At 43.0% G+C, this 57,196-nt stretch carries 57 protein-coding genes and 1 riboswitch (1 of these 58 cut by a window edge); of the genes, 48 read left to right on the top strand and 9 right to left on the bottom strand.

All coding sequences use genetic code 11. The annotated features are described in order from the left end of the window. Positions 1-410, top strand: partial view of a sensor domain-containing diguanylate cyclase gene (locus EIZ39_RS22915; RefSeq protein WP_129203277.1) — the 3' portion only. 1,213 nt of this gene lie to the left of the window's left edge; only the last 410 of its 1,623 coding nucleotides appear in the window; the start codon falls outside the window, past its left edge; it ends in the stop codon at positions 408-410. 60 nt (positions 411-470) lie between these two features. Here EIZ39_RS22915 and EIZ39_RS27795 read toward each other — a convergent pair whose 3' ends face one another. Continuing rightward, positions 471-629 (bottom strand): ATP-binding protein, encoded by a 159-nt coding sequence (locus EIZ39_RS27795; RefSeq protein ID WP_368666350.1) that lies wholly within the window; start codon positions 627-629, stop codon positions 471-473. 158 nt (positions 630-787) lie between these two features. Between EIZ39_RS27795 and EIZ39_RS22905 the strand changes: the two genes are divergently transcribed. The 8 genes from EIZ39_RS22905 (at position 788) to EIZ39_RS22870 (ending at position 12,238) form a co-directional block, all read left to right on the top strand. Beyond that, on the top strand, positions 788-2,146 hold the full coding sequence (locus EIZ39_RS22905) for an MFS transporter (protein WP_129203276.1): 1,359 nt from the start codon (positions 788-790) through the stop codon (positions 2,144-2,146). 218 nt (positions 2,147-2,364) lie between these two features. Further along, positions 2,365-2,622, top strand: a complete 258-nt coding sequence (locus EIZ39_RS22900; protein WP_129203274.1) for a hypothetical protein — start codon at positions 2,365-2,367, stop codon at positions 2,620-2,622. Between the two features lie 149 nt (positions 2,623-2,771). Further along, positions 2,772-4,901, top strand: coding sequence for an AMP-binding protein (locus tag EIZ39_RS22895; protein ID WP_129203272.1), 2,130 nt, complete (start codon positions 2,772-2,774; stop codon positions 4,899-4,901). Then, positions 4,891-6,111, top strand: coding sequence for a lysophospholipid transporter LplT (lplT, locus tag EIZ39_RS22890; protein WP_129203303.1), 1,221 nt, complete (start codon positions 4,891-4,893; stop codon positions 6,109-6,111). Before EIZ39_RS22895 ends, lplT begins: the two co-directional genes overlap by 11 nt. A gap of 256 nt (positions 6,112-6,367) precedes the next feature. Continuing rightward, positions 6,368-7,498 (top strand): M14 family zinc carboxypeptidase, encoded by a 1,131-nt coding sequence (locus EIZ39_RS22885; protein WP_129203270.1) that lies wholly within the window; start codon positions 6,368-6,370, stop codon positions 7,496-7,498. A 183-nt stretch (positions 7,499-7,681) separates the two neighbouring features. Next, entirely contained in the window at positions 7,682-9,358 is a 1,677-nt protein-coding gene (locus tag EIZ39_RS22880) for a putative bifunctional diguanylate cyclase/phosphodiesterase (protein ID WP_164985272.1), read from the top strand. 28 nt (positions 9,359-9,386) lie between these two features. Next, positions 9,387-11,657 (top strand): GGDEF domain-containing protein, encoded by a 2,271-nt coding sequence (locus EIZ39_RS22875; RefSeq protein ID WP_129203266.1) that lies wholly within the window; start codon positions 9,387-9,389, stop codon positions 11,655-11,657. 260 nt (positions 11,658-11,917) lie between these two features. Next, positions 11,918-12,238 (top strand): DUF3892 domain-containing protein, encoded by a 321-nt coding sequence (locus EIZ39_RS22870; protein ID WP_129203264.1) that lies wholly within the window; start codon positions 11,918-11,920, stop codon positions 12,236-12,238. Positions 12,239-12,245: 7 nt separating this feature from the next. On the opposite strand, the gene EIZ39_RS22865 is transcribed toward EIZ39_RS22870, so the two are convergent. Next, the gene (locus tag EIZ39_RS22865) at positions 12,246-12,473 is read right to left on the bottom strand and encodes a hypothetical protein (protein WP_129203262.1); all 228 of its coding nucleotides are present in this window, start codon (positions 12,471-12,473) and stop codon (positions 12,246-12,248) included. Then, positions 12,470-12,784: a hypothetical protein gene (locus tag EIZ39_RS22860; RefSeq protein ID WP_129203260.1), complete on the bottom strand. Its 315-nt coding sequence runs from the start codon at positions 12,782-12,784 to the stop codon at positions 12,470-12,472. Before EIZ39_RS22860 ends, EIZ39_RS22865 begins: the two co-directional genes overlap by 4 nt. Before the next feature lie 351 nt (positions 12,785-13,135). On the opposite strand from EIZ39_RS22860, the gene EIZ39_RS22855 reads away from it, so the two are divergent. From EIZ39_RS22855 to EIZ39_RS22805, 11 genes are all read left to right on the top strand, one after another. Then, on the top strand, positions 13,136-14,833 hold the full coding sequence (locus tag EIZ39_RS22855) for an amidohydrolase (protein WP_240675916.1): 1,698 nt from the start codon (positions 13,136-13,138) through the stop codon (positions 14,831-14,833). A 487-nt stretch (positions 14,834-15,320) separates the two neighbouring features. Next, positions 15,321-16,430: a PQQ-dependent sugar dehydrogenase gene (locus EIZ39_RS22850; RefSeq protein WP_129203258.1), complete on the top strand. Its 1,110-nt coding sequence runs from the start codon at positions 15,321-15,323 to the stop codon at positions 16,428-16,430. A gap of 7 nt (positions 16,431-16,437) precedes the next feature. After that, positions 16,438-16,917: a GNAT family N-acetyltransferase gene (locus tag EIZ39_RS22845; protein WP_129203256.1), complete on the top strand. Its 480-nt coding sequence runs from the start codon at positions 16,438-16,440 to the stop codon at positions 16,915-16,917. Between the two features lie 15 nt (positions 16,918-16,932). Next, positions 16,933-17,838 carry a PhzF family phenazine biosynthesis protein gene (locus EIZ39_RS22840; RefSeq protein ID WP_129203254.1) on the top strand — a complete coding sequence of 302 codons (906 nt, stop codon included), beginning with the start codon at positions 16,933-16,935 and terminating at the stop codon, positions 17,836-17,838. Between the two features lie 145 nt (positions 17,839-17,983). Beyond that, complete coding sequence (locus EIZ39_RS22835) at positions 17,984-18,253, top strand: hypothetical protein (RefSeq protein WP_129203252.1); 270 nt, start codon at positions 17,984-17,986, stop codon at positions 18,251-18,253. A 334-nt stretch (positions 18,254-18,587) separates the two neighbouring features. Next, positions 18,588-20,189 (top strand): nickel ABC transporter substrate-binding protein, encoded by a 1,602-nt coding sequence (gene nikA / locus EIZ39_RS22830; protein WP_240675915.1) that lies wholly within the window; start codon positions 18,588-18,590, stop codon positions 20,187-20,189. 1 nt (position 20,190) lies between these two features. Beyond that, on the top strand, positions 20,191-21,135 hold the full coding sequence (nikB, locus tag EIZ39_RS22825) for a nickel ABC transporter permease (protein WP_129203250.1): 945 nt from the start codon (positions 20,191-20,193) through the stop codon (positions 21,133-21,135). Positions 21,136-21,188: 53 nt separating this feature from the next. Next, positions 21,189-21,977 (top strand): nickel transporter permease, encoded by a 789-nt coding sequence (gene nikC, locus EIZ39_RS22820; protein WP_483296069.1) that lies wholly within the window; start codon positions 21,189-21,191, stop codon positions 21,975-21,977. Positions 21,978-22,001: 24 nt separating this feature from the next. Next, on the top strand, positions 22,002-22,868 hold the full coding sequence (locus EIZ39_RS22815) for an ABC transporter ATP-binding protein (protein ID WP_129203246.1): 867 nt from the start codon (positions 22,002-22,004) through the stop codon (positions 22,866-22,868). Continuing rightward, positions 22,865-23,644, top strand: coding sequence for an ABC transporter ATP-binding protein (locus EIZ39_RS22810; RefSeq protein ID WP_129203244.1), 780 nt, complete (start codon positions 22,865-22,867; stop codon positions 23,642-23,644). Before EIZ39_RS22815 ends, EIZ39_RS22810 begins: the two co-directional genes overlap by 4 nt. A gap of 27 nt (positions 23,645-23,671) precedes the next feature. Continuing rightward, positions 23,672-24,565, top strand: a complete 894-nt coding sequence (locus EIZ39_RS22805) for a DMT family transporter (protein WP_129203242.1) — start codon at positions 23,672-23,674, stop codon at positions 24,563-24,565. 143 nt (positions 24,566-24,708) lie between these two features. Here the strand turns inward: EIZ39_RS22805 and EIZ39_RS22800 are convergent, their stop codons facing one another. Beyond that, positions 24,709-24,867 carry a DUF1540 domain-containing protein gene (locus tag EIZ39_RS22800; protein ID WP_129203240.1) on the bottom strand — a complete coding sequence of 53 codons (159 nt, stop codon included), beginning with the start codon at positions 24,865-24,867 and terminating at the stop codon, positions 24,709-24,711. Positions 24,868-25,212: 345 nt separating this feature from the next. On the opposite strand from EIZ39_RS22800, the gene EIZ39_RS22795 reads away from it, so the two are divergent. The 3 genes from EIZ39_RS22795 (at position 25,213) to EIZ39_RS22785 (ending at position 29,201) form a co-directional block, all read left to right on the top strand. Then, on the top strand, positions 25,213-26,556 hold the full coding sequence (locus EIZ39_RS22795; RefSeq protein WP_129203238.1) for an MATE family efflux transporter: 1,344 nt from the start codon (positions 25,213-25,215) through the stop codon (positions 26,554-26,556). 62 nt (positions 26,557-26,618) lie between these two features. After that, positions 26,619-27,941, top strand: coding sequence for a cytochrome P450 (locus EIZ39_RS22790; protein WP_164985271.1), 1,323 nt, complete (start codon positions 26,619-26,621; stop codon positions 27,939-27,941). Positions 27,942-28,181: 240 nt separating this feature from the next. Next, positions 28,182-29,201: a hypothetical protein gene (locus EIZ39_RS22785; protein WP_129203234.1), complete on the top strand. Its 1,020-nt coding sequence runs from the start codon at positions 28,182-28,184 to the stop codon at positions 29,199-29,201. Positions 29,202-29,215: 14 nt separating this feature from the next. On the opposite strand, the gene EIZ39_RS22780 is transcribed toward EIZ39_RS22785, so the two are convergent. Further along, complete coding sequence (locus EIZ39_RS22780) at positions 29,216-29,803, bottom strand: TetR/AcrR family transcriptional regulator (protein WP_164985270.1); 588 nt, start codon at positions 29,801-29,803, stop codon at positions 29,216-29,218. A gap of 123 nt (positions 29,804-29,926) precedes the next feature. On the opposite strand from EIZ39_RS22780, the gene EIZ39_RS22775 reads away from it, so the two are divergent. The 5 genes from EIZ39_RS22775 to EIZ39_RS22755 all read left to right on the top strand — a co-directional run bounded on the left by EIZ39_RS22775 (position 29,927) and on the right by EIZ39_RS22755 (position 33,177). Next, positions 29,927-30,772 carry an ABC transporter ATP-binding protein gene (locus EIZ39_RS22775; protein ID WP_164985269.1) on the top strand — a complete coding sequence of 282 codons (846 nt, stop codon included), beginning with the start codon at positions 29,927-29,929 and terminating at the stop codon, positions 30,770-30,772. Positions 30,773-30,775: 3 nt separating this feature from the next. Beyond that, on the top strand, positions 30,776-31,489 hold the full coding sequence (locus EIZ39_RS22770) for a hypothetical protein (RefSeq protein ID WP_129203228.1): 714 nt from the start codon (positions 30,776-30,778) through the stop codon (positions 31,487-31,489). Between the two features lie 12 nt (positions 31,490-31,501). Continuing rightward, positions 31,502-32,449 (top strand): ABC transporter permease, encoded by a 948-nt coding sequence (locus EIZ39_RS22765; protein ID WP_164985268.1) that lies wholly within the window; start codon positions 31,502-31,504, stop codon positions 32,447-32,449. A 112-nt stretch (positions 32,450-32,561) separates the two neighbouring features. Further along, the gene (locus EIZ39_RS22760; RefSeq protein WP_129203223.1) at positions 32,562-32,765 is read left to right on the top strand and encodes a hypothetical protein; all 204 of its coding nucleotides are present in this window, start codon (positions 32,562-32,564) and stop codon (positions 32,763-32,765) included. 70 nt (positions 32,766-32,835) lie between these two features. Beyond that, positions 32,836-33,177, top strand: a complete 342-nt coding sequence (locus EIZ39_RS22755; protein WP_129203221.1) for a zinc ribbon domain-containing protein YjdM — start codon at positions 32,836-32,838, stop codon at positions 33,175-33,177. 523 nt (positions 33,178-33,700) lie between these two features. Here the strand turns inward: EIZ39_RS22755 and mgtE are convergent. Continuing rightward, on the bottom strand, positions 33,701-35,059 hold the full coding sequence (gene mgtE, locus EIZ39_RS22750; RefSeq protein WP_129203219.1) for a magnesium transporter: 1,359 nt from the start codon (positions 35,057-35,059) through the stop codon (positions 33,701-33,703). A gap of 231 nt (positions 35,060-35,290) precedes the next feature. After that, positions 35,291-35,457: riboswitch (M-box (ykoK) riboswitch) on the bottom strand. A 103-nt stretch (positions 35,458-35,560) separates the two neighbouring features. Here mgtE and EIZ39_RS22745 point away from each other — a divergent pair. Together EIZ39_RS22745 and EIZ39_RS22740 are read left to right on the top strand one after the other, a co-directional pair. Then, the gene (locus EIZ39_RS22745) at positions 35,561-36,334 is read left to right on the top strand and encodes a Cof-type HAD-IIB family hydrolase (RefSeq protein WP_129203217.1); all 774 of its coding nucleotides are present in this window, start codon (positions 35,561-35,563) and stop codon (positions 36,332-36,334) included. 115 nt (positions 36,335-36,449) lie between these two features. Beyond that, a complete protein-coding gene (locus tag EIZ39_RS22740; protein ID WP_129203215.1) occupies positions 36,450-36,923 on the top strand; it encodes a GNAT family N-acetyltransferase in 474 nt (157 codons plus the stop codon). A 47-nt stretch (positions 36,924-36,970) separates the two neighbouring features. On the opposite strand, the gene EIZ39_RS22735 is transcribed toward EIZ39_RS22740, so the two are convergent. Beyond that, positions 36,971-38,083, bottom strand: coding sequence for an acyltransferase family protein (locus tag EIZ39_RS22735; protein WP_129203213.1), 1,113 nt, complete (start codon positions 38,081-38,083; stop codon positions 36,971-36,973). A gap of 541 nt (positions 38,084-38,624) precedes the next feature. Here EIZ39_RS22735 and EIZ39_RS22730 point away from each other — a divergent pair. From EIZ39_RS22730 to EIZ39_RS22670, 13 genes are all read left to right on the top strand, one after another. Beyond that, positions 38,625-39,155, top strand: coding sequence for an HD-GYP domain-containing protein (locus EIZ39_RS22730; RefSeq protein WP_129203211.1), 531 nt, complete (start codon positions 38,625-38,627; stop codon positions 39,153-39,155). A gap of 220 nt (positions 39,156-39,375) precedes the next feature. Further along, complete coding sequence (locus tag EIZ39_RS22725) at positions 39,376-40,335, top strand: AAA family ATPase (protein ID WP_240675914.1); 960 nt, start codon at positions 39,376-39,378, stop codon at positions 40,333-40,335. Then, positions 40,332-41,513, top strand: coding sequence for a DUF58 domain-containing protein (locus tag EIZ39_RS22720; RefSeq protein ID WP_129203209.1), 1,182 nt, complete (start codon positions 40,332-40,334; stop codon positions 41,511-41,513). The genes EIZ39_RS22725 and EIZ39_RS22720 overlap by 4 nt, the downstream gene beginning before the upstream one ends. Beyond that, positions 41,510-42,811 (top strand): DUF4129 domain-containing protein, encoded by a 1,302-nt coding sequence (locus tag EIZ39_RS22715; protein WP_129203207.1) that lies wholly within the window; start codon positions 41,510-41,512, stop codon positions 42,809-42,811. Before EIZ39_RS22720 ends, EIZ39_RS22715 begins: the two co-directional genes overlap by 4 nt. Positions 42,812-43,230: 419 nt before the next feature. Then, complete coding sequence (locus EIZ39_RS22710) at positions 43,231-43,650, top strand: cytochrome C (RefSeq protein WP_129203205.1); 420 nt, start codon at positions 43,231-43,233, stop codon at positions 43,648-43,650. 15 nt (positions 43,651-43,665) lie between these two features. Then, positions 43,666-45,534, top strand: coding sequence for a Sec-dependent nitrous-oxide reductase (gene nosZ / locus EIZ39_RS22705; RefSeq protein ID WP_129203203.1), 1,869 nt, complete (start codon positions 43,666-43,668; stop codon positions 45,532-45,534). Positions 45,535-45,600: 66 nt separating this feature from the next. Next, positions 45,601-46,167, top strand: coding sequence for a hypothetical protein (locus EIZ39_RS22700; protein WP_129203201.1), 567 nt, complete (start codon positions 45,601-45,603; stop codon positions 46,165-46,167). Continuing rightward, positions 46,161-47,474 carry a nitrous oxide reductase family maturation protein NosD gene (nosD, locus tag EIZ39_RS22695; protein WP_240675913.1) on the top strand — a complete coding sequence of 438 codons (1,314 nt, stop codon included), beginning with the start codon at positions 46,161-46,163 and terminating at the stop codon, positions 47,472-47,474. The genes EIZ39_RS22700 and nosD overlap by 7 nt, the downstream gene beginning before the upstream one ends. Beyond that, positions 47,471-48,268: an ABC transporter permease subunit gene (locus tag EIZ39_RS22690; protein ID WP_129203199.1), complete on the top strand. Its 798-nt coding sequence runs from the start codon at positions 47,471-47,473 to the stop codon at positions 48,266-48,268. Before nosD ends, EIZ39_RS22690 begins: the two co-directional genes overlap by 4 nt. Beyond that, a complete protein-coding gene (locus tag EIZ39_RS22685; RefSeq protein ID WP_129203197.1) occupies positions 48,265-48,930 on the top strand; it encodes an ABC transporter ATP-binding protein in 666 nt (221 codons plus the stop codon). Before EIZ39_RS22690 ends, EIZ39_RS22685 begins: the two co-directional genes overlap by 4 nt. Before the next feature lies 1 nt (position 48,931). Then, positions 48,932-49,291, top strand: coding sequence for a FixH family protein (locus EIZ39_RS22680; protein ID WP_129203195.1), 360 nt, complete (start codon positions 48,932-48,934; stop codon positions 49,289-49,291). Positions 49,292-49,300: 9 nt separating this feature from the next. After that, the gene (locus EIZ39_RS22675) at positions 49,301-49,936 is read left to right on the top strand and encodes a hypothetical protein (RefSeq protein ID WP_129203193.1); all 636 of its coding nucleotides are present in this window, start codon (positions 49,301-49,303) and stop codon (positions 49,934-49,936) included. Between the two features lie 65 nt (positions 49,937-50,001). After that, positions 50,002-50,367 carry a group I truncated hemoglobin gene (locus tag EIZ39_RS22670; RefSeq protein ID WP_129203191.1) on the top strand — a complete coding sequence of 122 codons (366 nt, stop codon included), beginning with the start codon at positions 50,002-50,004 and terminating at the stop codon, positions 50,365-50,367. Between the two features lie 70 nt (positions 50,368-50,437). Here EIZ39_RS22670 and EIZ39_RS22665 read toward each other — a convergent pair whose 3' ends face one another. Then, complete coding sequence (locus EIZ39_RS22665; protein ID WP_129203189.1) at positions 50,438-51,010, bottom strand: hypothetical protein; 573 nt, start codon at positions 51,008-51,010, stop codon at positions 50,438-50,440. Between the two features lie 101 nt (positions 51,011-51,111). Here EIZ39_RS22665 and EIZ39_RS22660 point away from each other — a divergent pair, with 101 nt between their 5' ends. The 3 genes from EIZ39_RS22660 to EIZ39_RS22650 all read left to right on the top strand — a co-directional run bounded on the left by EIZ39_RS22660 (position 51,112) and on the right by EIZ39_RS22650 (position 53,967). Then, positions 51,112-51,411, top strand: a complete 300-nt coding sequence (locus EIZ39_RS22660; RefSeq protein WP_129203187.1) for a 2TM domain-containing protein — start codon at positions 51,112-51,114, stop codon at positions 51,409-51,411. Positions 51,412-51,488: 77 nt separating this feature from the next. Further along, complete coding sequence (locus tag EIZ39_RS22655; protein ID WP_129203185.1) at positions 51,489-52,256, top strand: DUF3891 family protein; 768 nt, start codon at positions 51,489-51,491, stop codon at positions 52,254-52,256. A gap of 238 nt (positions 52,257-52,494) precedes the next feature. Continuing rightward, positions 52,495-53,967 (top strand): DHA2 family efflux MFS transporter permease subunit, encoded by a 1,473-nt coding sequence (locus EIZ39_RS22650; protein WP_129203293.1) that lies wholly within the window; start codon positions 52,495-52,497, stop codon positions 53,965-53,967. Positions 53,968-54,105: 138 nt separating this feature from the next. Here the strand turns inward: EIZ39_RS22650 and EIZ39_RS22645 are convergent, their stop codons facing one another. Further along, positions 54,106-55,617: a carboxypeptidase M32 gene (locus EIZ39_RS22645; protein WP_129203291.1), complete on the bottom strand. Its 1,512-nt coding sequence runs from the start codon at positions 55,615-55,617 to the stop codon at positions 54,106-54,108. A 134-nt stretch (positions 55,618-55,751) separates the two neighbouring features. Between EIZ39_RS22645 and EIZ39_RS22640 the strand changes: the two genes are divergently transcribed. Then, complete coding sequence (locus tag EIZ39_RS22640) at positions 55,752-56,249, top strand: YbaK/EbsC family protein (protein ID WP_129203183.1); 498 nt, start codon at positions 55,752-55,754, stop codon at positions 56,247-56,249. A 302-nt stretch (positions 56,250-56,551) separates the two neighbouring features. Then, positions 56,552-57,022: a GntR family transcriptional regulator gene (locus EIZ39_RS22630; RefSeq protein WP_164985267.1), complete on the top strand. Its 471-nt coding sequence runs from the start codon at positions 56,552-56,554 to the stop codon at positions 57,020-57,022. Positions 57,023-57,196: the final 174 nt, after the last annotated feature.

Raw genomic sequence — 57,196 nt, 5'->3', positions numbered from 1 at the left:
AAGGACAAACGCTAAGCTTTTTATATCTTGATTTGGATGGGTTTAAACAAGTCAATGATACATACGGGCATCATACGGGGGATATACTTTTGCAGGAAGTGGCCAAAAGATTGAAAGGTTGCATCCGTGGAGATGAGGGAGTATTCCGACTTGGCGGAGATGAATTCCTAGTGGTTATTTTCACAGCAACCGATCATCATGTAGAAGGGGCAACCATTGTAGCTGAAAAGATGATTACGAGCTTAAACCAACCATTCTACCTAGGAGAAAAGCGTATTCAGGTGGGGTGCAGTATTGGAGGATCCGTATGGCCTCATGATGATAGAGAGCCTATAGCTGTCGTTCGATATGCAGATGAGGCGTTGTACACTTCAAAACGAACGGGTAAAAATAAAGTAACTTTTCATTAGAAAAGGTAAAGAAAAGGCTTGTCCTCGACAAGCCTTTTCTTATATAGTGCCCAATACGCTTTATCGCATTGGAAATAACATCTTAGTCTCAGTTCCCTCTTTGGAGCTTTCAATTGACATTGTACCGTTATGAGCTTCGACGATCCTGCGAGCAATGCTTAAACCTAATCCAATAGAATTTTCTTTCGTTGTGAAGAAAGGGGTTCCTACTTTTTCAATGATATCTCATATTAAACAAATTATATAAAGTGGTAATTTTAGAAGGAACGATGGGAACGGTGGAGTGGTTGGGCAGCTTGGTAGGGGCTTGCCCTTACCTAAGTAAACTATGGTAAGATGGAGAGGTTAGTTAAAAAGTGGAGAGAAGGGTAACGTAAATGAATGCCAACCGACTTATTCCCTTGTTAAGTTTTATTATCTTCTTTTCAGTTATGAATGGAACAATGTTTAATGTCGCGATTCCTGCCATAGCCGAACAGTTTCAATTGCTTCCATCAGAGGTCAGCTGGGTCGTAGCCGGGTATATTGTGTTTTTTGCTATTGGGTCGGTAACCTATGGAAAGTTAGCGGATATTTATCCAGTGAAAGATCTCATTACGACCGGATTGATTCTTTTTAATGTAGGATCTTTGCTTGGTTTCTTGTCTCAATGGTATGGGATGCTTATTGTGGCTCGCCTGATCCAGGCGACGGGCGCAGCCTCTATTCCCGCTCTTGGCATGATTACAGCTACACGTTACTTTCCGCCAGAATCCAGAGGGAAGGTTCTCGGTGTTATTGCTTCTACCGTGGCGTTTGCATCAGGAGTTGGACCCATCGTAGGTGGATTCATTACGGGGGCTATGCATTGGCGTTATTTATTCTTGCTTTCCCTAATCTCTCTAGTTGCAATTTCGTTCCTACGCAAGCAACTCCCAGACGAAGAGAGAAACAAGCAGGCCCACTTCGATAAACTCGGGGCCGTTTACTTAAGTTTAGGTGTTACAGGGATTCTGCTGTATTTTTCTCAGCTTAGCTGGCCTTATCTGTTTCTTGGTGTAGTATTCATCTGTTTATTTATCTTACACATCCGACGAGCCAAGGATCCATTCATTAATGCTTCCCTTTTTCTTAATAGATCTTATCGGAACGGATTAATCACTGGCTTCTTGACCGTTGGGACGGTGTTTGGCATGATGTTCCTCATTCCCATTATGCTGCAGGAAGTTAATGGATTGGAAAGTGCTAAGATTGGGCTTACCATGTTTCCAGGGGCCATGAGTGCTGCTGTTTTCGGGACAATCAGCGGCCGGTTAGCGGACCGAATTGGGAGCGTCCCTATTGTGAAGGCGGGTATTGGAATCTTAATGATCGGATATTTATTGTTATCCACTTTCGCTGGTTCACATCAATGGGTGATGGCTGCGATCTTAGTCATTTGTTATCTTGGATTTTCGGGAATCCAATCGTCGTTAGCGAACACCGTTTCTCATACGCTTAGCCGAGAACAAATTGGAGTAGGGATGGGAATGTACAATCTCGTTTTCTTTATGTCGGGAGCATTCGGTTCGACGATTGTAGGGAAGATCCTCGATTTCTCAAGTGCAGGTTCAAGCTGGAACCCTTGGGCCGTTTCACACCAAGGGGCTGTCTATAGTAATATTTTTTTGTTGTTCCTTGTCATTATTGTAATTAGTTTCGCTGTTTTTTTTGTTACTTTTTCCGTTCAGAGACGTATCGTTTCTGAGGCAAAGTAAAAATACAACTTATAGAGTAATAGCCCTGAGTATATCAATTCAAGGGCTATTTTTTTCTTCCTGCAGAACTGTCAAGAAAAATTTTATTGCAGGTGGATAATACCTTCTTTGCCCTGTCTAAATTTGTATTATTTTTGAAATGATTTGATTTCATATATATTCCTTCTCAAACTTCTAGTAGAATCAAGCCATTGAAGGATAAAGAGGAGCTGAGTCCAATGGACTATATTATTTATGTCTGGCTTGTGGTCATGATTAGCGTAGTCTCTACCGTATGGATGAGTTACATATTGAAAGATAAAAAAATAAATTTGTTTGAGTTAATGGGAAGAATCCCTTGGCTGCTAACTGGGGTTCTTCTTCTTCTTCTTCTGGCCGGAGGATGGTCCTATGCTCGGGTGCCGCAGATAAAGCGCTGTATCAAGCGAAACAGGAAGGACGTAATTGTGTTCGGACTTATGATGTGGGTAGGCTAATTTCAAAAGAGTAACCTAGGCGAGGGAGTCCCCTTGTCTTTTTGCTTTTTCCGCTAACCGCAGGGTACCTAAAAAAGTTAGTACTTAGAATCAACTTGAAAACCCATTACAATAAACATAACAAATCACTAGAAAGTGAGTGTTTGATTATGAAGTTTACACTTTATCTTTTAAAGCTTATCTTACGCGTATTGTTTCGAGTACAGGTGCGTGGTTTGGAGAAGCTGGATTTCTCTAAACCGCTTATCTTGATGCCTAATCATATTTCCTTGTTAGATGCTGTGTTTTTAGCTTTGTATCTACCGTCACAGGTTACGTTTGTAGCGAATACGGGTATTGCTAAACGGTTTTCTTTTATTATGAAGTTTCGATCGCATATCACGATTGACCCTCTAAACCCTTATTCGATCCGAAAGATGGTAAGAGTGGTCAAGGAAGGAAAGCCTCTTGTGCTGTTTCCCGAAGGGAGAATTAATACGACAAGTGGCAGCAGCTTAATGAAAATCTATAGTGGTATGGGTTATCTAGCACTCAAAACGAGCGCTCAAGTTTATCCGGTTGTGATTCAAGGTTTAGAGCGGTCAAGGTGGTCCTACCTTGGGGAGAAGAATAAAACGGTCTGGTTCCCTCGAGTAGGCATTATCATTGGCACCCCTTTTACCATTGAGCGTAATGAACAAGAAATGATGAGGGTACAAAAGAAGCAGGCGACAGATAAGGTATATCGTGTATTGCAGAATGCTATTTTTGAAAGTCGGGTGAAACAAGATGTGAACCTGTATCAAGAGGTTTTAAGTGCGGCAAGGGACCATGGGTGGAAACGGGTGATTGCTGGTGATATCACCTCATCTGTTACGTACCAAAAACTGCTTCTAGGAAGTACGGTACTCAGTTTAAAACTGAGAGATTCTGTACACGCTCAAACCACAGTAGGGGTTCTTCTTCCAAGTTCCATCGGTCATCTTGTTACATTGCTAGGCTTATGTCGGCTTGGGGTACGTCCAGCGATCCTGAACTTTTCTCAAGGAACCCAGACGATACAGGACTGTTGTGCTACCGCTGAGATTCGGAATGTTCTCACCTCACGTGTTTTTATTGAGAAAGGCGGCTTGCAAGAGGTGGTTGAAGGGTTGCTGCATATGGGGATTGAGATGGTTTATCTTGAAGACCTGAAGAGTCAAATCACGATGCGGGATAAACTTATAGGACTCATGACGTACAAAGCAGTAGGTAAGGTGAATAACAAGGAAGTGATTCTCTTTACTTCGGGTAGTGAAAGTAAACCGAAAGGCGTGGTATTAAGTCATGATCAGATTTATGCCAATGTCCAACAAGTGCTCTGTTCGATTGATGTGACCTCGAAGGATAAAATTTTTAATGCGTTACCTATGTTTCATAGTTTTGGGTTGACTGCCGGAACGTTCTTACCCATTCTTGCAGGTGTTCCCACTTACTTGTATCCGAGTCCTCTGCATTATAAAGCCATCCCTGAGCTGTGTTATGAGCAGAATGCTACGATCCTGTTTGGAACATCGACCTTCTTAGCGGGGTATGGACGCATGGCTCACCCTTATGACTTTTATTCGCTGCGCTATGTATTTGCTGGGGCCGAGAAGCTAAAAGAAGAAGTGCGTCAACTATGGTTAGAAAAGTTCGGCGTTCGCATATTTGAAGGATATGGAGCTACAGAGACATCTCCCATTCTTTCATTGAATACACCATTGGCGATTAAAAGAGGTACTGTAGGTCGTCTTGTTCCAGGAATCCGAGCTAAACTGGTGCCGGTGGAGGGCATTGGTCAAGGTGGACGTTTGCTTGTTCAGGGTCTAAATGTGATGAGAGGTTATTTGATTTCTGGAAAGGGATTCGTGCCCGCTGACGATTGGTATGATACCGGTGATGTGGTCTCCATTGATTCCGAAGGGTATCTGCAAATTCAAGCCAGAATGAAGCGGTTCGCTAAAGTGGGAGGAGAGATGGTCTCTCTTCAGTCTGTTGAGGATCTAGCAAGCCGTGCGTTCGGTCATCCGCAAGTAGCTGCTATATCGGTTCCTGATGCGCGAAAAGGAGAGAGAATCCTTTTATATACTGAGCAACCTCAAGATCAATTGGAATCCATTCGTCATTTGATACGAGAACAAGGTTTTTCTCCTTTGCTCTGTCCATATCGGATAGAAGCGGTGGAAAAGATTCCGTTACTTGGCAGTGGAAAAACCGATTACGTTACTCTACAACAATGGGGCAACAGTAGGAAAGAAGGGATATCATATGAAGGATAAGCGATATCAATCATTACAGATTCTAAACATTGCCCAGATGCTCAGTGCTTTTGCTGATAATGCCATTTTCTTTGTTATACTCGGGTTACTCGCTTCAAAGGGATTCTCCGATCCTGAAGGGGAAATGGTCATGGTGCAAGCAGGTTTCCTGTTAGCGTACGTGCTCTTAGCTCCGTTTGTTGGCACCTTTGCTGATAAGCATCGAAAGTCTCATGTTTTGGTGGTCGGAAATTTGATTAAAGCGGCAGGGGTAGGGTTATTGTTCTCTGGGATATCCCCTGCTGTCTCCTACGCTCTGATTGGGCTAGGGGCAGTCGTCTATTCCCCGGCGAAGTACGGTGTGCTAGTCGAGATTTGCAAGGATGCGATTCAGATGTTAATGAAGGCCAACGCTAAGCTAGAGTCTTCTACGATAGCTGCCATTTTGCTTGGGACATTAGCTGGAGGGTTCCTAGCCACTTTCTCCCCGTCGATGGGTATGTTGGTATGTATGGCGCTTTATGTGATTTCCATTGCTTTAGCTCCGTTCATCATCTGCGATGAAGGAAATTCGAAACTTCGTTATGGATCGTCGGCTCGCGAATTTCTTCGAGAGGTCCGATGGATGATGTCTCGACCTACCTTGCGATTTTCGTTGTTTGGGACGAGTGCATTCTGGATGACCTCCGCCGTCCTGCGCATTGCTTTTCTCATGTGGTTGTCACAGTACCTCCAAGTAACGGACCCTTTTCAACAATCGATGGTGGTGGGGATTACCGGTGTTGGCATTGTCATTGGGGCCATCCTCGCTCCGAAACTTGTTCCCATTGCTAAATTCCATCAGTCTTATCTTTTTGGCTTTCTCATGGTTGTTGTCATTGTACTTGCGGTCATTCCGATCCATGTCTACCTGACAGCGGTTTTGTTATTATTGGTTGGGGTGTTTGGGGCCGTCTTTATTATTCCTATGAATACGATTGTACAGGATGAAGGGAAGCGCATGGTAGGCTCTGGGAAAACGATAGCGATTCAAAACTTCTGCGAAAATATTTTGATGCTTAGTGGAATCGGGATTTTTCAGTATCTTCTTTCCGTAGGACTGGATGTGCAAATTGCGATTTTAATCATAGGCGCGATCTTGGGAGGATTCGTGGTCTATATTCGATCTTTGGTTTCTCAGTTCAATGGAGAGATTCATGACCAAGAAATGAGGTCCGTTTCATCAAGATGAGTGGATGTGTTGGTAGAGGGTACAGATGTACCCTTTTTTCTATGTCATCAGGAGGTCTGGACTAGGCTTGTATTCCATTATTTGTATTTCTTTTGTCTCATAAGTAACAAAACCCCCTGGTAATTAATACCTTATATTCAAAATAAAGACTAGTTCGTTATCCTGATTTAGTTGATAGATATATTATTTTGAATAATAGTTTTGTATAATCAGACTTGTCTAAATTAAAAGATACAAACAAAGAGGAGGAAGTAACATGAAGAAATTCTATAAAATATTAGGAGCGGGTTTACTTGCGGCATCTCTTGTGGCAACCAGTGCATTCGCCAATCCTCTAACTCCTGGTGGGCCTTCAACGGAAGGGCGCACGAGCATGGAGAGCATTGTTACATACTCCGATATGATTAAGATTTTGGAAGACATTGAACATACCAGCAAGGGCCAAGTCGATGTGTTTACCCTTGACGATTATGGGGTAAGTGAACAAGGACGTGACTTTTATGTTGCAAAAGTGGGGAACGGTCCGAAAAAAATCTGGATCCAAGCCCAAATCCACGGAGATGAAAAATTGGTTACGGAGGCCACTCTTCAACTCTTAAAGTCCCTTGGTACGAATAAAGGGGATACGGAGACTCAAAAGATCCTCGATGAGTTGACGCTGTATGTGATTCCAATGTATAACCCGGATGGAGCAGAGATGAATAATCGCAGAACCTTGCTGCATGAGAATGGGGAGTCTACAGGGAAGTGGGTTGACCTAAATCGAGATTGGGCGGAGGACAAATTGGAAGCCGATGAATCGATGGCCTTCTATAAGTACTGGGTTGATGTAAAACCTGACTTCATGGTGGATCTACACCATCAAGGATTTAAGACAGTGCCTGGAACGAACGAATCCACTTCGTTCTCCTTAGGGATCTCACTTGCCCCGGACGGTCCTACTCTTCCATACTTGGATGGTAAGTACGAGGACAAATCTTACAATGAGATTACTCGTTCGGCTCAGGCCTATGTCTATGATGCTTTGAAGGATCTTGGGTACACCCACATTGATCGTTATACTGTGAACAATGGTAAATACGAGATTGATATTCATGGAGGAGTAACGTCAGCCATGATGTTGGGTCTTAACTATCAAGGCTTGAATCCGGAAGGCCATTCGAATCCAGCCATCTTCTTTGAAACCAAAGGGAATACACGTGAAGGCAGTTTGGGACAGCGTTCCAATGGGTATTTAACAAAACAAAACTACCTAGGCTTGCGTGCTGTATTGTTCGGCTTGGCTTCTGGTGAAATCTTGGAGACGGATCCAGAAAAATGGAATGATATTCCTGTGGGAGAGATCGAAGGATACCTCACAGATACCGGGATCGTCCCAAAAAACTAGACATAATAAAAAACTCCTTAACTGCCTTATTGTGAGTTAAGGAGTTTTTTTATTGGTTTTACAAAAGCTTTACAAAAAATGAATATTACATAGATTGATAGAATTCGACATTGGAATTAAAATAGTGAAACGATAAAACCTTACTAGAAAGGGACCGAATTTGAATTGCCCATGACTACTATAATGTCAAAAATTAAGGAAAGTATGATGACTCTTCGTGCTAAGATTAACCTTTATTTTAGTCTATTATTTATCTTGGTTGCATTGATTATCTTTTTGGTAAATGGTATGACTAATTATTTATTTGGATCCATTTTCCTACTGGTTATAGGTCTGATCCAAACCAGAGTATTTTTACAATGTGATGTCCTATCGCGAATTACTCAGCTTGACCGTACAATTCAACAGATTAAGACGACGAAAGATTTGTCCATTCGTGCGGATGTTAAACAAAATGATGAAATTTCCTCATTAACCTCGGATTTTAATTTATTAATAGGTACACTTGAACAACTACATGAAGAAAAAACACAGGTTGCCCATTTTGATTCCATTACCCATCTTCCTAACCGAAAAAAGTTCTATCAAGATTTAGAGCAGCAAATTCAAGAGGTTTCCATCTCATCAGAGTGTGTTGGTGTGGCTTTAATGGATCTGGATCGATTTAAAGTGATCAATGAAACCTTAGGGCCGGCAATGGGGGATCAGTTGTTAGAGCAAGTGGCCCGTCGTTTGGATCTTCTCCTTGAGGATTATGGTATTCCACTGTACCGAATTGGCGGTGATGAGTTTATCTTCATTTTGTCTAAGCGTACCGAGAAGGAGATGGTTGAAGTATTGGATCAGATCCTTGAAGCATTCCAACAGCATTTTCTAATTCAAGGCCAACCTTACTCCATTACAACCAGTATCGGCGTAAGTATATATCCGAGGGATGGGAATCGAATTCAGGATATCTTAAAGAATGCAGACCTTGCCATGTATCAAGTCAAAGGGCATGGGAAGAAAGGCTATCTTTTTTATACGGAAGATTTACAAAGAACCCAAAATCGTAAGTTTCAGCTTGAACAGGAGCTAGCCAAAGCGTTAGAACAAGGAGAGTTCCATATTGTCTATCAGCCAAAAGTGAACGCAAGGACCGAAACGGTGATAGGAATGGAGGCTCTCCTGCGTTGGAAGCATAACCAATTAGGGTATATATCTCCAGCAGAGTTTATCCCTATTGCAGAGGAAATCGGACTCATTGTGGAGATGGGGAAGTGGGTGTTGCGTAAAGCGTGTGAACAAAATCAGGCTTGGATCCGCCAAGGACTCCCACCTTTAGTTGTTTCGGTTAACTTATCAACGGCCCAGTTCCATGAAACAGACTTTGTAGACCAAGTTGTCCATATATTACAGAATACGGGAATGAATCCTGAGTATCTAGAGTTAGAGATTACAGAAAGTCTAGCCATGAGAGATATTAAGCAGTGTATTCAAATATTAGAGGATTTAAAGAAACTAGGAATCCATATTTCGATGGATGACTTCGGAACTGGTTATAGTTCTTTACGATATTTACAGCAACTCCCCATTGACACATTGAAGATTGATAAATCTTTCATTGACGCTATTGGGACAGAAGACAAAAAAGAATTGATTGTAACCACGATCATCGCTATGGCCAATATCTTGAAAATTAAAGTCATCGCAGAAGGGGTTGAAGAGCGCCATCAAGTAACTGAATTACTGAATCTGCAATGTGAGCAAATGCAAGGATATTACTTCAGCAAACCCTTATCCCCCGGAGATTTTCAATTGTTTCGGCATAATAGAAACAACAACCTTCATCTACGAGAATATACGGAAAATATAGTTTAATGTAATAGAGGAGAGAGAAGGGAATTCGATGGTTCAAATCAAGGGCTTGAACGTAATGAAGCAAAGTTTAAGATGGAATCAATTAGGGCTTCGATTGTTTCGTTTATTACAAAAACAGCCAGTAGGAATCTTGTACTTTGATGTTATAGGCTATCGGATGGAGAGTCAAGTTTGGGTGAGAGAACACCATAGTGAAGTTCTCTCCCTATTGGGGAGCATTCTCCCAACCTGGAAAGGGAACCATGCAGAGGGTGTGATCGATTATGTAATGATCAGTGAAGGGGTATTCCTTTTCATCGCCATTCCCCCTCAGTGGGCCTCCGAGAAAAAAGATAAGCTAGAGTCTTATGCAATACAGCTAGATGATGAAATCCGTCATTGTTGTGTGCTAAGTGAAGAAACCAATAGGTTTTTAGAAATTCATTATGGGGTAAGTTGGCTTGACGGAGTAGAGAGTGTGAATGCGGTTCAGCCACTTTATGGTTCCTTGAATCGGGCCTACTTAGAGGCTTACCATAAACGGGATAATGAATGTAAAGAAATTAAGGGGCGTTTGTTCCATTTGCTTTCTGGTGGGGATCTTCGACCACAATATCAGCCTATCTATTCTCTCAAGTCAGCTTCGTTGGTTGGTTATGAGGCGACCCTTGAAGGATCGTCAGAAGAAACTTCGAATGAAAAGGTATTAGCTTACGCTGTTAAAACGGGGAAGTTGGCAGATTTACACAAACGAGCCATACACGATGCACTCGTGAAGTATAAAGAGTCTGGATGTTTATCGAAGTTGTTTGTTAATGTGGACGAACGGATTCTGAAGGATCCAAACGCTCTCCCGATCTACCTGGTCAATAAAATGAAGGAAGTAGATGTTGATCCCAGGAGGTTGGTAATTGAGATCAAATTCGACCGAGCTTCTGAACAAGATCTACAGATAATACAAACCTCCATACAACTTCTTAAACGACAAGGTATGGCAATTGCCCTGGATCAGGTCCAATATAACTTACTGGATTGGAAGCGAATTGAACTTTTACAACCAGAGTATATCAAAATCCATAAGAATCTAATAAAAGAGGTTCAGTTAGATTGGATGAAAGAAGAGCAGCTTAAACTTCTTTTAAGTGTGGTACGACGAATGAACGGCCAAGTCATTGCAATGGGTGTGGAAAACGAAGAAGAGTTGAGAAAAGTCATCACATTGGGAGTCGACATGGGTCAGGGTTTCGCTCTAGGCCATCCACAATCTTTATCTTCTCCTGTGCCTGCCTTGCACCCACAGATCAACAGACTAACAGTGGATAGCAGGGAACGCTTCATACGTGAGGGTATCCCAAGAGACATTATCGTTCAATCCAAGCAAGTAAATCATGAGCATTATGTTTCTGAAGTGGCTGATTATTTTCAGCTAACAGAGAGAGAGTCCTATGTCATAGTCGTACAAGATCGTCAACCTGTGGGTCTTATATCAAAAGGGAAATTATACCAAAGACTTGGAACACGATATGGCGTTTCCCTTTATCTCAACAAAAAAGTCTTTGAAATTATGGATGGTACACCTCTCATCGTAGAGAGCACGATGTCTATTGAATTTGTTTCCAAGCTAGCAATGTCTAGGAGTGCCGATCAATTATATGATGCGATTATTGTGATGAGAGAGGGTCACATCCTTGGGGTTGTAACCATTCAGGCTCTTCTTGATCGAATGACCAAAAATCAAATTGAGTGGGCTAAGAACACCAACTCTTTAACTCATTTACCCGGGATTCACTTAATCGAAGATGAGATTCGCAGAAGAAGGGAGCAGCAGGAGGAGATCTCGCTTATCTATGCCGATTTGGATTCGTTTAAATGGTACAATGATATTTTTGGGTTCAAGAAAGGGGATCAGGTCATTGAACGTCTGGCTGGCATCATGGTCAGCCTCCAAAAGGATGACCCCAACCTGTTCATCGGTCATATTGGAGGGGATGATTTTATGGCGATTACAAGCCAAAGAACTGCTGAATCTCTTTGTAAAGAAATCATCGAAAGATTTGATCAAGGCATTCACGAATTCTACTCTCCTTCTATTAATGAGCAACTTCACAGCATGGGGAAAATCGAGACGGTCGATCGTCAGGGGAACAAGGTTGAGACAAAAGGCGTATCGATCTCGTTAAGTGTTTTAGATTGTGACAACTTGCAACATTATAAACTCGAGGATCTTTCCGAACAGATTATCGAATTAAAAAAATCGGCTAAAGCGATTATTGGAAGTGTGTATGTCAGAGGGAAATGCCGAGGGGTTTCTTGTTGCTAGTTTACCTTGAAAGCGGAGAAATAAGGGGAAACTATTTCTCCTAATAAAATTGGGTGAGATTTTCTTCCAAACTCGTGTAAAAGCCTGACGGAGACAGGTATAGTAGGCTTATCGGGATTATTGGAAATTTTCTCCCTCCATCCAACTCCTCTTGCACCCTCACTCGTGAGGGTGTTTTTTTTCTACTATGATATAAAGGATAATGTATGAACCAAAGGGTATTCTAATATAAGAACAAATGTTTGAGGGGGGTTGAAGAAATGGTTCAGCAGAAACAAAATTTACAACAAATATATCAAGAATACCTGCTGCACGGGAAGCAGCAAGCAGTTCAAGAAGGCCAAGCGCCCGTTCAAGCAGGTCAAGAGGAGATTGTGGCGGTGCAAAAAAATGAAGACGGTAACCTCATTGCTTTTAAAACCAACACGGGTCGCGTTTTAGATTATGTTTCTGCTCTAGCAGAAGCAAAGGCTGGAAAACTGGCTCACGTCGATGTCTTTCATAAATACGGACGTGATATCTTGCGTAGTGAACTAGATGGGATTGAAGAAAATAATTTAGATCATTTGCCCGAGTTTTGATATCGGACTACTCCATCTTTTTACCAGGAGATAATTTTTGTTCCATATCAGGGTTTATGGACTCGTCATCATATTGAATTGAAGGATCAATGGGAAATTGTGAATCTAATGTGTCACCTGCATTGCGGTCCACATTTTCGATGTGATAACGACTAGGTGAGATCGGGTCTTCGTAAGTTCCACAGGCTGCGGTTAAGAAAGATAAAGATAGGACTAATAATCCCAGTCTTTTCATGAAGTTCCCTCCTCGTTTTCAGGATCTGCCCATGTATGCATAATTTGCTTTACTGTGGCAGGGTCTGTGATGCTAGCTGCATAGTAGACTAAATCGTGAATCGTCATCCTTCTGATATGAGAGTGAGGAGTTTCGTGGATGTCACACATCACCATCAGATCCTCATAGCTTCCGGCTATGAGAATAATCCAGGGATTGCCGTCTTTTCCCCAAGTTCCCTTTGTTCCCATCACCACAGGAAGAGGATGATTAGAGTTCTGAACATACTGATAGACCCATTCTTGTTCTGTAAGCAGCTTTTTCTCTCGCATAGGTTTAGTATGTCAAAAAACGGTTGGGCTATTTGCCCAACCGTTTAAGTTGATTCATGGATCATTAGTTGATAAAAACGCACATCTTGCCAAAATCTATATCCCAATAGATATCCTAAGTCATGGTTCCTATGTACTAGATTCTAGTAAAAATAGTTATTTTATCATAATATATATAATATTTTAAATATTATTATTATTATATTGACTTTGGTAAATATTTCAATATAAGATAAACATAGTCTACCAATTATGAACTTGTGGTAGTTCCTACTAAAAAATAAGGGAAGGAGTGCAAAGTAAGAACTTTGTTGAAAACGTTAACTCATTCATGGAGGAGGGAAGAATCAATTGAAAAAAGCAGGTAAGTGGTTGTTATCCATGGTTTTAGCTTTTTCGATGTTTTCGGGTGGAGCTTTAGCGGCAAAGGATCAAGAGATTGCGGATACAGTCTATACAAACGGAAATATTTACACGGTAGATGGTAAATTTTCCAAGGCAGATGCGCTCGCTGTTAAAGACGATAAACTTGTTTATGTTGGCAACAAAGGACTGGTGAAAAAGTACATAGGTCCAAAGACGAAGGTCGTTGATTTACAGGGAAAGACCGTGATTCCAGGGTTGAATGATGGTCATCTTCATTTTCCTGGCATGGCCATGAATACGCTGAGAATAGATGGATTTAATAAGCCAAAGGAAGAGATTTTAAGGTTAGTTAAAGAGGATGCGGAAAAGCGGGAACCAGGAGAATGGATTATTGGTCGAGGTTGGAATCATGAGTTATGGCCAGATCGAAAATTCCCAACAAAAGAGGATTTAGACGCCGTAGCGCCAAATAATCCTGTTGTGCTTACTCGTGTAGATGGTCACTCTGTTTGGGTCAATTCTATGGCACTTGAAATTGGAGGAATTACAAAGGACACACCTAACCCACAGGGTGGGGAAATTATCCGAGACAGCAATGGTGAAGCAACAGGGATGCTCATTGATACAGCGGAAGACCCGGTGGTATCTAAGATCCCTCCTTTTACTGCAGATCGTGTACAAGAAGGGATGAAGAAAGCCCAAGAAGAACTATTTCGTGAAGGGATCACAAGTGCGACAGATGCGGGAACTCATTTGAACCACATCGAAAGTATGAAAGCGCTTTATGAAAAAGATCAACTGAAAGTTAGGTTGAATGTTATGGTAGCTAATGGTCAAGGCGGTGCCACTGGGGAGAGTTTAGCTTTCGCCTATGGCAAAGGACCGGAGATTGGATTGTATGGGGATCGATTAACCATTCGTTCCGTGAAGCTGGTTGGGGATGGATCCCTTGGTTCTCGTAGTGCCGCGTTAATAGAAGACTATCATGATCGCCCGGGGCATAAAGGCAATTATCGATTTACAGATGAAGAATTATATCGATTAGTTAAAGAAGCACGTAAGTATGGTTTCCAAGTGGCTACACACGCGATAGGAGATGGAGCTATTCAACAGTCCATTAACGTTTATGAAAGAGTACTCAAGGAGGATCCACTGCCTGATCATCGCTGGAAGATAGAGCATTTCCAAGTTGCGAATGCTGAAGAAATTCAGAAAATCGCAGAGCTTGGCATTATGCCATCCATGCAGCCTGTCCATGCAACCTCAGATAAAAATATGGCTGAGGATCGAGTAGGACCTGAACGAATTAAGTATGCCTATGCTTGGAGAAAGACCATTGATGCGGGCTCTCACATTGTTGGTGGATCTGACGCTCCAGTTGAGCTAGTCAATCCATTCCACGGTATTTATGCCGCTATCACAAGAATGGACCGTGAGGGTACACCTGAGGGTGGTTGGTATCCAGAAGAAAAAATGACGAGAGAAGAAGCTTTGCGCGCTTTCACGATTTGGGCTGCCGAAGGCCATTTTGAAGAAAATTTAAAAGGTAGTTTAGAAGTTGGAAAATTGGCTGATTTTATCGTCATCGACCGTGACATTATGAAGTGCCCAGAAACTGAAATAAAAGATATTCAAGTGCTTAAAACGGTGCTTGGAGGAGAAGTCGTCTACGAAAAGAAATAGGAGATGTTTACCACCCTCGATTAGAGGGTGGTTTTTTTTCAGAGTGTGGTAAAATCAACCAAGTGAGGGATTATGATCAGATATTTTGAGATAGCCGGAGGTTTTTCCGTTACTTATTTAAAGTATATAAAAAGGGCAGAAATAACAGGAGCTTTTTCCGTTATCTTGTGTAAAATGACTATTTTGGCTTGTCATGAGGGGAGTAGGCGGAAGTTTTCCTGTTATCTAGCACAGAAAAGCTCACAAATCAAAAATAGCCGGAATATCTCCGCTTACGTATCATGGATAGAAAGAGAATTTTAGGAGGGGATGAGCTTGTTTTCATGGTTGACTAGTCTGTGGAGGAAGAAATGCGCGATATGCAAGGGGTTGGGAGCATCTCCGGCGAAGTATTATGATGATCGGAGAAATGAGATCTATGTTTGCCAAAAATGTTTAATCTACGCGGAGAGACGTGCTTTTCGAAAAAGGGTGTAAGGAGGATTTGATGAAGTTAGTTCGTTTGTTCTTCATGGCAATGATTCTATTCATCGTGACAGCTTGTTCAGAGAACATAACAGAAGATGATCCCAAGCCTGAATTATTTCCCTACGTGGTAGAGACAGTAGCGGAACGACTGGATGTTCCATGGGAAATGGATGTGGCAGCCGATGGTCGGATCTTTTTCACTGAACGTCCTGGTTTGGTGCGGGTAATTGTCGACGGAGTGTTACATAAAGAACCTGTGATCCGAATGGATGAACCTTTTCGAAGTGGTGGAGAAGGTGGTCTATTAGGCTTGGTGCTGGATCCTCAATTTGAGGAGAATGGCTATATTTATGTGTATCATACTTATGAAGTCAATGGTGAAATTCAAAATCGTGTGCTCCGTCTGAAAGAGAACAATAACAAGGCATCTATTGATCGGGTTATAATTGATGGTCTGCCGGGGGCACAAAATCATAATGGCGGCCGGATAAAAATGGGTCCAGATGGCTATCTGTATATCACTTCCGGTGATCGCTATGAACCAGAGTTGGCCCAGGAGAAACAGAGTCTTGGCGGGAAAATTTTGCGGATTGGATTAGATGGATCCATTCCAGAAGATAATCCTTTTCCGGGTTCACCGGTATACAGTTTAGGACATCGTAACGCGCAAGGATTAGCTTGGCATCCAGATACAATGCAACTCTATGCTTCAGAGCATGGGCAGTCGGCCCATGATGAGATTAACAAAATTGAACCAGGTGGAAATTATGGTTGGCCAATTATTGAAGGGGATGAAACGCTTAGCCAGCAGCCGGAGTTAAAATCTCCATTCATTCATAGCGGAACAGAAACTTGGGCCCCCTCTGGCATGACGTTCATAACGGAAGGACCGTGGAGAGGTCAGCTTCTAGTAGCGAATTTGCGCGGGAATCAGGTCTTAAAATTATCTCTTGGATCTGATGGCCTCGAGGTAGAGGAGATCGAATCTCTTCTTCAAGAGTGGGGGCGGATTCGTAATGTCTATGAAGGTCCAGACCAGTCCATTTATATCATGACAAATAACCGAGACGGTCGGGGCAAACCTGAAGAGGCTGACGATAAGATCTATAGACTTAGGCCGAAGGATTAGGAGGGATATGATGTTTCAAAGTCGCCCGGTTAGTTTAGAGGATTTCAATTTGATTTGTACTTTTCCCCGTAATGAAGAAGAAACTTTCTTTATGTCACCGAGGGCAAATTATCCACTTTCAGTTGAGCAACTCATGGACCTAACGAAGGAAAGATGCGGACAAACAGTAATAATGGATGAAGCAGGACAGGTCTGCGGGTATGCCAATCTTTACAATGTAGAAGAGGGGAGCTTGTGTTGGTTAGGCTCGGTTATTGTTTCCCCAGATTATAGGGGAAAGGGAGCCGCTGAATTTTTGATTCGTGAGATGATGAGCATCGCAAAGGATGAATTCCATGTCAAAGAGGTACACTTGGTTTGTCATAATCCGAATACGAGAGGGCTCATGTTCTATTCAAGAATGGGGTTTAAGCCCTACGATGTGGTGAAAAGAACGAATTCGGAAGGGGAAATTATCGCGGGGATACCAATGAAAATAGGTGTGTAATGAGGAGGAGAAAGGATGCGAAAAATCAAAGTTTATCATGTAGATGCTTTTACCAGTGAGCCATTCGGTGGGAATGCTGCCGGCATCGTACCAGATGCTAAGGAATTATCCATGGAAGAGATGCAGAAAATCGCGAGGGAGCTGAATCTGTCAGAGACAGCGTTTATTCTTCCTACTCAGGACTCTAAGGCTGACTTTCGAATACGTTACTTTACACCTACAAATGAAATTGATTTTTGTGGACATGCCACTGTAGGTCTATCTTGGTTGCTTGCGACTGAGTATGAGTGGGGTGAGCGAGCAGATAGGGTCGTATTAGAAACATATATTGGGCTAGTACCTGTGGAGTGGAACAAGGAGGAGGGGAGGTTAAAAGGCGTTGTCATGACGCAAGTTCCTCCGAAGATCCGTGAGGACTTCTTTGATATCCACTTGATTGCGGAATGGGTTGGTGTTTCGGTAGAGGATATCGATTCGCGTTATCCGATAAAATGTGCCCATACAGGAAATTGGCATTTACTTGTCCCCATTAAAAATCAAGAAGCAATAGATCAAGCTTCCCCTAAGTTAAGCGAGCTCGAAGCCATGAACCGTGAAAAGAATATCGTCACGACGCATTTATTCACTTTTGATACGAAAGAAGAGGGTTATGACCTTTACACTCGTGACTTTGCTCCAGCAGTGGGAATTGCGGAGGATCCTGTCACAGGTTCGGCTAATGGAGCCCTAGCGGGATATTTAGTTTTGGAGGGATTCCTTAACAGACATCAAGCGCATACGTTAAAAATTGCTCAAGGTCATACCGTGGGCAGACCGGGGACACTCGAGGTTTCGATTTCCCCAGGAGACAAGGAACCTGTTATCAAAGTGGGTGGGGCAGCTGTTGTTACAATAGAAGGGATGCTTACTTTGCCTAACTAAGTCGGATAACCGTAAGCCTAACTTATTAGAGTTGGGCTTTTTGCTTTAAGGATATATTCTCTAAGATCTGATGTATTTTTATCCCCCATTAATCCATATTAAAGGAGTGCTAAATCGCACACAAATGACCTGGAGGTGTAACTGAATGCAACAGAATAACCAACAACAACAGCAGCAACAGATGAAACAAAGTCAACAAATGACCCAACAAACTCAACAAGATCTGCAGCAAGCACAGCAGACTCTGCAGCAAGTTCAGCAACAACAACAAATGAATCAACAACAGCAACAGATGAATCAACAGCCACAACAAATGCAACAGAATAACCAACAGCAACAACAGGTTCAAGGGCTGCAACAACAGATCAACCAAGTGGAACAAGAACTTAACGAGATCGAAAACGAGTTACTTTAGTAGCAAACAACTAGACAGCTATCTTTTATTTCACATTGACCCTATGGGGTCTTTTTTAAATCTCGTTTCTAGAAAAATTCAGGATAAAACTGGAACTTTTTTTATTCTATGTATTGACAGATGCGTAAACCCGTTGTAGAATTCAAATCGTAATAATTACTAAAAACACTTCTGGGTTGTGTGAACTGAGAAGAGGTGAAAGGATCTAGATTCTATTTAATTTTAGAAGAAAAACAGCATAGTTTATCATTTGGTTCTATATAAGATATACATAAAGGTTTTATAGATTTTTAGTGTTGTTACGATTTAATAAGAGTGGAGAGGCGGATTACAAATGAGTATCATTGGAAAATACAGGACTAGAATGACTGCAGTATGCGGTCCGTTGATGTTGAGTGCTGTCCTTTTGCTAACAGGTTGTGGAGCCCAAAAGCAAGAGGCAGCGGGTAAGGCGGAACCAGTTGCAATTCAAGCAGAAGAAAAGAAAGAGGAAATGAAAAAGATAACGGTAATACGTAACTTTAAAGCGGGTAGCCTTGATCCTCATAATAGTTGGGAAACCCTACGAGCTGGTGTTGTAGAGACATTAGTTCGAATAGATGAAAACCTTGTGCTTAAGCCATGGCTAGCGACCTCATGGGAAAACAGAGACGAGCTAACGTGGGTATTTACGATTCGTGATGGAGTAACTTTCCAAGACGGAGCGAAATTAGATGCAGCGGCTGTTAAGGCTTCGTTTGAAAGGGGAATGGCTGCAAGTGAGAATTTAGCTAAAGCTCTAAAGATCGCATCGATGGAGGCTAATGGTCAAGAGCTAACGATCATAACCACTCAACCCCATGCAGCCCTGCCGTCAGAGTTAGTAAATCCTTATGCTTCTGTCATCAGTGTTGAAGCGGAGAAGAAAATGGGCACTGAAGCTTTTAATAATGCTCCAGTTGGAACAGGTCCATTTACGGTGAAGTCGTTTACACCGGATATTGAAATTCAGCTAGAGCGCTACGACAAATATTGGGATGGGAAAGCGAAGATCAATGAGGTGACCTTCAAATTTAATGAGGATCCTAATGTGAGAGCATTAGCGCTTCAGTCCAAAGAAGCGGACATCGTGTATTCCATACCTTCTGAAACAATCGATGCGATAAAACAAGATACGGAACTTGCGGTAGAATCTGTGCCAGGTTTAAGAGTACACTTCCTTTTATACAATGAACAGAAGCCTTTGTTGCAAGACGTTAAAGTACGAAAAGCATTTGATCTACTACTTAATAGAGATAGTATTGCTCATGACATTATGCTTGGAAATGGTACACCTGCCAACGGGCCATTCAACATGAAACTGCCGTTCGCTAACCAAGAGCCGGTAACGGCTTTTAACCCAACAGAAGCGAAGAAACTATTATTAGAAGCAGGCTTTACAGAAGGACCTGATGGCAAGCTAATGAAGGATGGCAAGCCCTTATCCATGGAAATCATTACGTACAAGGCCCGTCCAGAGCTTCCTTTGATCGCTCAACTATTACAATCTGATGCGGCAAAAATCGGGGTTGCTATTAAAATTAAGACAGTAGAAAATGCGGACACTTACTCCAGAGAGAAAAAAGATTGGGACATTCTCACCTATAGCAATTTGGCTGCACCCCGAGGAGATGCAGGCTATTTCTTAAATTCTGCTTTAATGCCAGAAGGATCACTTAATGCGGCAGGTATAGAAATTAATGAATTAAGTCAAATTGTAATGGAGTTAAACGCAACAAGTGATCTTGATCGTCGTGTAAAACTAGCGCGTGAAGCTGTAAAAATTATTAACCAAGAGATTCCTCACTCCTATGCTGTATTTCCAAACCTCATCGTTGGTGTAAATAAAAGAGTGGTAGATTGGAAGCCGGGTGCGGAAGAATATTATATGGTTACAAACAAAATGGATGTGAAATAACGTGTTTCAATTGGTTAAGGCCCGGATGGGACAGCTTGTATTGGTTTTATTTTTATTATCTCTAATGACGTTCATCTTGATGAAGATGGCTCCAGGGGATCCGGTCCTCATAATCTTAGGTTCCGATGAGATGACTGTAACTCAAGCTGACGAAGCTGCGCTCCGAGAGGAGCTCGGCTTCCATTTGCCTATTCTGGTTCAATACGCTCAATGGATGACGAATTTGTTGCAGTTAGACCTTGGAACTTCCTATATTAAGGGAAAACCGGTATTGGATGAATTAATGGATCGACTGCCAACCACGATAGAGCTAACGGTGGGAGGTCTTATCGTTATGATCTTGATTTCCTTGCCTTTAGGGTTTTTGGCTGCAAAGTATCCAGGACGCTGGCCGGATCATGTAAGTCGTTTTCTTGCTCTAATCGGTGCCTCCATTCCTAGCTTCTGGTTGGGACTTCTTTTGATTTATCTGTTCGCTTTTAAGCTGCAGTGGCTTCCAACCATGGGGAAAGGGAGCATATACCATATGATTCTTCCTTCCCTTACGCTCGGATTTGCTATGGCAGCCGTTTATGCTCGATTACTTCGCGCAGGCCTATTAGATAGTTTGTCGCAGGAGTATATCAGGGCTGCGAGAGCAAGAGGAATTGCCGAATGGCGTGTGATGCTGAAGCATGCTTTCCGAGCGGCCTTAATCCCTGTTGTCACCGTATTTGGAATCAGTATCGGTAGTTTGCTTGCTGGAACCGTAGTAATAGAAACCCTGTTTTCCTTACCTGGCCTAGGAAGTATGGGGGTTCAGGCTATCTTTCAACGTGATTATCCTATTATCCAGGGATATGTTTTATTGATTGGCGTGTTCGTCGTCTTCGTTAACTTATTGGTTGATCTAAGCTATGGTTGGCTTGATCCGAGAATTCGCCAAGGCAAGGGGGATGCATCATGAGCGTGGTTGTTATTCGGCGAAAGAAATGGAGTACACTTCTTCAATTTCCATCGATGATGATGGGGATCTGTCTGATGGCAGTCATCTTGATGTTGACATGGATTGGGCCCTATCTTCTTCCTAACGACCCTCTCACCGTACAGATGTCGGAGAGATTACAGCCGTCAAGCTGGCAGTACCCACTAGGGACTGATCATATGGGCAGATGTATTTTATCAAGATTGTTGGCAGGTGCCCACATCACGCTAGGGGTATCAGCACTTGTTATCTTTACCGTTATGATGATTGGAATCCCTCTAGGGCTCCTATCTGGGTATGTAGGCGGGAGGTTAGATGCACTGCTCATGCGATTTGTCGATGGTCTTGCGGCGTTGCCTGAGTTTATCTGGGTGATTGCTGTGTCTGGTTTCCTCGGTCCTAGTCTGACGAATATGGTATTTTCTATTGTGATGATTAAGTGGATTGGTTATGCTCGTGTGGTTCGAGGCATTGTTTTATCCGAACGCGAAAAAGAGTATGTACTAGCTGCGAGAGTCGCGGGTACAGGAACGGCGAAGATACTATGGAGACACCTGTTTCCACAGATCATCTCTCCAGTAGCGGTTTTAGCAGCTCTCGATATTGGTAAAATCATTCTCATTATATCCTCCTTATCCTATCTGGGTTTAGGTGCGCAGCCGCCGACGCCGGAATGGGGGGCTATGCTCAATGACGGTCGACCTTATTTTCAGACGATACCGGAACTGATGATTTATCCAGGAGTGGCGATTATGCTTGTTGTCATTTCCTGCAACCTAATTGGCGATGGACTGCGAGATTATCTAGATGTCCGCAGTAGATAGAAGCTTTTTCTCAGGAGGTATGAGATGACACAGATTGTACCGTTTGGTGCTCCAATTTTGGAATTAAAGAACTTGAGTATTTGCCTGCAGCAGGGGAAGCATCATCAAATGCTAGTTCATGATGTAAACTTTTCTATTCAACCGGGTGAGACACTAGCATTGGTAGGAGAGAGCGGTAGTGGGAAAAGTCTAACAGCTAGCGCGATACTAGGGCTCTTAGGCAATTCTCTACAGGTTAGTGGCGGGCACATTGTGTTTCAGGGTGAGAATATTCTAGCTCAGACGGATAAAATGAGAAGACAATTGCGAGGAAAGCAGATTGGTTTCGTGTTTCAAGACTATCAAGGGAGCTTTACCCCCTTTATCAAGATAGGGAAGCAGTTTTTAGAGACCATCCGAACGCATCGGAATGTTTCTGCCAAGGAAGCGAAGAATCAAGCCTTAGATTGGCTGGAAAGAGTAGGTTTGCCAGCTGAGAGGGTGTTTAACAGTTACCCATTTCAATTAAGCGGGGGGCAAAGGCAGAGAGCTGCTATTGCAGCGGCTTTGATGTTGAGACCTACTCTGTTAATCGCTGACGAAGCTACAACAGCTCTCGATGTTCTAACGAGTGAGACGGTTCTCGATTTGTTGGATGAATTGCAAAAAGAAACAGGTTGTGCTGTACTCATGATCTCCCATGATCTGCGCCAAGTGTTGAAGCGCGCAGATACGATTGCGGTTATGAAAGAGGGTAGAGTTGTAGAATCCGGCACGGCAACGGTGATACGCAACCAAGCCACACATCCCTACACACAAACGCTGCTTAAATCTAGACCTCTCTTGACAGAAATTCATGCCCAATTGCTGCTCGAGGAAGAGTTAGCGGGAACGGGGGGCCGACTAGCGTGAGAGTAATAGTAAGTGCCGATAAACTAAGTAAAACCTATAAAAAATCGGGGATACCGGTGTCAGCCCTTCAAGATGTGTCTATTCATATTGAAGAAGGAGAATGTCTAGGTGTAGTCGGTGAAAGCGGAAGCGGAAAGAGTACGCTAGGAAGAATCTTGCTTGCTTTGGAGCAACCAGATCATGGAGATGTACGAGTAAGTGGAACTTCCATTCTAAAGGTAAAGGGAAGAGCATTGCGGGATGTACGTAAGCATGTTCAAGTCGTATTCCAAGACCCTACTTCTTCCTTGAATCAGCGCTTGCCCATTTGGCTGTCCGTGATGGAGGCGCTCGACAATTTTCCTGAAGTGACCCCTCCTTTTTTAGAAGACGTGCGCCACTCTAGAAGGGATACGGCTGTCAGGCTGCTAGAGATGGTAGGTCTAAGAGCTGAGCACCTCGATCGCTATCCCCATGAATTGAGTGGGGGGCAGCGTCAGCGTGTAGCGATCGCACGCGGGATTAGTTTGATGCCGAAGCTATTAATTTGCGATGAGCCGACATCTAGTTTAGATGTATCCGTCCAAGCCCAAATTCTTCAATTATTGAAGAAAATGAAAACAGATCTTGGTATGGCTTGCCTCTTTATTTCACACGATATAGCTGCTGTTCGGTACATGAGTGATCGGATCATTGTGATGAAAGATGGACAGATTGTCGATGAGTTTCCCAGTCGAGACATTCTCAGCGAAGAAAGACATGAGTATACACGAAGGCTAGTTGCAGTGGTGAGTTAATGTTAATTAAAATCATACGAGGTACTTATGAAGAATGGTGTTATTCTAGCAATTTTCTCTTCTCTTGTTTTTAGTATCGTCAATGTCTTGGTAAAAGCAGCCAGCTTTGCAATTCCGCCTGCGGAAATTGCTTTTTTTCGGAGCATTATTGGAGCGGTCATTATCTTCTTTATGATGAAGTATAGTAAAATTTCATTTTCTACTACTGGAATTCCCTTGCTTGTATTACGAGGGGTCCTAGGAGCGCTTTATTTAACGGCTTACTTTTACACCATTGCCATGATTCCATTAACGGATGCCGTTATACTAGTGCATTTATCACCGATATTCGTGATTCTCTTGTCTGCGATCTTCCTGAAGGACAAGATTTCATCGGACGCCATGTTCTTCCTGTTCATAGCCTTCGCGGGGGCTACGTTGCTGCTTAAGCCATATCAGTTTGAGAGCTATACCATGGACGCCTTTGTAGGTATATTAAGTGCCTTGTTCGCAGCTGGGGCGGCTATTTCCATTCGTCACCTAACGAAGAAGCATCATAGCTATGAGATCATTTTTTATTTCCTCGCTATCGCAACGGTGATCTCTGTTCCACTCATGTGGAATGATTTTGTGATGCCCAATCTGCTTGAACTGTTTTATTTAATATTAATAGGGGTCGTGTCCCTTCTCGGTTTGATCTTCTTGACAAAGGCTTTTACCCATGAAAATGCGATTGTCGTTGAAGTCACACGCTATATTGGTATTGCGTTTAACGCGATGTGGGGCTATTTGCTTTTCGCAGAAGTACCGGATCTACTAACGGTAGTGGGTGGAGTGCTGATTGTCGGCGCTTGTATCGCTTTATCGAGAAAGGCAAAAGTTAAAGATTTGCTAGGCTGGAAGAGTGTAGGAAAGCAGGAGGAAATACGTAAGGAGGTTTAAAAATACGCGCTAAGCGGTGTAACACAGTATGGGCGTAGAGTACTACCCAATTTTTAAAGCAAAAAGTATTTTATTGTGATAATAATTATCATTTTTGGTTAATAATATTAAAAGGGACAACTCAGTAAGAGTTGTCCTTCCCCTTAGATCTTTGGTTCAAAGGTTTTGCAATCTGTCTCTGTCGATGTAGACGCTTGGTTATTATTCATACGACTTACAACATAGATGGACGAAGCTTTACATTCGTTTCCTGCAGCCCAGTGAATACAACTGTTAACTTCGCATTTTACGTCTCTTGCCATGGATATCACCTCCATGATATAGGTTGGCCAAGTTGATCTGTATTTAGTATGAAGAAACCAAGTTTACGGTTGCAAAATCAAAAAAAGACCTCGTTTCTTGAGGTCTTTTCTTTCTAGTTTAACTTCCATAAGCCGTGGGAGTAGGAGCCTACACATCATCCATCTATAATGAAAATCAATCTCAATAATATATTGAAATCATAAGAGAATGAATTATATAAAAGTGTGGGGATCAGATGAGTAGAATTATCGGCCGCATCTTGATTTTAGGTAGATAACTTGACCCTTTAGCGCATATGGTAGATAATATAATTCGTAATAATTACGGTTATTATTGGAGGGATTATGAATACCGTCTCAACAACTTCACTCTCAACCACACAGCCGCTTACACACGGGCAATTTTTGAAGCTTTCTCTCCCACTGATCTTATCCGGGTTATCCACTCCGTTTTTAGGCGCGGTGGACACCGCTGTTGTCGGTCAACTACCGCATCCTGCTTATATTGGTGGAGTGGCGATCGGTGCACTTATCTTTAACTATTTATACTGGGTCCTTGGTTTTTTACGCGTGAGTACATCGGGGTTCACGGCTCAAGCCCAAGGGGCAGGGGATGTCCAGGACTTGCTCATGTTCTTGCTTAGACCTTTAGGCATCGCGCTACTTATGGGGGGGCTGTTTATAGGTCTACAAGTTCCAATAAAGTATATTTCTCTTCTTCTCATGGAATCAAGCCCGGTGGTGGAAGCTCAGGCTGCCAGTTATTTTGATATACGCATTTGGGGTGCACCTTTTGCCCTCGCAAACTACGTAATATTAGGATGGCTAATTGGCATTTCGAAGGTAAAGCTGGCCTTATTTCTGCAGATCTTCATGAACTTATTGAACATAGGCCTAGATTTGTATTTTGTTCTTGTTCTCCAATGGGGAGTTCCGGGAGTTGCCTTGGCTACCGTTATTTCTGAGGTCAGTGCGATTGTAGTGGGTCTTCTTCTCTTAATGGCAAGTCGAAAAATCGATTGGAGCCAGTGGAGTTGGTCTCATTTTTGGGATTCCCGTTCCTTTTTAAAAATGTTTAAAGTGAACCGAGATCTCTTTATCCGAACCCTTTGTCTACTCACCGTTTTTGGTGCCTTTACGGCTTATGGTTCAAAGTTAGGTGAGGTCACACTGGCTGCCAATGCCATCCTGATGCAGCTGCAGTTCATCTTGGCTTATTTCTTTGGAGGATTCGCAAATGCCTCGTCCATTCTTATTGGGCGGTCGGTCGGCAGTAAAAATCAAGCTTTGTTCGAAGCCACCATCCGGGTTACGGTATTATGGTCTATTCTCGCATCGGTTCTTCTAGTCGTAGGATTATTGCTTGCAGAAGGATGGATCATAAGCTTGTTTACGGGCATTGGAGAAGTGAAGGCTGTGGCATCGGAATATGTAATCTGGCTGTTGCTCTTTCCCTTTGCTGTATTCTGGGGATTGCAGTTCGAGGGCATTTGCTCAGGGGCAACGAATGCAAGACCTGTACGAAATACTATGATCTTATCTATGCTCATTTTCCTAGTTTCCACTTGGCTTCTAGTTCCCATTTGGGATAATCATGGATTATGGTGTTCCTTCGTTTTATTTAGTTTATCTCGTTCGTTGATTTCTTGGACGTATCTTCCTAAACTAAGGAAAAGTATGATGATGTAAACTTGCTTGGACGATTTTTGGTTATAATGGAATTACAATTAGCTTTGTGGAGGGGAGTATACTTGAGTAAGGTAGTGGAAATAGAAGGGGCACGACTGAAGAATTTCCTTCACTTTCAACGTGATTCTCTCGGATTCATGACGAGTGTTCTGCACTTAGGTGATATCGTTTCTGTACGGTCTAGCAAGAGGACGCCTTCTTATATTTTGAATCACCCGGAAGCGATTCGAGAGGTGCTAATCTCTAAAGAACAATCGTTTCGAAAAGGTAGATCAAGTCGAATTCTAAGAGAAACAGTAGGTCAGGGGATTTTGACCACGGAAGGAAAAAAGCATGACCATCAGCGGCAGTCTATGCTTCCGGCTTTTCACAAGCAGAGAATTCAGGAGTACGCTCCGATCGTGATAGAGCAAGCCACGCGAGCATTTGATGAGTGGCAAGATGGAGAGGAACGATGGGTGCATCGTGATTTTATGATGCTGACGCTTACGGTCATCATGCAAACATTATTTGGGGCAAAATTAAAAGAGGATGCGGAGAGAGTTGCAAGAGCTGTTGAGGAGACGATCCAATATACGGCCAAGCGGATGTATTCACCCATCCCTTTGCCCAAGTTCATTCCGACTCGGGGGAATCTACGGCACACCCAGTCCATGGGGGTGTTACATCAAACCGCGAAGGGGTTTGTCCAACAACAAGAGAAGCGAGACTCTCCTACTTTATTACGGCATCTGCTGGAGGAAGATGGGGTCGAGGAACAAGAGCTTATTGATCAGATCATTACGATGCTCATCGCAGGCCATGAAACAACCGCGAATGCGCTAAGCTGGACATGGTACTTATTATCCCAACACCCTGAGGTGGAAGTAAAATGGAGAGAGGAACTGGACTGTGTTCTGGGAGATCGCCCTCCGACATACGAAGATTTAACGAAGCTTTCTTATACGCAGCAGATTTGGCAAGAGTCCCTACGTTTGTATCCACCTGCTTGGATGATCCTACGGGAAGCGAATGAAGACGTGGAAATTTTAGGAGAACCCTTTACTCGTAACTCTATTTTTATGATTTCTCCTTATAGTCTTCATCGGAATCCTCAATATTTTGATCAACCAGAGAAATTTATGCCTGAACGGTTTGCACCTGAGGCTGTAAAAAGCATCCCAAGGTATGCTTATCTTCCATTCGGAGCGGGTTCAAGATCGTGTATCGGAAACCAATTTGCTAGTATGGAGGCTACTTTGATCATGGTGCTTCTGGCTCAGAGATATAGGCTAGTGCTAGCTCCGGCACAGGCTCCGATTCAAGCTGAGCCTTCGGTATCTTTGAGAATCAAAGGTGGGTTAAAGATGTTGGTAAAGAGCCGAAGCGATCAATCTAGAAAGTAGATTTGAGGGACTGAAAGCCCATTCAGTCCCTTATTTAATTTGGGTTCCAACTAAGGTACTATTACTATATGTAAACGATTTTTTTTGGTGTTGCTCTGTCTGTAAAAAGAATTTCTTACGATTCCCTTTTGGGGAGTTTTTTACTTGAGGTACTATTTTAGATTGGTACTATTTTCATTCCCTATTGAAGTGTAAAATCAATCTAGCATCAGCAGTTTGAATTCAGTAGGAGTGAAAAGGATGAAAAAGAAAAGAAACCCTTGGCTGGCAATGGGACTCACGCTCGTATATCCCGGGCTTGGTCATGGTTATTTGGGAGAAATGGGCGTTGGATTGTTGTATATTACGATTCATTCCTTTCTATTATTAGTGGCGATGATGTCGCTTGGTTTTTTAGGTTTACCCGCACTTATTTTTTGGATTTATGCGATTGTTAAAGTCTTGATTCGTGCAGATCAGATTAATAAGGAAGAGGTGAAACCAGAGTTTGTCAGTCAAGGATCTGCAAACAAATCCTTCATTTTCACCTTTTTGATTGGGTTAATTCCTTTTTATGTCTTCCCGTTTCAAACTTACTTCAGTTTATATGATCGACTGCCATCGGAGAAAAGAGAGGTTCAGGCTTATTTGCAGAGGTCATTAGAGGAGAAATATGGAACTAGCGCAGAAGTCTATCCTGTAACCTATTCGTGGAATGCAGGAGATATGGACGGAACCTTTTCGGCTCAGGCTAAATTAAGTGAATACCCCATGTTTTCCTTTCAGGTAACGGTTTCAGGGAAGAAGTCCTTGAAGGCCCCCATATCCGATACGTTTGTCAACGAATTTATGAAGTATCAGTATGGTGAAAAGTACCGTAAGAAGATTGGGAGTGACCTAGAAGAAGCTTCTTTTTCTCATTCGGAAATATGGGTTGATGGGATCAATCCGAGAGTGGCCCGAATGGATCTAAAGGAGTTAGCCAAGAATCCAGAGTCTTATATTAGCATCTATATAAATACAGTTAAATTCATGGATCTAACAGAAAACAATAAAGAACAATTAGCCCAACAGATCTGGTCTGTGGTGGAGCCACTGAAGGAAGAAGGAATTTCTGCTATTAGCCTCAATATCGATGTTTTTCACCCTGAGCAGAATACGCCGTCATTTAATCGAAAACAATCATATAACAAAAAAATAGCGAACATTAGTGTAAGTAAAGAATCACATATCCGCTCGGCTGAGGATATTGTACCTTTAATCGAGTTCAGAGCAAAATGACCACCAACAGGTGGTCATTTTTTCATGATGCCATACAGTAATGTATGAAGAATCCGTTCAGAGTTAGACGGGCTAAGATCTCCCTGAAGCAGTATGCTGTGTTCTGAGGAAAGATCTCTTTTGTAAAGTTCAAGGATTCGAAGAATAAAGGAGGTGGGCAGATTCGCGCAGATCTCTCCTTGCGCCTTAGCCGTTTCGATAAACACCTCGACTAACTCGTCAGTTTTCCCCATAAATTCATTCTGTATCATAGTAGATAACTCATGATCTGTTAATAGTAACTGGAGAAATTCTGGGTGGAAATGAGTAAGTAAGGTCGATTTGACAAAGATAAGCTCTTTCAGTTTTTCTGGAAAAGGCTTATGGGATTCGATAATCGATTGGGCTTGTTCCATCTGTTCGGTGAGGATGCTTCTTACGACCTCGTGGATGACTCCTTCCTTGCTATCAAAATAATTATAAATGGTCACGACGGAAACATGGGCTTTCTTGGCGATGTCGCGAATGGATACCTTAGCGGGTGGAAGTGTTTTAAAGAGTTCAATCGAGCTGTGGATAATGTCTTGTTTCTTTTGTTCAGCTCGTTTTTCAAAGCCGTTCATGTTCATCACCTCCAAAATAGTATAACAAAACATTGATTTTGTTTCAAAATTCTCCTATACTGAGGTTAAGAAATGAAACAAAAATACAAAAATGTTTCACAATTAAATGGGGAGTTGATGACCATGCCAGCGATTGAGGTTAAAGGACTTACTTACTCCTACGATGGAAAAACCAATGCGGTTGATCACATAAGCTTTGAAGTGGAGAAAGGTGAGGTGTTTGGCTTTCTGGGTCCAAGTGGAGCTGGAAAATCAACAACGATCAAGCTCCTTACCCGTCTCATCGCTCCACCTAGAGGGACGGTTTTTCTGTTGGGGCAGGATATGGCTCAGGCCAATCATCGGTTCTATCGGAGAATAGGAATTGCTTTTGAAAACGATGTGCTGTATCCAACGTTGACTGGGTATGAGAATCTATACTTTCATGCTTCCCTGTATGGTGTGAAAAAAGAAGCTATCCATTCGATTCTTAGGCAAATGGATATTTATCATGCCAAAGATAAAAGAGTAGCCGAATATTCTAAAGGGATGAAGACGAGATTGGTACTGGCCCGTGCGATGGTCACGAATCCTGAAATTTTATTTTTAGATGAACCGACCTCAGGCATGGATCCAGAAATTGCCGCACATGTCCGGGAGTTGTTGAAAGGTTTGAATCGACACGGAACAACCATGTTTGTGACAACTCATGATATGCATGAAGCAGAGAAGCTATGTGACCGGATTGCGTTTTTTAACAAAGCGAAGATTGTAGAAATAGATACACCATCCAATTATAAAAAAAGATATGGTAGGAGCAGTGTGGTCGTTGAGTATCCTGATTCACAACGGGTGTTTAACCGGGAGAAGGAGTTGTCTGAATTCATCCGGGCCATACAAGACAATCAGTGGAGCAGCATACATTCACAAGAAGCAACACTCGAAGAGATTTTTATTAAAGTAGTGGGACGTGGGTTGAAAGGGGAGTAAGGTATGCTTCTTCGTATGGAGTTTCTGAGATTGATTCGAAACCAAATTGCTGCGTTAGTCTTTGGCTATATTGGAATCATGGTGATCCTCTTGAATGCTCTATCGGTGGTTTGGGCTAGAGACCCCGATCTAAGTTTATGGATTCCCAAGATCACCATTGGTTTTGTCGTCATCTTGCTCGACCTGATTTTCTGGTTAGCCGCTCTGCAGATCTCTGAGGATATGGAAACGCAGATGATTCAAGTGATGCGCACGAGTCGAAGTCCCTTTCAGTACTTTGTTGGCAAGCATGGGTTGCTCTTACTCATGACAGGGGTAGCAAGCAGCTTGGCTGTAGCGATGAGGCTTGGGGATCTTCTATTCGTCTTGCAGTTTGTTTATTTATCTTTATTAGTAGCGTTATTGATGATTGGCAGTGGAGTATTGATTGTGATGCTCGTGAAAAAGCAAAGTATCGTGATGGCGATTGGCAGTCTAGTAACGGGTCTTATCTTTGCCGTTATGGTGCGTCTTGTATTTCCGAACTGGAATGTTGATCCGATCCCCTATAATCCATTTGAGAGTTTTATCCAGGCCTATTATGATTTGTATTTACCAGGGGGAGCTGTTGGGGGTTCAGATCTGTTGATGATTTTAACCTTCGTTGCTCTGTTCGTATATGCAAGTAGTGTACTGCTGTTCAAGCATATTACCTTCAAGAAGGGGTTTAGGCTATAAGGGGGGATGAAGATGTTTTGGAGCTTTCTGCTAAAAGAATGGGCGCTTACGAGGCGAAATGTTTTTATTCTATTAATCTTTCTCTTTCCACTCTTGACCGCGATGGGTGGTTCAGGCATTCAACATGTCTATTCTCCCTTGCCGAAGCTGGTTGTCTTGGAACAGGAAGTGGAGCATTATGATGGATTGAAGGGTCTAGAGGTGATGGTGGCAAGGGACGACGAACAGATGAGAAGATGGGTTTTCGACCTCGACCATAAGATCGGTATAAAGGATGGAGAATTGGTTGTTGATGGACGTGAAGCGGTCGAAGACGTTGAAAAGATGAAAAGTCTCCTTCAAGGAGAGAAAGTAGTGGATGTTGGAGCCGATAGACAGAGATTGTTTAATAAGGTTTTTGCTTTTAACCTTTATGGGACGTTTATGGTGGGAGCGATGGTGCTGTTATTCAAGTTGGTAGAGGAAAGAGAACGGTTTACTACAGAATTGCAGAAGACGCAGCCTGCTCATCCACTGATTCCTCTTTTAGCCAAAGTAACGATCACAGCGGGGATTGTCGGTGTTGACTTTCTTCTTTGTGGATGGATCTTGAATGTTCCTCTGAAGGTCTTGCCTCTGGTCTTCATCTTAGCTTCCGGAGTTAGTTTAGGAATCGTGCTTGGACTCATTTTGGCCTTCTATGCAACGAACGAATCTCAAGCCTTAGCGATCCTCAAACCCGTCGTTTTTGTAGGATTAATGGGAATACCTGCTCTGGGATTATTCATGGAGGGGTGGATGCATCAATTAGCTTTGTTTAATCCCTTCTATTGGTTGCTTCTTATGGTTAATGATCTGTATCAAGGAGAGTTTTCGGGAGTTTATTTTGTTTATAGTATGTTTTTTTGCCTTGTCGGATTAGGAGTGATCTCGCGGTATTGGTATAAGACTCTATACGGAATACCGAAGGTGCAGAGGTAGGTTTGGATTGGTGATAACCGGTTGACGGTGACGGGGGCGTTAACCGGAAAATATACCGTAATGAGATTGCAGGAAGAACTGCGTTTTTTTAGAAAAGAGGGAGGGGATCGATGTGGATCGAAGAATTAGCTTGCTTTTGGGCGTGTTAGTTGGAATGGCTTTTATATTTTTATATGGGTATTCCTCTCGTTTTGAGGGACTCTTTGAGAGCTTCACTAGCTTGATTATGACGTTTCTTTTACTAGTCGGTTTTCTATCGGTTGTGGTGTTTGGATTCGCTTTGCTTTTGGAGGCGTTACGCCATTTAAGGAAGTAGAGGTTAGGGTGCAAAAAGTTTAGATTAGGGGTATAGTTAGAAGAAAAGCCCATAAATGGAGGAAAGTATCATGTCAGAATTGCCTAATTGTCCGGTATGTAACTCAGCGTACACTTATGATAATGGAAGTCTTCTTGTTTGTCCGGAGTGCGGTCATGAATGGATGCCAGGTGCAGCAGCTGAATCGAGTGAAGAAGGAAGAATAATCAAGGATGCGAATGGAAATGTCCTCCAGGATGGGGACACCGTAACCGTCATCAAAGATTTAAAGGTAAGAGGAAGCTCATCCGTCATCAAAATAGGAACAAGGGTGAAGAATATTCGTTTGGTTGACGGCGATCATGATATTGATTGCAAGATTGACGGTTTTGGGGCGATGAAGCTGAAATCCCAATTTGTGAAAAAGGTATAGTGATTACATAACTGAGGGTGTCCTTGTAGGTCGGTGAAAAGCGACCTACAAGGACACCCTTTAAGTTATCGTGATGGATCCAAGGTCTCGAAAACGCGGTCGGCCCAATTTCAGGGTGTCAAAGAGTCTGATTGATACCCCGAAAATGGGGCTGGATGGATTTGAGGGTGTCAAAGAGTCTGATTGATACCCCGAAAATGGGGCTGGATGGATTTGAGGGTGTCAAAGAGTCTGATTGATACCCCGAAAATGGGGCTGGATGGATTTGAGGGTGTCAAAGAGTCTGATTGATACCCCGAAAATGGGGCTGGATGGATTTGAGGGTGTCAAAGAGTCCGATTGGAGCCCCGAGAATGGGGCTGGACGGATTTGAGGGTGTCAAAGAGTTCGATTGATGCCCCGAAAATGGGGTTGGATGGATTTGAGGGTGTCAAAAGCGCCGAATGATGCCCCGAAAATGGGGTTGGACGGATTTGAGGGTATCAAACCCGCCGATCGATATTGAGACCGTCCCAACCATCGCCTACATTAACCGCGCGATAAAGACGGTAGCGATTCCGAAATAAATCAACAGGGATAATACATCATTTAAGGTCGTAATGAGTGGTCCTGAGGCTACCGCTGGATCTACTTTGAATCGGAACAAAATAAGTGGAATAATGGTTCCAGCTAGGGTTCCGATAATTAAGGTGACGAGAAGGGTGCTGCCCACAACCAGCCCGAGTACCGCATTTCCTTGCCAAACTAAGGCGATGATGGAGATGAGGACCCCACAGGTAACCCCAATAATGATACCTACAGCCAGTTCGCGCAGGATGAGTTTCATCACGACTCTTCGATTAATATCGCGTGTAATGAGTCCTCTAACCACTACCGCTAGGGACTGGGTCCCTGTGTTCCCTGTCATCCCCGCAATCATCGGAATGAAGAAGGCGAGAGCGACGACAGTTTCAAGGGTTTCCTCAAAGGTGCTAATGATCGTTCCGGCTATCAGTCCAAGGAATAAGAGTAAGACCAGCCAAGGTAAGCGGCGAGAGGCGGCGACAGTGGCCTTCGTATCGAAATCAATGTTTTTCCCTGATGCCGATAGCTTTTCTATATCTTCGGTTGCTTCTTTTATAACAACATCGATAATATCATCAACGGTGACAATTCCGACCAAGACACGATCTTGGTCAACCACAGGAACGGCTAAGAAATCATATTGTTGGATAAGGCGAGCAGCTTGTTCTTGATCCGTATCGACGGTCACCGAGATGACCCGTTCAAACATAATGTTCTTAATCTGTTCATGCGCCTCGGCGAGGATGAGATCCCGATATGAAACCACGCCGACCAACTTCTTTTTATCGTCAATGACATAGAGATAATTGATCGTCTCTGCGATTTCAGCGAACTCTTTCAATTTTTCTACAACATTACGAACGGAGTAGTGATGAGAAACCCATACAAATCGGTTGGTCATCAACCGACCTGCGGTTTCCGGAGCATATCTCATCAAATTTTGAACAGCTTGGGATTCTTCTTGCTTCATTCCAGAAAGGAAAGCTTGCTTCTTCTCTGGGGAGAGTTCCTCAAGAAGAACGGCTAAATCATCATTATCCATCTCATCTAAGACTTTAAATGATTTTTCCACCCCTAATTTACCGAGAACATGGTGTTGCTGCTCTTTTTCTAATTCTTCAAGCATATGCGCCAGCTGGGTCGTGTCGAGGTGTGCTAAAAAACGAACTCGATGTTTGTCAGGGAGAGTATCGTAAATCTGGGCAATATCGTACGGATGCAGCTCATCTAATAGAACTTGTAGATCACTAACTTTGGCTTCTTTTAAGTATTTAATCACTTGAATCGTGATTTCATTTGGAGTTAAGTCTGTTACCATGCTTTTCACCCTCTTCCTCTGTATCACGTGAACGTGTTCTCGCTAAAGAAGGAGTCATTACTTCCTCCAGTGAATCGGTAGAAATGGACGTCCTTCCTTATTTTTCTTTAATTTAGCGAATGTTAACCGACAAACAGGTTCAGGACCATAATCCACTTTTACCACCCCCTAGAAATGTAAAAAACACCTTCAATGAATGAAGGTGTTAAATTCCATAGAAAAAATAAAATATAATCCCCTCATTCGCAGAGCTTTAGCACTGTGCGGCATAGGAACATCATCCAGCTACATTAAAAACCACCTTAATTCGATGGTTTCTGTTGACCCATTGGCGTCTTTGGACGTTTCTGGGCAGCAGCATATCTCCGGCACAGGAGCCTCACCTAGCAAAGGTATTTACTTAACTTGGTAAGGATATCTTAATATTCAAGAGTTGTCAACGATTTAAAGGGTATAATGATATATTGACAATATACAACTAGCAAGTGATGGAGGTAAACCATGCCTTATGAAATTGTGTTTTTTGATATCGATTTTACTCTAATTAATTCGGAGAAGGAAATTCCACAAGATACTATGGAAGCGATAAGGAAACTAAAGGAAAACGGGACTCAAGTAGCCATTGCGACGGGTCGACCTCCCTACATGTTTAAAGAGATTGCAAAGAAACTAGAGATAGATACCTTTGTATGTATCAATGGTTCTCTAGTTATCCATCAAGGTCAGATTATTCGAAGACATATCTTTGAAAAAGCAGATCTTGCAAAGTTGGAAGAACAAGCCTCGAAGCATGGACATGCTTTATCCTACTTTGCGTTGGAAGGGTCCTTCGCCAATCAGGATCACCACCCAAGAATACTAGAGTGTTTTGAAGACTTACGATTCCCGTCTCCAGCATATGAACCCAACGCCTGGAGGGAATATGATATGTACCAGGCCTTGGTTTATTGTACGGAAGAGGAGGCCCATCTGTATCAGTCTTTAGACGCGTTTCGTTTTGTGCGTTGGCACGAGTTTTCGATGGATGGGATCCCACTGGGAAGTTCAAAAGCGAAAGGAATTGAGGTCTTATTAGACCACCTAGGTTTAGACCGTTCTCAGGCGGTCGCCTTCGGGGATGGATTGAACGATCTTGAGATGCTGTCTTACGTTGGGATGGGTGTAGCCATGGGTAATGCACATGAGGAGTTGAAAGCTCAAGCTAACTATATCACCAAATCGGTGGATCAAGGTGGGGTAGCTTTCGGGCTTGCGCATCTGGGACTGATAAAATAAGAGGCGCTTAATCTCAATCGTCCTTCATACTGATTTTGTAAGAAGGTTTTTGTGATATAATGAAATTAATTAAACGAAACCTAGTTTCGCTAAGTGGGACGAGAGGGTGGGTAATATGGATACACATGCAGTTTTGATGAGGATGGCGACCGAAGAAGATTTAGATCAAATTGTGTATATGCTTGCTGACGATGAGCTGGGCAAGACAAGAGAGCGCTATGAACAACCATTGCCAGAAACATACCGAAAGGCTTTCCATTCTATTGATTCTGACCCGAATAATGAATTGGTTGTAGCGTGCATCGGGGAAGAAGTGGTGGGGGTGTTGCAAATTACTTTTATCCCTTATCTTACCCATCAAGGGGGATGGAGGGCAACGATTGAAGGAGTTCGAACGGCGACATCTGTCCGTGGTAAAGGAGTCGGAAGTCAATTGATCCGTTGGGTTATTGAGCGGGCGAAGGAACGGGGATGTCATCTATTGCAGCTTACTACGGATAAAAAGAGAGAGAATGCCCTCCATTTTTATGAGAGATTAGGTTTTAAGGCGACTCATGAAGGGATGAAAATGAAACTATACATAACTTAAGGTGAATTAAGCTGGGAGCAGTTTCTTATACTGCTCCCATATTTTATTTAAAGGATCTTTTTGGCATAGGGAAGTTTGATTAAGATACTAGCGATGATAAAGCAAGTGACCGTAGAAAAGAATCCCACTAAAACGAATTTCATTAGTGGTAATAGATCTACACCAGTCAGCAACAGGCTAAATCCAACAACAACAGCTGGATGAATAATGAAGACGGTGTAGGCTAATTGACCTAGTAAGGTGCGAAAGGGAGTAGGCTGATTCCACGCTCGATTAAAATACTGAAGGAGCCAAAGGATGATTCCGAAGGCAACAAAAGGTTCCCAGATCGCATAAAAGAACGATTGTACATTCGCACCGCCTTCAAACATCAGGTTTCCCTCTAGTGCACCAGTGAGAATAAATACGATTGGCAACAGGGGAATGGAGACAAGGGATATTCTCCACCAGGTCTTCACAAGGCTTGGAGTTAGATGATTCAACCATTGCCCACGATAAGCCAAGATCCCAGCCGTAAATAGAACAATATAAGAAGGGAAGTATCCAAATTGAAGTCCCAGCACACCCGTCCCTACCGGAAAAATAAAGCGAACTAGAAAAGCGGTCAACCCCATTCCAATGGCGAAGAAAAGTAGAGTCTTCATTGCGGGGGAAGGTAACACGCGTGTTGATCTTGGTGCCGACAGCCATCTTAGTAAGCTATAGATGAAACAAAAAATCAGAAGGGCTTCCACAAACCATAAAGGTCCGATATGAATTTGTCTAAAGGTTAAAATATGACTTTGGTAATACTCTAGTAAAGTAAACTGATACCGATAATGAGCGATATAGTAGATGACAGGCCCAAGAAAGAAAACATAGAAAAGAAGGGGGATACCTAAACGTATGAAACGCTCCTTGAGAAACATTTTTGCCCCTTTTCGATCAAAAGCACCTGGGGTAAAGTAGCCAGATAGAAAAAAGAAGAGCCCCATAAAAAAAGATTGATTAACGGCAGTAAATAGTGTCAGAAGAATACTCGTAATTGTTAACTCAGATTGATCCACATCTACATAAATCCATGAACCCCCTGCCCCATAAGCGATAGCCGTATGATGCAAAATCACAAGGAAGGTTAAAAACACCCTTAAATAATCCAAATAATAAAGTCTATTCGCCATGAATTACCTCCAATGGAAATTCGTACATTGAAAGATTATAGGGATATTTACCCAATTTGTCACATGTTATTTTTTAAAACTCAGTCAAAACTTTATCAAAACTTAAGCTAGCCTCCCCGAAAAATACGATAAGATAAACATATCCTATAAGAAGGAGTTCAACGGCTATGCTTCAAAAAACATGTTATCATTGTGAATCGTTATCCTTTGGAAGCACAGATGATGTATGGATCTGTCCTTATTGCCATTCGGATATTACCGAACTCCAAAGTTATTTAGTATCTATTAACCCTATTGATATAACGAAGTTAGATATTTTGTTACTAAAGGATTGCATCAAAAGTACTATATGAGTTATAATTTCTACAAAATACTACAGTTTTTTACAGTTTGCCATCTTATAAACTATGAAAACGGTTTACCTAACCTAAAGGTAGGAACGACGCAAGGCAACGGGTCAAAAGTAGGGATTGCAATTTTAATCGCATGATTCTAGCCTTAAGAAGGTATTTTTTTGTCTTTGAAACAGAGGAGAAGTAAAATGTTAAATCTGGTTGAGCAATTAAAGCAGCATGATCTGGATACCTATCTACATTCCTATCGGGTGGCGGAATTATCTCTTCGAATTTCTCAAGCCTGTGAACATTCCAAGATGGAACAGCAGATGGTGTATTATGGAGGTCTCCTTCATGATATCGGCAAGCTGAAGATTAATACCGAGATTCTATCGAAACCTGGAAAGTTAACGAATGAGGAATGGAGTCTCATCCAACAGCATACGGTATACGGATTTGAAATTTTACGAAGTGATTTTAAGGCTCAAACAGAGATTTTGTATACGGTGTTATTCCATCACGAACGGATGAATGGATTGGGATATCCATTTGGTATTAATGGGGAACACATTCCTGTGCAAGCTCAAATTGTGGCCATCGCAGACAGTTTCGATGCTATGACCAATCATCGTTCTTATAGCAAAGCGAAAACGACAATGGAAGCTATTGAAATTCTTCAGGCAGACGAGGGGTATTCCAGATTGTTGCTCGACAAGCTTGTGGATCTATATAAATAATAGGGTTATAGAAAGTACGGCTACCACCGAATTTAGTTTTCGGTGGTTTTTTATCTGTCTGGAAACTGATTTTGAATATTTTTCATCAGGTCTAGAACGAATAAATGTAGCGAATACACGTTGTCATGCCATGACGGTTCACTTTTTTCTTCTCAGGAAATAGGACTTGATATGCTAAGATAATAGATAAGCTTAAATTTAATACGAGAGGATTTTGTCTTTGAATACCGTTTCCGGCTCCATTTTACAACAAGTTGCTCGCGAGATATCGAAGGTGGTAATGGGTCGTCAGAAAGAGATGAAGCTTCTGATAACCACGCTGCTTTCTGAAGGTCATATTCTAGTGGAGGATCTCCCAGGTATGGGGAAAACTACCCTGGTGAAGGCGTTTGCTAGAGTGCTAGATTGTTCCTTTTCGAGAATTCAATGTACCCCAGACTTGCTTCCATCGGATGTGATTGGTCTTTCTATTTATAATCCTAAAACGTCGGAGTTTTCCTTTCGAGGGGGTCCTATCTTTAGTCAGATTCTGTTGGTGGATGAAATCAATCGAGCTCTTCCTCGGACGCAATCTAGCTTGCTGGAGGGTATGGAAGAGCGACAGGTTTCGATTGAAGGAAGAACGGTTGCTCTTGAACGACCTTTCTTGGTGATGGCCACACAAAATCCGATAGAGATGGAAGGAACCTTTCCTCTACCAGAAGCTCAGCTCGATCGTTTCCTCATGAAGATGAAATTGGGCTATCCTAGTGTGGAGGAAGAGGAAGCGATGCTGATGAAGGTTGGCGATCAGCTTCCTTTTGACTCGTTAGCGCCGGTCCTGACTCCATCAACCATTTTTTCGCTGCAACAAGAAGCAGAGAAGGTCTTTGTTCATGAAGCCATCATCAAATATATCGTGACTCTGGCCCAAGAAAGTCGTCATCATCCGATGCTTACGGTCGGTGTCAGCCCTCGGGGAAGTAAAGCGTTGTATAAAGCGTTAAAGGCATGGGCCCTCATCGAGGGACGAGATTATGTACGGCCCGACGATGTAAAGGAGCTTATTGGTTATGTGTGGAGCCATAGAATCAGGTTAAGTATGGAAGGCTCCATATCAGGAAGAGAACCTGAGACAGTATTGCAAGAGATTATGGATAAGACCCCGCTTCCAGTAGAGCATACAGGGAGACAGAAATGACAGAGGAACAAGAAAAAAAGCCAAGCCAAACGAGTGTGTTGTTTGAACGGTATATGATTTTTGGGGTTCTGATTCTCCTGATTAGCGCCCTATGGTTTCGAAATCCGCCATTGATCTTTGTATCGACCTTTCTGTTGGCTATATCTGTTGTTATTCTTTATTGGAAAAGAAAATCATTAGATCGATTGCAGCCACTCATGGAGTTAGAACGTTCTCGAGTATTTGCATCAGATCCGATCTCGGTGACGTGTACCCTTTCTAATGACAAGTGGCTTCCCCTTGTTTGGGTGGAGTGGGAACTCGTTGACCAAGACGGAATTCACTGGCGGGAGATGGAGAAGGGGCCTTATATCATCCGTTTTCTCTGGCTAATGGGTTATCAGAGAGTAAATTGGAAAATCGAAGGGCAGGCGTTACAACGAGGAGTTTACTCCTTAGGACAGATTGTCCTTCGATCAGGAGATGCTTTTCGCTTCTCGGAGACAGACTTGAAGGTGGATTTGATGAAGGCGCTTTATGTGTATCCCGCCCTTATCCCGGTGTCAGTTCCATCTTTGGTTCATACTTTTCACTGGGGAACAAAAGGGAAAAAGGGTGGGATTTTGGAGGATGCTACCCAAATCACGGGGATTCGTGAATATCAGAGTGGAGATGAAATGAGAAGAATGGATTGGTTGGCTAGTGCCAGAACGGGAACGTTGCAGACCAAGGTGTTTCAGCCTGTTCTTCCTCGGCAGCTGATGATCGCGTTTGATGCAGCCGGGTTTGAGGTGCGGGAGGCAGGGACCTATGAACGGGTTTTATCTATTATTGCCTCCGTTTCTCTTGTGTATCATCAGCGAGGAATCGAAGTGGGTTTCACGTCAAACGCTGCGGGTCGGCAAGTCGTCTACCACCCTCCGTCTTCTAAGCTGAACCCTCTGTTGGATGACCTGGCTAGAATCAGGGTCGAGAATGCTCCTATCGCTGGTCATTTATTGAAATGGATAGGAGCAAATCCGACCTCTATCCTTTTTTACTTTTGTGAAAGGGTGGAAGAATCACACGTGCAATGGATTAGAGCGAATTCTAAACGAGCGCCCTATATGATGTTTTACTATCTTGAGGAGTCAGACGAAGGAAAAAGGCTGGAAGGACAAGCCAAGTCGATCAAGAGTCTGCAAGGGGGGATCGGGTGAGTCTGCGATCGGCCTTGAAACGAGGGATATGCCTTTATAGTGAAGGAATATGGTTGTATTTTGGATTAGCTCTGTATGCCAAAATTGAGTGGCAGAGGACTGAGCTTTTTTTACCTTGGACCTGGCTCTTTATAGGTGTTACGGGATTTTTGATTCCTTTGCTCTTGCAAAAATGGACTCAGAAAGTGTCCGTCTTGTTTGGCGTTAGTTTAATTGCTCTCCTACCTCAGCTGTATGGGAGTTGGAAATTAGGGATTCAGGCAGGTTATGGCTATGCTGGTTTGGTAACTTTTCTCCTTTTCGTGTTATATGTCCGAAGCGGTTATCTGGTTTATCATGAGCCTACTCGTGTGCAGTTGATCTTGCGCTTTGAGGGAAATGTCATATTGTATATCCTCTTTGTTCTCTTCATGACGGTGAACCCAGATGTGGAGCAGTTCCTCCACTTGCCTTTTGTTGTGGGAATCCTCGCAAGCTTGATGGCAATTGTTTTCACCCTACAGCCAGAGGAGGCTGGACAGGAATCGGTTCAAGTGAGAACGGTGGGAAGCATGGGGAATGTGGCCGTTCCCATGCTAGGTGTTGTCTTATTAGGAATCTTGTTCGGATTATCGGTGCTCATGCCACAAGTACGAACAGGGATGGTCGGCTTGTTGACCAATCTGGCAGAAGGTGGCGTCTGGTTGGGAAAATGGGCTCTTGGGGTGATCACCTGGCTTCTTAGTCTAGTATCTGTAACCGAGGAGATGGGAGTATTGCCTCCTGCACCTGGACAAGTATCGCCAGGGAATCAGGAAGGAGAATGGGTGCAGAGCCTTTCGTTTCCTTGGCAATTGGTCCTTTTTCTCTTGCTTGTTTCGTTAATTGTCGTGCTATGGTTGGTATTTGGGCATAGACCGAGGATGAAGCCCGTTTCCCGGAGTCCTGTTAAAATAAGACAAACTTGGAATCGTCCCTCATGGAAGGCGATCTGGAGTCGATTGGTTAATTATTTGCGACAATGTTTAGAGAAGTGGAGAAGGAAGTTTCCGGGTTACTATGCTCTTCAGCTCTATTGGTATTTTCATCAGGTAGAGCAATGGGGAAGGAAACAAGGGGTAACTCGTCTTGCTGCTGAAACCCCAAGGGAATATAGCATTCGACTGGCTGGCCGTGTAGAGTTGTCGGATGCGCAACGTTCCATGTTAATTAGGTTAGGGGACTGTTATACGGCAGCGTACTATTCAGGTGGAAGGAAAGTGGATGATCGTGAATTTGGTCAGCTGATTACGGAATTAAGAGGATACAGGACATCTTAGCGGAAACTTTTTCCGCTATTTTTTATTTTGCTGGGAAAAGGAACTGAATAGGGGGATAAATTTCCTTTATTTCATCATGAAAGCGCATACAATTTGGTTTAAAGAGAAATAACGGAACTTATTCCTTCTATATCATGGTGAAATGGTCATTTTCCAAGAATAGCGGAAGTTTCTCCCGCTATTCTTGTGTGCCTCAATTACAGGTCCACGATGAGTAGACAAATACCCCATAAATGTCTTCGTTTATACCCTATAGGGGGTATCTAGTTCGTTTATGTCTAAATTATGACACCCTCCATTTTTGTGAGATCTGTCACAAACAGAATCTACTATCTAGCTTATTCTAGAAGCATCTCAGTGAGAAACAATCGAATCCGGATTCTACAACGTAAGTATTACTCGATCGAAGGAGGTTCGAAATGGGCAAAAAAGGAATTCAATTTATACTTGGATTTGTTCTAGCCTTTGGACTAGGATATTTGATTTATCAAGGAATGGGCTCCGAGGTGGCAGAGGTTGTCGAGCCACAAGTAACAGAGCCAGCTCCAGTTAGCGCGACCACCGAGCCAGCAGCTACAACAGCAGAAACAGAGGTTCTTGTTCAGAAAGGTTGTTTGGCTTGCCATGCCGTATCTGGCCTCGGACTGGATGGGGGAGTGACGGGACCAGACTTATCGCAGGCTTATATGAATGTGGCCGATAAACATGGGGTGCCATTGGACGAATTCCTGAAGGCGCCGACTTCTGCGGTCATGTCTAGTGTGCTTGGAAGCAATCCGTTAACAGATGAAGAACGCCAAGCTTTAATAGAAGCTTTACAGAAAGCGTCGGGACATTAGAGGGGGGGCTAGGAAATGAAAAAGTGGATACCAGTATTATCAGGGGTGACTGCAGGATTTTTAGCTGCGACAGTGTTCTTCGCAGACTTTAATGTAGGAACCAAAACCGCTGCCGTGGATCCTGCGGTGAAAAGCAATGCTGAAAAGGTGTATGTACCTTTTGGGGAAAAGGATGAGTACTACCTATTCGCTTCAGGAGGACATTCCGGACAAATGTTTATCTACGGGGTTCCGTCGATGAGACATATTCGGACCGTGCCTGTATTCTCCCATGATTCCGCTACCGGATATGGATGGGACGAGCATACCAAGGAATTGATGGGAGGCTATACATGGGGAGATCTACATCACCCGGCGTTTTCCGAGACCAATGGAGATTATGACGGAAAATGGATGTTTGCCACGGATGTCGGAAACAGCCGGGCTGCGGTGATGGGGCTTGATTCCTTTACGGTTCGCGATATTATCGAGGTACCTAATACAAGCGGACCGCACTGTGCAGCCTTCGTGACCGACAATACGGAATATATCTTCTTGCCTACTCGATTTGCCGTACCATTAGGCAGTGAATATGCTTCGCTTGACGAATACAGTGAAAAGTATCGTGGAGTAATGTCTGCAGTGAGCTTTGATGAGCAGACGGAAAAATTAAATGTAGCTTGGCAAGTGGCTCTTCCGCCGTGGTCTTATGACCTATCGGATGCTGGAAAAGGCATATCTAAGGACTGGGCCGTGCTAACAACCTATAACACGGAAGAAGCAACCACGAATTTAGAAATTAATGCGTCTCAAGCCGATCGTGATTATATCGTTCTTTTTAACTGGAAGGAACTTGAGAAAATGGTTGCTGATGGCCAGTTTGATGAAGTGAATGGTCAGAAAATTATTTTCCCGGAAAAGCATAAAGGGTCCATTTACCTGATTCCTGTAGCTAAGTCTCCGCATGGTGTAGACGTGACTCCAGATGGAAAGCGATTCATCGCTTCAGGGAAGCTGGCTCCAGCGATGACGATCTTCTCTTTTGAGAAAGCTTTCGCTGCGATTGAAAACAAGGAATTTGCAGGCGAGAGAAACGGCATCCCTGTTCTAAACTATGAATCCGTCATGGAACGAGAAGTCAATCCAGAGAATGCACTAGGACCATTGCATACCCAGTTTGACGATAAGGGAATGGCTTATACGACCATGTTCATCTCTTCTGAAGTGGTGAAGTGGGATCCGAATACAGGGGAGACCCTTGATCGTGTAGCCGTGCAATATTCTCCTGGACACTCCGTTGCAGCGGAGGGAGATACGGTAAGCCCAGATGGTAAGTATTTGATTGCTCTAAACAAAATTGCCAAGGATAGCTACTTATCCGTTGGACCATCCCATCCGGAATCGATGCAGCTCATTGATATCTCTGGAAAGATGGAAGTCATTCAATCCGCGCCTGTGAATCCAGAACCGCATTACGCTCAGATGATTAAAGCTGACAAAATCAATACCTTCACCGTTTATCCAAAAGATGAGAACAGACCAAACTCCGTCTGGAAGCAAGAAGATACACGCATTGAACGAATCGGGGATGAGGTTCATGTGTATGGAATTGCGATGCGCTCGAAGTTTATCTTTGATGCAAAATCAGAACGTCCTGACGTCATTGAAGTCAATGAAGGAGATAATGTCGTTCTTCATTTAACGAATATTGATTTAGATCAAGACATTACCCACGGCTTTGCCATCAATATGTATAACCTCAATATTGAAGTGCAGCCAGGCCAAACGAACACGCTGAGATTCAAGGCAGATAAGGCCGGTACTTATCCGCTATACTGCACGAATTTCTGCTCGGCACTGCATCAAGAGATGACAGGGTATCTACTCGTGAAGCCGAAAAAGTAATCACATGGAGCAGGGATCAGGCTAGCTGATCCCTCCTTCCATCTTAAGGAAAGAGGGATGAAAAAAATGAATAAAAAACTTTCCCTGTCTTCGTCGTTACTTGTATCGATAGCCTCTGTCCTATTGTTTGCAAGTCTCTTCTTTCCGTGGTGGGGAATGCAATTTATCGCGCCACAGTATCCAGAAGGCCTCGATATCATCGTGTATCCTAATAAACTTGAAGGACAGATTGAAATCATCAATGGATTAAATCATTACATCGGGATGAAGGAGTTTAGTGAAAAAAATTTCCCTGAGTTAAACTATTTGCCCTATATAATCGGCGGCTTGGCCCTACTCGTTTTAGGTGCTGGGTGGTGGAGAAGATGGAAGGGGCTGGCTGCGACGGCCCTACTCTATGCTGTTGGGGGGGTGTTAGGGGTCTATGATATCCATCGCTGGCTAAAGGACTTCGGAACGAACCTTGATCCTAAAGCACCAATAAAGATTGATCCCTTCATTCCTCCGATATATGGGGAGAATCAAATCGCTAACTTTATCACCCATAGTTATTTTTCTACCGGATCTTTTCTACTTGGGGCGTCTTTTCTCCTTATTCTATGGGTTCTGTGGAAGGAGAGGAAGAGATGTTAAAGAAAGGGCTTCTGCTTGCTACAGGTTTGTTTTGTATGCTGGGGTCTGCACCCCTTATGGAAGCAAGCTCCGATCTACAACGGTTGGTTGAACAGACAGCGGAGGGTGGGGTTCTCACCTTATCCTCTGCTGCTCCTTATGAGGGAAATGTCATTATCGATAAGCCCATGACGCTTCGTGGGGAAGAAGGAACGGTTATTCGGGGGGATGGTACAGGGAATGTAATTACCATTACCGCTCCAGGTGTCCGACTGGAAGGACTTCATATTACTCACAGCAGCTTTAGTCGAAATTCGGAAGAGGAATATGCAGCTGTGAAGGTGATGTCGGATGGAAACCTACTCGAAAATTTGACCATCACTGACTCCTATCATGGTATCTATCTGAGCGGAGCCCATCACAACCAGATCTCTCAAACGACCATCAAGGGCAAAGGAGATCAAGAAATTGCGGGTCAAGGGAATGGCATCCATGTGTATTATTCCAATCACAATGTTTTTCAAGGGAATACCATCTCCCACATGCGGGACGGCATGTTCTTCGATTATTCCAATGACAGTCAGGTTGAAGATAATCGTGTCAGCCATAACCGATATGGTCTGCACTATATGTATTCCGATCGTAATGTGTTAGTAGGTAACGAGTTTAGCTTTAACGTGGGTGGGGCTACACTCATGCACTCGAAATCAATTCGTCTAGAGAATAATCGATTTACTCTTCATCAAGGAACACGTTCCTTCGGAGCGATGGTTCAAGCTTGTGATGACAGTGAGATTATCCATAATGAATTCTTCTATAACCAGCGGGCTCTCTATATTGATCAGTCCCAACGAAACCGGATTATAGGCAACAAATTGATAAATAATCAAGTAGGCATCGAGTTATGGGCCAGTTCAGCTGGACAGATATTTAGTGAAAATCACTTTGAACGCAACACGGCACCCGTTCTGATGATAGGTGGACAAGGAAACAATCATTGGAGCGAACATGGAAAAGGAAATCGTTGGGGAAATGACTATCCCATGATGGATCTGAATCAAGATGGGATTGGAGATTTACCCGTTCAGTATAGCTCAACCCTGTATCAACTTATACAAGAAAATGAACTGGTCTACTTATTTTTAAATAGCCCGGCAGTTCGTATCTATGAGTTGCTAGGGAGATTCTCTCAAAAACAAATGGTCATGGTGGATGATCCTCATCCTCTCATGTCATCCGGTCAATCCCTGCCTCTGGGTTGGGTGACCCTTGGGGTTGTCGTGATATTCATCATATGGCGAAGAAAACGGAAGGAGGTAGAACGATGATTTATATATGGAAAGAGTTTAAAGAGCAATCGAGAGGAAAAGGGCTATGGTTATCCTTCATCATGCTAGGCATCGTTTCCTTGTTTCTGTTGCTCCAGGTTCAATCGTATCCCGTCGAACAAGGCTTTACTGTTTTTCTTATTTCGCTTTATGAAATGATGGTTCTCCTCCTTCCTTTGCTTTGCTTGTTTATAGGTTCTTTTTCGATATGGCAGGAAAAAGAACAACGAACCCATCTCATTCTCTTAGCGAAGCGAGAGTCTTATCGGGGCTTTCTCTTCAAAAAGAGCTTAGCTATACAGGTCGTGATGATGGGGATGATGACCTTGTGGTTGTTTGTCTTGGCTCTCCCGATGAAATTCCTATTTTCGTTTGATGTCACTTCGTTTCTTGCTTTTTGGACCGCAACGCTTGTTTTATCGGTCATCTTTTCGCAGATGGGGATCTTCTGGGGGAGTGTGGCGGCGAATCGGATGCAAATCGTAGGACTCAATTTGTTCACTTGGTTTTTCTTTCTTTTCGTGATTGATTTGGTAACCCTATTCTATTTGCCGGCCGTAAACTATGAAAACATAAAGCTGTTTTCTTTTCTCTACTTTCTAAACCCGATTCATGCTCTTCAAATCTTTTTAGAAACTTCCATTGGGTTGTTTCCCATCAATCATATGTCGAGACTCATGGAGCGGTTAATCTGGTTGCCTCCTATTCTATTTATGCTATTTAATCTCGTCTTTTGGACAATGGCATTGTTTGAAGGGGCAGTTCGTAAGGGGCGAAAGGGGAATTATCCATGATTGATATTCAGGGTTTAACTCAACATTATCGAAACAAAAGAATCCTTGACGACGTATCGCTGCAAATTAGTGAGCATGAAATTTGTGCCTTGGTAGGGCGGAACGGAGCAGGGAAATCCACTTTAATTCATACGATTCTTGGTATCTTGCCGATTCAGAAGGGTACCGTGCAAATTGCAGGAATCTCATCAAAACAAGAGGGTTGGAAAAAAAGAGTGGCCTATCTTCCAGAAAAGTTTCAACTCTATCCTCAATTGACGGGAGAGGAGAATATACGATTTTTTGCCTCTTTAGAGGACGAGGCAAAGGAAGAAAAGATAGAACAATGCTTGCGGATGGTCGAGCTATGGGAGGCCCGGAATGAAAAGATCAAGGGGTATTCAAAGGGAATGCTGCAACGGCTTGGGTTAGGGATTATGCTGTACTATCCAGCCGACATCTTAATCCTTGATGAACCGACCAGCGGACTCGATCCCATGGGAAGAACTGAGATTCTTCATATCCTAAAATCCCTTAAAGATAAGACGATTCTCTTTTCTTCACACCACATGGATGAGATTAAACAGATTTGTACTCATGTCGCTTTTCTAGAGGAACAAAAAATGACCAAGTATACGATCGATGAGTTTAACCTGCAGTCCTTGAGTCAGGGGGTAAGCTGAAATGAAAAAGAAGATGTTGGGATTAGTCCTGATGTTGCTCGTGCTGATTATAGGGGGATGTGGGGGAGGAGATTGGCAAGCTGATATCGAGCCCCTAACCCATTACACAGGTCAAGCTGTTCCTCTTAAGCTTCACATTCAAGAGGGAGGGAAGGGATTGTCCGGTCTCACGATTGAAGCAGAGCTAGAGATGAAGCATATGGATCATGGATCAGTAGCGGTGCATTTTTCGGATCAAGGGGAAGGGGTCTATGAAGGCTTAGGGGAATTACCCATGAGCGGAGATTGGATTGCAGTCGTTACGGCAACAGATGGGAAGCGAAATAAAGAACTTATTATACCATTCGCGATAAAGGAGTAGTGAGATCAGATGAACCGAATGATACTCTTCATCATCATTTTATCTATAGGATTGCTTCTTGTAGGATGTTCAGGCGAAAAAGAGGCAGGCTCTGCATCTTCTTCTGTGGCGACGATAAACGGGGAAGGCATTACGGAGGAAGATGTAACTTTTTATCAACTGATTAACCACATTCAACTTGAGATGTACCGTGAAGCTGACCGCAAACGATACACGGGGCAGGAACTAGAGGCGGCGATGAAGTTTTGGGATCAACGAATCGAGGAATCCAAGGAACGTAATATGCTCCTAACCCAGATCATACGTCTGCGCGCTGTCGCCTTACTTGCTCAAGAGAAAGGGTACTCATCTCAACAAGAGGAAGTAGAGTTGGGGATAGACGAAGCCAAGAAGGCTTATCAAAGCTCGCCTGTCGCTCAAGAGTTAATCCGTAACTATGGGGAGGAAAAGTTCTGGGAGCAGCAGGAGATTCAGCATCAGCGCATTGTCCTTGTGAAAAAGGTCCAACAAGATATTCTCGCGAACGTGAAACAAGCGAATCCAGAGGCAGCAGGCAAAGAGCTCACGATGCTTGCCGAGAAGAAGTACGAGGAGCTTTTGGTTTCTCAAGTGGGGAGTTTAAATATTCAATTTGCAAAGAAGTAGATGGTATGGATTTCCATGTTTGAACAAAAGCTAAGTAGGAGGTTTATAGAAGGGAGTCTGTACTCATGTCAGAACAAACGATTTACGATAAAGTAGGGGGAGAGGAGACCATCGCTAAAGTGGTGGATTACTTCTATTCTGAGCTAGTCTTAAAGGATCCTTCTGTCAGTCACTTTTTTGAACATACGGATATGGAGAAACAACGCCTCCATCAAACGAAATTCATCAGTTTTGCTTTAGGTGGACCGAACCAATATTCGGGATCTTCGATGGCCAAAGCGCATGAAGGTATGAATATTCAACCGGAGCACTTCCAGGCGATTGCCAAGCATCTGCATGACGCGTTAGCGCATTTTGGCGTAAGTGAGTCCGATATCGACCAAGCGTTATCTAAGGTGGCTGCTTTGAAGGATGATATCATTTATAAGTAAAATATGTAAAAGCTGATGTCTAAGACAGATTATCAGCTTTTTTTGTTTGGGTCCCCTTATAGTTTTCTGGCTATCGTCGAGTAAAGGTGTTTATGGAATCAACGATGTCAGCTACCTGTGCCCGGTAAATAGGATACTCCTCACCCTCATAGGATAGCATTTGACCGTCATGATGATAGCCAATACTTTCAAGCAGCCGTTTCCCATCTGGGGAAATGACAATGGCACCTAATTCCTTAATAATTACTCCAGCTTCGGCAAGGGAGCCGAAAAAATAAGGCATGTCCCGAATAAGAGCTCTCGAATAAGATTTTCGGTGTTCATCCTCGATATCGACAATAAAGGAAACACTGTATAAGTAGACTTCCTTTTCTTTATCGTAATGTAATACGTAGTTGGCTAGGTCACCTTCTTTAAGTTCTCCTCGGAGGACTTTCTCGAACGCATCCCTCGGCAAGGGAAGGTGGGCAAAATATCCCTTAATACCTTCCTCGGTTATGACTACTCGACCTAGTTGCGTGCCTCTTCGAAAATTCTGTTTCACCGCTTCTAATTCGATATGCCATTGTTTAGGATAAATTCGATAATCAAGCGACATCATCTTTTCTACATCTTCTGTGGTGGCTGTTCGAACAAATAACATGGATGGATCACCCCTTACCTTCCATTTAAACCTTAGTCCACGAATATTGCAATAACGTATTCAACAGGTGGAAATAATGGTAATATTTACATATATACCTTATGGGAGAAGGAGAGAGAAAGGCATTGGAATCAGAAAAGTATATTGAGGCGAAGAAAAAAGTAGCCCGAATCAAGTCCTTTTATATTCACCTGATCATTTATATTTTAGTCAATGCTCTACTGTTCGGCATAGACATGCTGGATGATTCATCTAACTACTGGTTTTACTGGCCATTGTTAGGTTGGGGAATCGGATTGACTGTTCATGGACTCTCTGTATACGCATTGGGGGGGCTCTTCAGTCGAGAGTGGGAAGAAAAGAAGATTCGTGAAATCATGGAAAAGGATCAAGGAAAATAAGTCAGCTATATGGTACAGGGGACTTAAAGCCCTGTGCCACGGGTAGCACCTTATAAAATTGCTGCTAAGAGGCGGTGATGAAATTGATTGTATATGAAAAGGAAAAAACGTTCGTCCTCATCACTCAACATGATCATGCCCAAGTGTCAGGGGATATAATGTCTGCTTGGAAGAGCGACTGGCTAAACCGTGATGAGCGGAGGGCGGATTTAATTTATGCCGCTTATCAGCATGATCGGGGTTGGATTGATCTTGATCAATTCCCTTTGTGGAATGATGCGAAAAATCAGCCCTTTACGTTCTTTGATTTTCCCGCCAAGATACGATTTCAGTATTATGTCAAAGGGTTAGATGAGGTGGAACAAGTCAATGAATATGCAGCGCTATTGTGCAGTCTGTTATACACGGCATTGGCCAAGCGCTTCATCAATGAGGACACGATGATGTTTATTCACCGTGAACAACTAAGACAAACTCGACTAAAAAAGAGAGTGGATGCTCAAGAGGAGAAGCTTAAACGTCACTTGAACGCTCTTGTTTTATGTGACGAGCTCTCGTTATTCGTTTGTATGCAACCGCCGGGGACGCCGAGAAACCAGTATGAGTGGTTTGCCAAGGGGCTTCATTTTTCCTTTCCCGATTTCTGTGACAACGTCTTGGTTGCGGATTGGATGGGTGATCAAGAAGTGCAGTTGAAACCGTTTCCTTTTGGTAATAGATTTGAAATCACGATCCCATTCAAGGAAGTCGACAAGGTCGATGTCAGTCAAAAAGGGGTTGTAAAGTCTTACGCTATTGCCCAGACTAGGCAATTAAGGGTTACACTCGAGGAAAGTACGATGTAGATGAGTCGACAGATAGCTTGTCGACTCTTTTATTTTTTGGGACAAAATAATCCTTGGTACATCCCTTAAAATATTTCAGTTATTAAAATAAATTGTTACAAAGATATTGTAATGACAAAAGTTTAGCTATTGAAATATAATTGGAGATGATATATGATACATAGGGTAAATTAGTAGTTAAAAAACGAACTTAACGTTCAATGAGAGGAAGATTACTTTGACCTCGACAGAAACTCATATGTCGCGTCCCCCTTATGGAATGCTCTCGATTTTAATGATTGGGGCATTCCTAACGTTATTAAACAATACTCTTTTAAATATTGCCTTACCTTCCATCATGGCAGATTTGAAGGTTGAAGCATCAACAGTTCAATGGCTTACAACAGGTTACATGTTGGTGAATGGGATTTTAATCCCAACAACGGCTTATTTAATTCAAAAATATTCGATACGTCATTTATTTCTAGCCGCAATGGGGATTTTTACTATAGGAACGATTATGGCAGGAGAAGCCCATGTATTTGAGCTCTTGCTTGCGGGACGGATGACTCAAGCTGCAGGTTCAGCGATCATGATGCCTTTACTCATGAATGTTATGTTGGTAAGCTTCCCTATCGAAAAAAGAGGAACGGCCATGGGGGTCTTTGGTTTGATTATGATGGGAGCCCCGGCTATTGGACCCACTTTATCCGGTTGGTTAGTCGAACATTATGATTGGAGAATGCTGTTTCATGTCGTGACTCCTGTTGCTTTTGCCATCTTGTTGGTCGGTATCTTTTTATTAAAAGACAAGAAGGAAAAAGTTGATTTGCATTTAGATTCATTTTCCCTTGTGTTATCTAGTGTCGGATTTGGCGCCTTGTTGTATGGATTTAGCTCCGCAGGGAAACAGGGATGGGCGAGTCCACAAGTCTATGGAATGATTATTTTGGGATTGGTGGCCATAGTCATCTTTATTCGTCGACAATTAAAGCAAGAGAAACCCATGCTTAATTTCACGATTTATAAATATCCGATGTACGCTCTCTCGATTACGATTTCTATGGTCGTGACTATGGCACTGTTCTCGGGAATGGTCCTGATGCCGATCTATGTGCAAACGATTCGAGGCATCTCCCCATTAGATGCGGGGTTAATGATGTTGCCTGGAGCTATTATTATGGCTTTAATGTCCCCTATTACAGGTAGACTGTTTGATAAATATGGGGGTCGTACCCTTGCGATTATCGGACTTGCACTCACAACAGTCACGAGTTATTATTTAAGCCAATTAACGCTCGAAACGACGTATACGTATCTAGTTGTTTTATACTCCATCCGGATGTTAGGAATGTCGATGGTGATGATGCCCGTTTCAACGAATGGGTTAAATCAATTGCCTAAGCGTTTCTATCCACATGGGACTGCCATGAATAATACGATGCAGCAAGTGTCTGGGGCGATTGGTACGGCATTACTCGTCACTGTCATGTCCAATCGAACCGAGGTTCATGCAGCGGAACTTATGGCAGCGGCGAGCGGAGTGATGAATGAACAAGTCATGATGAAGGCGATGTTAGAGGGGATTAACGATGCTTTCTTTGTTTCCGTCTTTATTGCTGGTATAGCGCTGATTCTAGCGTTCTTTATTAAACGAGCCAAGCCGGCTGAAGATATGGACGGGATGGAACCGCTGGGTGAAAAAATGTCACCGAAACTAGCGAATAACTAGAAAGAAGGAAGGTGGCTCCGAAGGTCGGTAAAACTGACCCCGAGGGGGCACCTTCTTTCTATTTTTTTGGCAGAAAAACTTCCAGTGTTCCGTCCTCATGACTTGACGGGAATAACCGGAAGTTTTCTGTTAAGATTCCTAATGCAGCTTATAAATGTGATTGAATTTCTCTTCAAAGTAACGGATAAGGTAATCTGAGTTTAATTTCTCCCCTGTGACTCGCTCAATGAGTTCAGATGGCGTATAGAGTTTCCCATGCTGATGAATATGATTGTGTAGCCAATCTAGGATTGGCTTCAAATTTCCTTCAATGAGCAATTGATCAAAGGTTGGGATTTCTTTTTGAATGTGGTTATACAGCTGCGCCGAATATAAATTGCCAAGTGTGTAAGACGGAAAATACCCGATGGCAAAGCACCAATGAATATCCTGTAGGACCCCAACGGAATCGGTGGGAGGGGTTAACCCAAGATACTCTTCCATTTTTTTATTCCAAGCAAGTGGCAAGTCCTTGGCATTTAATTCTCCTGCCATCATGGCCTTCTCTAGCTCATAACGAAGCATGATATGCAGATTATACGTGAGTTCATCTGCCTCAATTCGAATCAGAGAGGGTTCCACGATATTAAGGGAGCGGTGAAACTCTTCCACTGAAGTTGAATCTAATTCTTGAGGGAAGTGCTCCTGCAACATTGGATAAAGACCACGCCAAAACGCCTCGCTTCTCCCGATCATGTTCTCAAAGAATCTGGACTGAGACTCATGAATCCCCATGGATGCGCCATCTCTTACGAAGGTTCCTTCGTAATCTTTGGAAATATTTTGTTCGTAGACGGCATGTCCTAGTTCATGGATGACGCTTGTAACGGCGGAACGGATATCGTCTTCGTGATAGTTTGTGGTGATGCGCACGTTTTGCAACGAGATTCCGGTAGCAAACGGGTGAGCACTTTCCGCAAGCATGCCTGCTTCTTTATTAAATCCAAGCTTGGTAAGGAGGATTTGGCAGAAGTCTTGTTGTTGCCTTTTCGGATAATTTTGTTTCAAGAAGCTAGTCTTTGGTTGATAAGAGGATTGTTGAATACGTTGCAAAAGATCAATGGTCTTTGCTCGTAAAGTCCCAAATAATCCGTCTAAAACCTTGACCGTATATCCCGGCTCAAATTGATCTAGCAAAGCATCATAAGGATGCTCCTCATAGCCATAATATCCTGCGAATTCGCGGTTGATCTCAATGATGCGCTGCAGACTTGGTTCGAATAGGGAAAATTCGTTCTTAGCTCTAGCTTCTTGCCAGATTCGCTGGGCGTTGGCGGTGAGGATGGAGTACTCTTTGTAAAGGGCTTCAGGTATTTTCTTCGTTTGATCGTATTGTCGTTTCGCTTCTCGAAGGGAGGCCCTTGTAGCTTGATCAAATGGCTCATAGTTAGAAGATTCCATAAGGACGTCCAGACATTCTTTCATCTCGTCGGACGTGGTTAGGCGAAAAATCTCGAGCGCAAGAGTTCCAACCGCCTCAGACATGTAAGGTAGACCTAACTTGGGAGAAATGGTCTCCATATCCCATTGAACGAGAGAGGAGATACTGTTTAAATGACAAATTCGAAGTTCTAATTCTTTAAATCTTTGTAGGCTTTGTTCCATACTCATCGGCAGGGTTCCTTTCAGTTGAATAGGCTTATTCATCTATATTATAGTACATTAGAGGGCTTGCCAAAATATTCATGCAGAATAAGTAATAATATTATCCCTTACATAATCTTAAGAGAAAGGCTGGGAATTAGATGTCTTTGGAAAGTGTAAAATCTCATTTTAAGAAATGGGATCGCGATGGTGACGTAATGGAATTTAACACCCTAAGTGCTACAGTTGATCAAGCGGCGGATACAATTGGGGTGGAGCCTGCCCGGATTGCGAAGACCTTGTCTTTTCGAGGGAGTGAGGAACAAGCGATCTTAGTTGTTGCTGCAGGCGATGCGAAGATCGACAATAAAAAGTTTCGCGAATTCTTTGGGTTCAAGGCTCGTATGCTTACCCCTGAGGAAGTGCTAGAGCAGACGGGACATGCCATCGGTGGGGTTTGCCCATTTGGATTGAAGAATGAGCTTGCCGTTTATTTGGACATATCCATGAAGCGGTTCGACTCCGTATTCCCTGCTTGCGGAAGTACGAACTCGGCCATTGAACTGACCTGTGAGGAGCTTTACGAATATTCCTTGGCCAAGGAATGGGTAGATGTATGTAAAGGATGGAATGAAGAGGAGCTAAAAGACTGTGTGTAGGTGGAGGGAGCAGGGGTCTGCTCCTTTTTTGTGTCTATGCTACCGATAATACCCAAGATACCGAGATTGGCAGAGACGAGCCCAATGCTGATAATTCGAGGGACAAAGTCAGCTTGCTATACAAAAAATTCTCTTCCCTAAGCTCTAAAAGGGATATATTTTCACGTACGGCTAGCTCATGTTCACGAGAAACAAAGACCATCATGTCTTCTGACCATATAGACAGCATAAGTGTGCCATAATTTAATAAATTTTGACAAATCTATCGGGAAGCTTTTTATTTATTGAACTTAGAAGGATATGTGCAGAAAACCCCGAGAAGAGGTACGGTGGTAAAGGGCTTTACGACAGAAGAATTTCGTGACATATTAGAAATTAGAAATTACTTAGAGCTTCTTTCCATAGACCGAATGGATACCCGCGAACGTGGGATGTGCCTTGAGCAGATGAAGAAATTGATTGTAGAAATGGGAAATGAAGGTCTAGAGCGTAGGGCCTACGCCAAACTAAATTATGAGTTTCATTACCAACTCATTAAAGCTAGTCGCAGTGAAGTGATTCAAAATACATACTCCCGATTGGCGAGTCCTCTCATTTCCCTTCAATCCCTGGCGTTTATGAAGGAAGAATCGATCAGAACTTCTCTGAGAGAACACAAGGAAATTGTATCCCTCTTAGAAAAAGGAGAAATGGAGAAGGCTAAAGCCTTGCTGAACAGCCATAATCTTGCTGTTTATCCGCGGATCCGAGAAATGAAGGGTCTGGAGAGCTAAAAGTATATCTTATAGATAAATAGAATTAAAGAACGAGTTTATTCCCTTTGTCGTTGACGATGCGCGATCATATGGGTATTGACCTGCAAGAGACATTGATATGGAAAAAGAGGTAAATAACTAGAGGGTGCCCTAGGAGGGCACCTTTTAGTGCGCTTGGCAGCGCACTATACT

The organism is Ammoniphilus sp. CFH 90114, from assembly GCF_004123195.1.
Lineage (GTDB): Bacteria > Bacillota > Bacilli > Aneurinibacillales > RAOX-1 > YIM-78166.
This window is presented reverse-complemented; position numbering and strand designations above follow the sequence as displayed.

Excerpts from the sequence above, each read along its gene's own strand:
- EIZ39_RS22720 (WP_129203209.1), top strand. The coding sequence starts at position 40,332 with ATGACAGAGGAACAAGAAAAAAAGCCAAGCCAAACGAGTGTGTTGTTT.
- nikA (WP_240675915.1), top strand. The coding sequence starts at position 18,588 with ATGAGTATCATTGGAAAATACAGGACTAGAATGACTGCAGTATGCGGT.
- EIZ39_RS22865 (WP_129203262.1), bottom strand. The coding sequence starts at position 12,473 with ATGAAAAGACTGGGATTATTAGTCCTATCTTTATCTTTCTTAACCGCA.
- EIZ39_RS22735 (WP_129203213.1), bottom strand. The coding sequence starts at position 38,083 with ATGGCGAATAGACTTTATTATTTGGATTATTTAAGGGTGTTTTTAACC.
- nosD (WP_240675913.1), top strand. The coding sequence starts at position 46,161 with ATGTTAAAGAAAGGGCTTCTGCTTGCTACAGGTTTGTTTTGTATGCTG.
- EIZ39_RS22655 (WP_129203185.1), top strand. The coding sequence starts at position 51,489 with ATGAAATTGATTGTATATGAAAAGGAAAAAACGTTCGTCCTCATCACT.
- EIZ39_RS22660 (WP_129203187.1), top strand. The coding sequence starts at position 51,112 with ATGGGAGAAGGAGAGAGAAAGGCATTGGAATCAGAAAAGTATATTGAG.
- EIZ39_RS22745 (WP_129203217.1), top strand. The coding sequence starts at position 35,561 with ATGCCTTATGAAATTGTGTTTTTTGATATCGATTTTACTCTAATTAAT.
- EIZ39_RS22870 (WP_129203264.1), top strand. The coding sequence starts at position 11,918 with ATGGTTCAGCAGAAACAAAATTTACAACAAATATATCAAGAATACCTG.
- EIZ39_RS22680 (WP_129203195.1), top strand. The coding sequence starts at position 48,932 with ATGAAAAAGAAGATGTTGGGATTAGTCCTGATGTTGCTCGTGCTGATT.
- EIZ39_RS22730 (WP_129203211.1), top strand. The coding sequence starts at position 38,625 with ATGTTAAATCTGGTTGAGCAATTAAAGCAGCATGATCTGGATACCTAT.
- nikC (WP_483296069.1), top strand. The coding sequence starts at position 21,189 with ATGATGATGGGGATCTGTCTGATGGCAGTCATCTTGATGTTGACATGG.
- EIZ39_RS22860 (WP_129203260.1), bottom strand. The coding sequence starts at position 12,784 with ATGCGAGAGAAAAAGCTGCTTACAGAACAAGAATGGGTCTATCAGTAT.
- EIZ39_RS22800 (WP_129203240.1), bottom strand. The coding sequence starts at position 24,867 with ATGGCAAGAGACGTAAAATGCGAAGTTAACAGTTGTATTCACTGGGCT.
- EIZ39_RS22905 (WP_129203276.1), top strand. The coding sequence starts at position 788 with ATGAATGCCAACCGACTTATTCCCTTGTTAAGTTTTATTATCTTCTTT.
- EIZ39_RS22650 (WP_129203293.1), top strand. The coding sequence starts at position 52,495 with ATGTCGCGTCCCCCTTATGGAATGCTCTCGATTTTAATGATTGGGGCA.
- EIZ39_RS22785 (WP_129203234.1), top strand. The coding sequence starts at position 28,182 with ATGAAAAAGAAAAGAAACCCTTGGCTGGCAATGGGACTCACGCTCGTA.
- EIZ39_RS22770 (WP_129203228.1), top strand. The coding sequence starts at position 30,776 with ATGCTTCTTCGTATGGAGTTTCTGAGATTGATTCGAAACCAAATTGCT.
- EIZ39_RS22775 (WP_164985269.1), top strand. The coding sequence starts at position 29,927 with ATGCCAGCGATTGAGGTTAAAGGACTTACTTACTCCTACGATGGAAAA.
- EIZ39_RS22645 (WP_129203291.1), bottom strand. The coding sequence starts at position 55,617 with ATGAGTATGGAACAAAGCCTACAAAGATTTAAAGAATTAGAACTTCGA.
- EIZ39_RS22665 (WP_129203189.1), bottom strand. The coding sequence starts at position 51,010 with ATGTTATTTGTTCGAACAGCCACCACAGAAGATGTAGAAAAGATGATG.
- EIZ39_RS22755 (WP_129203221.1), top strand. The coding sequence starts at position 32,836 with ATGTCAGAATTGCCTAATTGTCCGGTATGTAACTCAGCGTACACTTAT.
- EIZ39_RS22885 (WP_129203270.1), top strand. The coding sequence starts at position 6,368 with ATGAAGAAATTCTATAAAATATTAGGAGCGGGTTTACTTGCGGCATCT.
- EIZ39_RS22805 (WP_129203242.1), top strand. The coding sequence starts at position 23,672 with ATGAAGAATGGTGTTATTCTAGCAATTTTCTCTTCTCTTGTTTTTAGT.
- lplT (WP_129203303.1), top strand. The coding sequence starts at position 4,891 with ATGAAGGATAAGCGATATCAATCATTACAGATTCTAAACATTGCCCAG.
- EIZ39_RS22740 (WP_129203215.1), top strand. The coding sequence starts at position 36,450 with ATGGATACACATGCAGTTTTGATGAGGATGGCGACCGAAGAAGATTTA.
- EIZ39_RS22875 (WP_129203266.1), top strand. The coding sequence starts at position 9,387 with ATGGTTCAAATCAAGGGCTTGAACGTAATGAAGCAAAGTTTAAGATGG.
- EIZ39_RS22670 (WP_129203191.1), top strand. The coding sequence starts at position 50,002 with ATGTCAGAACAAACGATTTACGATAAAGTAGGGGGAGAGGAGACCATC.
- EIZ39_RS22675 (WP_129203193.1), top strand. The coding sequence starts at position 49,301 with ATGAACCGAATGATACTCTTCATCATCATTTTATCTATAGGATTGCTT.
- EIZ39_RS22685 (WP_129203197.1), top strand. The coding sequence starts at position 48,265 with ATGATTGATATTCAGGGTTTAACTCAACATTATCGAAACAAAAGAATC.
- EIZ39_RS22880 (WP_164985272.1), top strand. The coding sequence starts at position 7,682 with ATGTCAAAAATTAAGGAAAGTATGATGACTCTTCGTGCTAAGATTAAC.
- EIZ39_RS22780 (WP_164985270.1), bottom strand. The coding sequence starts at position 29,803 with ATGAACGGCTTTGAAAAACGAGCTGAACAAAAGAAACAAGACATTATC.
- EIZ39_RS22835 (WP_129203252.1), top strand. The coding sequence starts at position 17,984 with ATGCAACAGAATAACCAACAACAACAGCAGCAACAGATGAAACAAAGT.
- EIZ39_RS22845 (WP_129203256.1), top strand. The coding sequence starts at position 16,438 with ATGATGTTTCAAAGTCGCCCGGTTAGTTTAGAGGATTTCAATTTGATT.
- mgtE (WP_129203219.1), bottom strand. The coding sequence starts at position 35,059 with ATGGTAACAGACTTAACTCCAAATGAAATCACGATTCAAGTGATTAAA.
- EIZ39_RS22850 (WP_129203258.1), top strand. The coding sequence starts at position 15,321 with ATGAAGTTAGTTCGTTTGTTCTTCATGGCAATGATTCTATTCATCGTG.
- EIZ39_RS22840 (WP_129203254.1), top strand. The coding sequence starts at position 16,933 with ATGCGAAAAATCAAAGTTTATCATGTAGATGCTTTTACCAGTGAGCCA.
- EIZ39_RS22700 (WP_129203201.1), top strand. The coding sequence starts at position 45,601 with ATGAATAAAAAACTTTCCCTGTCTTCGTCGTTACTTGTATCGATAGCC.
- EIZ39_RS22900 (WP_129203274.1), top strand. The coding sequence starts at position 2,365 with ATGGACTATATTATTTATGTCTGGCTTGTGGTCATGATTAGCGTAGTC.
- nosZ (WP_129203203.1), top strand. The coding sequence starts at position 43,666 with ATGAAAAAGTGGATACCAGTATTATCAGGGGTGACTGCAGGATTTTTA.
- EIZ39_RS22895 (WP_129203272.1), top strand. The coding sequence starts at position 2,772 with ATGAAGTTTACACTTTATCTTTTAAAGCTTATCTTACGCGTATTGTTT.
- EIZ39_RS22640 (WP_129203183.1), top strand. The coding sequence starts at position 55,752 with ATGTCTTTGGAAAGTGTAAAATCTCATTTTAAGAAATGGGATCGCGAT.
- EIZ39_RS22795 (WP_129203238.1), top strand. The coding sequence starts at position 25,213 with ATGAATACCGTCTCAACAACTTCACTCTCAACCACACAGCCGCTTACA.
- EIZ39_RS22690 (WP_129203199.1), top strand. The coding sequence starts at position 47,471 with ATGATTTATATATGGAAAGAGTTTAAAGAGCAATCGAGAGGAAAAGGG.
- EIZ39_RS22815 (WP_129203246.1), top strand. The coding sequence starts at position 22,002 with ATGACACAGATTGTACCGTTTGGTGCTCCAATTTTGGAATTAAAGAAC.
- EIZ39_RS22765 (WP_164985268.1), top strand. The coding sequence starts at position 31,502 with ATGTTTTGGAGCTTTCTGCTAAAAGAATGGGCGCTTACGAGGCGAAAT.
- EIZ39_RS22710 (WP_129203205.1), top strand. The coding sequence starts at position 43,231 with ATGGGCAAAAAAGGAATTCAATTTATACTTGGATTTGTTCTAGCCTTT.